At 41.8% G+C, this 56869-nt stretch carries 63 protein-coding genes (2 of these 63 only partly in view); 16 read left to right on the plus strand and 47 right to left on the minus strand.

Going from position 1 to position 56869, the window contains the following annotated elements; genetic code table 11:
- A protein-coding gene (locus AB6T38_RS07580; protein ID WP_372546726.1) for a M14 family metallopeptidase crosses the window boundary here: on the plus strand, positions 1-1637 show its 3' portion. It extends 919 nt beyond the left edge of the window; only the last 1637 of its 2556 coding nucleotides appear in the window; its start codon lies off the left edge, out of view; it ends in the stop codon at positions 1635-1637.
- 7 nt (positions 1638-1644) lie between these two features.
- Here AB6T38_RS07580 and AB6T38_RS07585 read toward each other — a convergent pair whose 3' ends face one another.
- A complete protein-coding gene (locus tag AB6T38_RS07585; protein ID WP_372546727.1) occupies positions 1645-2397 on the minus strand; it encodes a ComF family protein in 753 nt (250 codons plus the stop codon).
- Between the two features lie 25 nt (positions 2398-2422).
- On the opposite strand from AB6T38_RS07585, the gene bioH reads away from it, so the two are divergent.
- Genes bioH through AB6T38_RS07600 form a run of 3 tightly spaced genes read left to right on the plus strand, consistent with a single transcriptional unit; the run spans position 2423 to position 4572 of the window.
- The gene (gene bioH / locus AB6T38_RS07590; protein WP_372546728.1) at positions 2423-3202 is read left to right on the plus strand and encodes a pimeloyl-ACP methyl ester esterase BioH; all 780 of its coding nucleotides are present in this window, start codon (positions 2423-2425) and stop codon (positions 3200-3202) included.
- Positions 3203-3256: 54 nt separating this feature from the next.
- Entirely contained in the window at positions 3257-3577 is a 321-nt protein-coding gene (locus AB6T38_RS07595; protein WP_372546729.1) for a hypothetical protein, read from the plus strand.
- A gap of 17 nt (positions 3578-3594) precedes the next feature.
- The gene (locus AB6T38_RS07600; protein ID WP_372546730.1) at positions 3595-4572 is read left to right on the plus strand and encodes a putative metalloprotease CJM1_0395 family protein; all 978 of its coding nucleotides are present in this window, start codon (positions 3595-3597) and stop codon (positions 4570-4572) included.
- Between the two features lie 143 nt (positions 4573-4715).
- Here the strand turns inward: AB6T38_RS07600 and AB6T38_RS07605 are convergent, their stop codons facing one another.
- From AB6T38_RS07605 to AB6T38_RS07615, 3 genes are all read right to left on the minus strand, one after another.
- A complete protein-coding gene (locus tag AB6T38_RS07605; protein ID WP_372546731.1) occupies positions 4716-7064 on the minus strand; it encodes a Tex family protein in 2349 nt (782 codons plus the stop codon).
- Between the two features lie 119 nt (positions 7065-7183).
- Complete coding sequence (gene greB / locus AB6T38_RS07610) at positions 7184-7657, minus strand: transcription elongation factor GreB (RefSeq protein WP_348491838.1); 474 nt, start codon at positions 7655-7657, stop codon at positions 7184-7186.
- Between the two features lie 543 nt (positions 7658-8200).
- A complete protein-coding gene (locus AB6T38_RS07615; RefSeq protein WP_372546732.1) occupies positions 8201-8932 on the minus strand; it encodes an FKBP-type peptidyl-prolyl cis-trans isomerase in 732 nt (243 codons plus the stop codon).
- A gap of 308 nt (positions 8933-9240) precedes the next feature.
- Here AB6T38_RS07615 and AB6T38_RS07620 point away from each other — a divergent pair, with 308 nt between their 5' ends.
- Together AB6T38_RS07620 and AB6T38_RS07625 are read left to right on the plus strand one after the other, a co-directional pair.
- Positions 9241-10239 carry a WD40 repeat domain-containing protein gene (locus tag AB6T38_RS07620; RefSeq protein WP_372546936.1) on the plus strand — a complete coding sequence of 333 codons (999 nt, stop codon included), beginning with the start codon at positions 9241-9243 and terminating at the stop codon, positions 10237-10239.
- A gap of 6 nt (positions 10240-10245) precedes the next feature.
- A complete protein-coding gene (locus AB6T38_RS07625; RefSeq protein WP_348491840.1) occupies positions 10246-10461 on the plus strand; it encodes a SlyX family protein in 216 nt (71 codons plus the stop codon).
- A 103-nt stretch (positions 10462-10564) separates the two neighbouring features.
- Here the strand turns inward: AB6T38_RS07625 and AB6T38_RS07630 are convergent, their stop codons facing one another.
- Entirely contained in the window at positions 10565-10768 is a 204-nt protein-coding gene (locus AB6T38_RS07630; protein ID WP_348491841.1) for a YheV family putative zinc ribbon protein, read from the minus strand.
- Between the two features lie 117 nt (positions 10769-10885).
- On the opposite strand from AB6T38_RS07630, the gene AB6T38_RS07635 reads away from it, so the two are divergent.
- The 4 genes from AB6T38_RS07635 to AB6T38_RS07650 are packed head-to-tail and all read left to right on the plus strand — an operon-like array spanning position 10886 to position 14538.
- Positions 10886-12820 (plus strand): ATP-binding cassette domain-containing protein, encoded by a 1935-nt coding sequence (locus AB6T38_RS07635; protein WP_372546733.1) that lies wholly within the window; start codon positions 10886-10888, stop codon positions 12818-12820.
- Positions 12798-13283, plus strand: a complete 486-nt coding sequence (locus tag AB6T38_RS07640; RefSeq protein ID WP_372546734.1) for a TIGR02444 family protein — start codon at positions 12798-12800, stop codon at positions 13281-13283. Before AB6T38_RS07635 ends, AB6T38_RS07640 begins: the two co-directional genes overlap by 23 nt.
- Positions 13280-14317 (plus strand): hydrolase, encoded by a 1038-nt coding sequence (locus AB6T38_RS07645; protein WP_372546735.1) that lies wholly within the window; start codon positions 13280-13282, stop codon positions 14315-14317. The genes AB6T38_RS07640 and AB6T38_RS07645 overlap by 4 nt, the downstream gene beginning before the upstream one ends.
- Before the next feature lie 2 nt (positions 14318-14319).
- Positions 14320-14538 carry a YheU family protein gene (locus AB6T38_RS07650; RefSeq protein ID WP_372546736.1) on the plus strand — a complete coding sequence of 73 codons (219 nt, stop codon included), beginning with the start codon at positions 14320-14322 and terminating at the stop codon, positions 14536-14538.
- A 187-nt stretch (positions 14539-14725) separates the two neighbouring features.
- Here the strand turns inward: AB6T38_RS07650 and AB6T38_RS07655 are convergent, their stop codons facing one another.
- From AB6T38_RS07655 to nudE, 3 genes are read right to left on the minus strand one after another with little or no spacing between them, the layout of a single operon-like run.
- A complete protein-coding gene (locus AB6T38_RS07655; RefSeq protein WP_372546737.1) occupies positions 14726-15304 on the minus strand; it encodes a YceI family protein in 579 nt (192 codons plus the stop codon).
- A gap of 10 nt (positions 15305-15314) precedes the next feature.
- On the minus strand, positions 15315-16139 hold the full coding sequence (gene cysQ, locus AB6T38_RS07660; protein WP_348491847.1) for a 3'(2'),5'-bisphosphate nucleotidase CysQ: 825 nt from the start codon (positions 16137-16139) through the stop codon (positions 15315-15317).
- Entirely contained in the window at positions 16139-16717 is a 579-nt protein-coding gene (gene nudE, locus AB6T38_RS07665) for an ADP compounds hydrolase NudE (RefSeq protein ID WP_372546738.1), read from the minus strand. Before nudE ends, cysQ begins: the two co-directional genes overlap by 1 nt.
- Positions 16718-16811: 94 nt before the next feature.
- Between nudE and yrfG the strand changes: the two genes are divergently transcribed.
- Positions 16812-17492 carry a GMP/IMP nucleotidase gene (yrfG, locus tag AB6T38_RS07670; RefSeq protein WP_372546739.1) on the plus strand — a complete coding sequence of 227 codons (681 nt, stop codon included), beginning with the start codon at positions 16812-16814 and terminating at the stop codon, positions 17490-17492.
- Between the two features lie 51 nt (positions 17493-17543).
- On the opposite strand, the gene AB6T38_RS07675 is transcribed toward yrfG, so the two are convergent.
- From AB6T38_RS07675 to gspC, 12 genes are read right to left on the minus strand one after another with little or no spacing between them, the layout of a single operon-like run.
- A complete protein-coding gene (locus tag AB6T38_RS07675; protein WP_372546740.1) occupies positions 17544-18305 on the minus strand; it encodes a type II secretion system protein N in 762 nt (253 codons plus the stop codon).
- Complete coding sequence (gene gspM, locus AB6T38_RS07680; RefSeq protein ID WP_372546741.1) at positions 18302-18781, minus strand: type II secretion system protein GspM; 480 nt, start codon at positions 18779-18781, stop codon at positions 18302-18304. Before gspM ends, AB6T38_RS07675 begins: the two co-directional genes overlap by 4 nt.
- Before the next feature lies 1 nt (position 18782).
- Complete coding sequence (gspL, locus tag AB6T38_RS07685; RefSeq protein ID WP_372546742.1) at positions 18783-19976, minus strand: type II secretion system protein GspL; 1194 nt, start codon at positions 19974-19976, stop codon at positions 18783-18785.
- Positions 19976-21055, minus strand: coding sequence for a type II secretion system minor pseudopilin GspK (gspK, locus tag AB6T38_RS07690; protein ID WP_372546743.1), 1080 nt, complete (start codon positions 21053-21055; stop codon positions 19976-19978). The genes gspL and gspK overlap by 1 nt, the downstream gene beginning before the upstream one ends.
- Positions 21052-21681, minus strand: coding sequence for a type II secretion system minor pseudopilin GspJ (gene gspJ, locus AB6T38_RS07695; protein WP_372546744.1), 630 nt, complete (start codon positions 21679-21681; stop codon positions 21052-21054). The genes gspK and gspJ overlap by 4 nt, the downstream gene beginning before the upstream one ends.
- Positions 21678-22067, minus strand: coding sequence for a type II secretion system minor pseudopilin GspI (gene gspI / locus AB6T38_RS07700; protein WP_348491855.1), 390 nt, complete (start codon positions 22065-22067; stop codon positions 21678-21680). The genes gspJ and gspI overlap by 4 nt, the downstream gene beginning before the upstream one ends.
- Positions 22064-22690, minus strand: a complete 627-nt coding sequence (gene gspH, locus AB6T38_RS07705; RefSeq protein WP_372546745.1) for a type II secretion system minor pseudopilin GspH — start codon at positions 22688-22690, stop codon at positions 22064-22066. The genes gspI and gspH overlap by 4 nt, the downstream gene beginning before the upstream one ends.
- A 17-nt stretch (positions 22691-22707) precedes the next feature.
- A complete protein-coding gene (gene gspG / locus AB6T38_RS07710; protein ID WP_348491857.1) occupies positions 22708-23148 on the minus strand; it encodes a type II secretion system major pseudopilin GspG in 441 nt (146 codons plus the stop codon).
- A complete protein-coding gene (gene gspF, locus AB6T38_RS07715) occupies positions 23148-24371 on the minus strand; it encodes a type II secretion system inner membrane protein GspF (protein WP_372546746.1) in 1224 nt (407 codons plus the stop codon). Before gspF ends, gspG begins: the two co-directional genes overlap by 1 nt.
- A 2-nt stretch (positions 24372-24373) precedes the next feature.
- The gene (gene gspE, locus AB6T38_RS07720) at positions 24374-25948 is read right to left on the minus strand and encodes a type II secretion system ATPase GspE (protein WP_372546747.1); all 1575 of its coding nucleotides are present in this window, start codon (positions 25946-25948) and stop codon (positions 24374-24376) included.
- Positions 25948-27999, minus strand: a complete 2052-nt coding sequence (gene gspD, locus AB6T38_RS07725) for a type II secretion system secretin GspD (protein WP_372546748.1) — start codon at positions 27997-27999, stop codon at positions 25948-25950. The genes gspE and gspD overlap by 1 nt, the downstream gene beginning before the upstream one ends.
- 11 nt (positions 28000-28010) lie before the next feature.
- Positions 28011-28958, minus strand: a complete 948-nt coding sequence (gspC, locus tag AB6T38_RS07730) for a type II secretion system protein GspC (RefSeq protein WP_372546749.1) — start codon at positions 28956-28958, stop codon at positions 28011-28013.
- Between the two features lie 144 nt (positions 28959-29102).
- On the opposite strand from gspC, the gene hslR reads away from it, so the two are divergent.
- Together hslR and hslO are read left to right on the plus strand one after the other, a co-directional pair.
- On the plus strand, positions 29103-29507 hold the full coding sequence (hslR, locus tag AB6T38_RS07735) for a ribosome-associated heat shock protein Hsp15 (RefSeq protein ID WP_372546750.1): 405 nt from the start codon (positions 29103-29105) through the stop codon (positions 29505-29507).
- Positions 29508-29516: 9 nt separating this feature from the next.
- A complete protein-coding gene (gene hslO, locus AB6T38_RS07740; protein WP_372546751.1) occupies positions 29517-30413 on the plus strand; it encodes an Hsp33 family molecular chaperone HslO in 897 nt (298 codons plus the stop codon).
- A gap of 122 nt (positions 30414-30535) precedes the next feature.
- On the opposite strand, the gene envZ is transcribed toward hslO, so the two are convergent.
- From envZ to AB6T38_RS07770, 6 genes are all read right to left on the minus strand, one after another.
- A complete protein-coding gene (gene envZ / locus AB6T38_RS07745; protein WP_372546752.1) occupies positions 30536-31828 on the minus strand; it encodes a two-component system sensor histidine kinase EnvZ in 1293 nt (430 codons plus the stop codon).
- Positions 31829-31867: 39 nt separating this feature from the next.
- Positions 31868-32590, minus strand: coding sequence for a two-component system response regulator OmpR (gene ompR, locus AB6T38_RS07750; protein ID WP_372546753.1), 723 nt, complete (start codon positions 32588-32590; stop codon positions 31868-31870).
- Positions 32591-32737: 147 nt separating this feature from the next.
- On the minus strand, positions 32738-33721 hold the full coding sequence (locus AB6T38_RS07755) for a Gfo/Idh/MocA family protein (RefSeq protein WP_372546754.1): 984 nt from the start codon (positions 33719-33721) through the stop codon (positions 32738-32740).
- Entirely contained in the window at positions 33721-34623 is a 903-nt protein-coding gene (locus tag AB6T38_RS07760) for a phosphoribulokinase (RefSeq protein ID WP_372546755.1), read from the minus strand. Before AB6T38_RS07760 ends, AB6T38_RS07755 begins: the two co-directional genes overlap by 1 nt.
- 101 nt (positions 34624-34724) lie before the next feature.
- Positions 34725-35117 (minus strand): hypothetical protein, encoded by a 393-nt coding sequence (locus AB6T38_RS07765; RefSeq protein WP_372546756.1) that lies wholly within the window; start codon positions 35115-35117, stop codon positions 34725-34727.
- A gap of 23 nt (positions 35118-35140) precedes the next feature.
- Positions 35141-35575 (minus strand): ion channel, encoded by a 435-nt coding sequence (locus AB6T38_RS07770; RefSeq protein WP_372546757.1) that lies wholly within the window; start codon positions 35573-35575, stop codon positions 35141-35143.
- A gap of 74 nt (positions 35576-35649) precedes the next feature.
- Between AB6T38_RS07770 and AB6T38_RS07775 the strand changes: the two genes are divergently transcribed.
- Positions 35650-36258 carry an exonuclease domain-containing protein gene (locus AB6T38_RS07775; protein ID WP_372546758.1) on the plus strand — a complete coding sequence of 203 codons (609 nt, stop codon included), beginning with the start codon at positions 35650-35652 and terminating at the stop codon, positions 36256-36258.
- Here AB6T38_RS07775 and AB6T38_RS07780 read toward each other — a convergent pair.
- The 7 genes from AB6T38_RS07780 to prmA all read right to left on the minus strand — a co-directional run bounded on the left by AB6T38_RS07780 (position 36235) and on the right by prmA (position 43424).
- On the minus strand, positions 36235-36474 hold the full coding sequence (locus AB6T38_RS07780) for a VF530 family protein (protein WP_348491880.1): 240 nt from the start codon (positions 36472-36474) through the stop codon (positions 36235-36237). The two genes, AB6T38_RS07775 and AB6T38_RS07780, sit on opposite strands and share 24 nt — an antisense overlap.
- A 1-nt stretch (position 36475) precedes the next feature.
- Positions 36476-37762 (minus strand): phosphoribosylamine--glycine ligase, encoded by a 1287-nt coding sequence (gene purD, locus AB6T38_RS07785; protein WP_372546759.1) that lies wholly within the window; start codon positions 37760-37762, stop codon positions 36476-36478.
- Positions 37763-37901: 139 nt separating this feature from the next.
- Positions 37902-38123, minus strand: a complete 222-nt coding sequence (locus tag AB6T38_RS07790) for a hypothetical protein (RefSeq protein ID WP_372546760.1) — start codon at positions 38121-38123, stop codon at positions 37902-37904.
- Positions 38124-39110: 987 nt separating this feature from the next.
- Positions 39111-40694: a bifunctional phosphoribosylaminoimidazolecarboxamide formyltransferase/IMP cyclohydrolase gene (gene purH, locus AB6T38_RS07795; RefSeq protein WP_372546761.1), complete on the minus strand. Its 1584-nt coding sequence runs from the start codon at positions 40692-40694 to the stop codon at positions 39111-39113.
- Between the two features lie 129 nt (positions 40695-40823).
- Positions 40824-41117, minus strand: a complete 294-nt coding sequence (gene fis / locus AB6T38_RS07800; protein WP_040523552.1) for a DNA-binding transcriptional regulator Fis — start codon at positions 41115-41117, stop codon at positions 40824-40826.
- A gap of 31 nt (positions 41118-41148) precedes the next feature.
- Positions 41149-42141 carry a tRNA dihydrouridine synthase DusB gene (dusB, locus tag AB6T38_RS07805; RefSeq protein WP_372546762.1) on the minus strand — a complete coding sequence of 331 codons (993 nt, stop codon included), beginning with the start codon at positions 42139-42141 and terminating at the stop codon, positions 41149-41151.
- A 404-nt stretch (positions 42142-42545) separates the two neighbouring features.
- Entirely contained in the window at positions 42546-43424 is an 879-nt protein-coding gene (prmA, locus tag AB6T38_RS07810; RefSeq protein WP_342805741.1) for a 50S ribosomal protein L11 methyltransferase, read from the minus strand.
- Positions 43425-43567: 143 nt separating this feature from the next.
- Between prmA and AB6T38_RS07815 the strand changes: the two genes are divergently transcribed.
- Positions 43568-44311: a substrate-binding periplasmic protein gene (locus AB6T38_RS07815; RefSeq protein ID WP_372546763.1), complete on the plus strand. Its 744-nt coding sequence runs from the start codon at positions 43568-43570 to the stop codon at positions 44309-44311.
- Here the strand turns inward: AB6T38_RS07815 and AB6T38_RS07820 are convergent.
- Positions 44298-45803 carry a S10 family peptidase gene (locus AB6T38_RS07820; protein WP_372546764.1) on the minus strand — a complete coding sequence of 502 codons (1506 nt, stop codon included), beginning with the start codon at positions 45801-45803 and terminating at the stop codon, positions 44298-44300. The two genes, AB6T38_RS07815 and AB6T38_RS07820, sit on opposite strands and share 14 nt — an antisense overlap.
- A 454-nt stretch (positions 45804-46257) precedes the next feature.
- Here AB6T38_RS07820 and AB6T38_RS07825 point away from each other — a divergent pair, with 454 nt between their 5' ends.
- Positions 46258-46467, plus strand: a complete 210-nt coding sequence (locus AB6T38_RS07825) for a cold-shock protein (RefSeq protein ID WP_008846166.1) — start codon at positions 46258-46260, stop codon at positions 46465-46467.
- A gap of 103 nt (positions 46468-46570) precedes the next feature.
- Here the strand turns inward: AB6T38_RS07825 and AB6T38_RS07830 are convergent, their stop codons facing one another.
- From AB6T38_RS07830 to accC, 13 genes are all read right to left on the minus strand, one after another.
- Positions 46571-47479, minus strand: coding sequence for a DUF6492 family protein (locus tag AB6T38_RS07830; protein ID WP_372546765.1), 909 nt, complete (start codon positions 47477-47479; stop codon positions 46571-46573).
- Positions 47480-47780: 301 nt separating this feature from the next.
- Entirely contained in the window at positions 47781-48614 is an 834-nt protein-coding gene (locus tag AB6T38_RS07835) for an FAD:protein FMN transferase (protein WP_372546937.1), read from the minus strand.
- A gap of 93 nt (positions 48615-48707) precedes the next feature.
- Positions 48708-50000, minus strand: a complete 1293-nt coding sequence (locus AB6T38_RS07840) for a DUF3570 domain-containing protein (protein ID WP_372546766.1) — start codon at positions 49998-50000, stop codon at positions 48708-48710.
- On the minus strand, positions 49991-50215 hold the full coding sequence (locus AB6T38_RS07845; RefSeq protein WP_372546767.1) for a DUF4266 domain-containing protein: 225 nt from the start codon (positions 50213-50215) through the stop codon (positions 49991-49993). Before AB6T38_RS07845 ends, AB6T38_RS07840 begins: the two co-directional genes overlap by 10 nt.
- A 13-nt stretch (positions 50216-50228) precedes the next feature.
- Entirely contained in the window at positions 50229-50684 is a 456-nt protein-coding gene (locus tag AB6T38_RS07850; protein WP_372546768.1) for a TlpA disulfide reductase family protein, read from the minus strand.
- A 116-nt stretch (positions 50685-50800) separates the two neighbouring features.
- On the minus strand, positions 50801-51514 hold the full coding sequence (locus AB6T38_RS07855) for a hypothetical protein (RefSeq protein WP_372546769.1): 714 nt from the start codon (positions 51512-51514) through the stop codon (positions 50801-50803).
- Positions 51511-52269: a hypothetical protein gene (locus tag AB6T38_RS07860; protein ID WP_372546770.1), complete on the minus strand. Its 759-nt coding sequence runs from the start codon at positions 52267-52269 to the stop codon at positions 51511-51513. The genes AB6T38_RS07855 and AB6T38_RS07860 overlap by 4 nt, the downstream gene beginning before the upstream one ends.
- Entirely contained in the window at positions 52259-52618 is a 360-nt protein-coding gene (locus tag AB6T38_RS07865) for a cupredoxin domain-containing protein (RefSeq protein ID WP_372546938.1), read from the minus strand. The genes AB6T38_RS07860 and AB6T38_RS07865 overlap by 11 nt, the downstream gene beginning before the upstream one ends.
- Before the next feature lie 17 nt (positions 52619-52635).
- A complete protein-coding gene (locus AB6T38_RS07870) occupies positions 52636-53934 on the minus strand; it encodes an ATP-binding protein (RefSeq protein WP_372546771.1) in 1299 nt (432 codons plus the stop codon).
- A complete protein-coding gene (locus AB6T38_RS07875; protein WP_372546772.1) occupies positions 53935-54606 on the minus strand; it encodes a response regulator in 672 nt (223 codons plus the stop codon). It abuts the gene before it with no gap.
- Between the two features lie 206 nt (positions 54607-54812).
- Positions 54813-55463 (minus strand): OmpW family protein, encoded by a 651-nt coding sequence (locus tag AB6T38_RS07880; RefSeq protein WP_372546773.1) that lies wholly within the window; start codon positions 55461-55463, stop codon positions 54813-54815.
- A gap of 166 nt (positions 55464-55629) precedes the next feature.
- Positions 55630-56496: a MipA/OmpV family protein gene (locus AB6T38_RS07885; protein ID WP_372546774.1), complete on the minus strand. Its 867-nt coding sequence runs from the start codon at positions 56494-56496 to the stop codon at positions 55630-55632.
- 208 nt (positions 56497-56704) lie between these two features.
- On the minus strand, positions 56705-56869 hold the final stretch of the coding sequence (gene accC / locus AB6T38_RS07890) for an acetyl-CoA carboxylase biotin carboxylase subunit (RefSeq protein WP_348491898.1). Its footprint extends 1176 nt past the window's final position; 165 of the gene's 1341 nt are visible here — the last part of the coding sequence; its start codon lies beyond the right edge, outside the window; its stop codon occupies positions 56705-56707.

Raw genomic sequence — 56869 nt, forward strand, 5'->3', positions numbered from 1 at the left:
ATTATGGTAAAGGTTCCACCTATCCGGATGGCTTAGGAACAATCGGTATTTTGTTTGAGCAAGCCAGTAGCCGTGGTCATTTACAAGACACTGTAAATGGGCTCTTAGCATTTTCTGACACGATTCAAAATCAAGTAACCACATCATTGTCGACGCTCAAAGGAGCCCTTGCCAATAAACAGGCTCTGGTTGAGTACCAATCTAATTTCAACAAACTAACCGATGAGCTAATTAAAGATGATCGGGTAAAAGGTTATTTGTTAAGTGAAAGCCGCGACAAAGCTCGATTTAACGAACTGAAGAAAATTCTACAACAACATAAAATTGAACATTACTCCCTCAATAAAAATGCAAAAATAGATAATGTTACGTATAACTCTGTAGATAGTATCTTTGTACCCACTGATCAGCCTAGGTATCGTTTGGTTAAGTCGATATTTTCTACTCGTAAACGTTTTGACGACAATACCTTTTATGATGTTTCTAATTGGAACTTAGCCTTAGCATTTAATCTGCAGTATACCGAAGTAGATAAAGGGGACTTCCGCAAAGTTTCTTACTCTGATAAACAAGCTGAATTAAAAGTAGACAAGCTTCCTAAGTTACAAGGGAATGCTTATGCATACGGCTTTAGTTGGGAAGATTATAAAGCCCCTAAATTCCTGCAAAGATTATTACAAAGTGGCATTCAAGTACGAGCTGCAGAAAGTGCATTTTCCGCTAAAACCAGCAGTGGCACTATTAGTTTCTCATCCGGTTCTATTGTTATTCCAAGCGGGCTAAATCAGCCTGATGACATGCTTGCAACGATTCAGCTTCTGTCCAATCAACTGAATATTCCTGTTTGGTCCATTGAAAGTGGATTAACCGGGCAAGGTATCGACTTAGGAAGCGCTAAGATGTCTCCTATAACTTTGCCTAAGGTGATGATTGTTGGAGGCTTAGGTGTTAATCAATATGAAGCTGGTGAAACTTGGCACTATTTAGACACTAGAGTGGGAATGCCAGTGTCTATTATCGATATGGACCGTTTATCTACACTAGATATGTCTAGCTACACCCATATGATTTGGGTCAGTGGAAACTACAAAAACTTGCCAGAATCAGTTATTGAGAAAGTTGCTGAATGGGTTGATGAAGGCGGCGTGTTGATTGGTCAGCAAAGCGGTACTAAATTTATAAGTGATAATGGTTGGTTGAAAGCTGCCTTTATGAAACGGTCTGAAATACAAGACGCTTTTAGTGCTAAAAACCTTCAATTCGGTGATCGGGAAGCCTTTGCCGCCAAGCAGCGAATCGCCGGTGCCGTATTCGAAACTAAACTGGATATTAGTCACCCTCTAGGGTTTGGTTACACTCGATCATTATTACCGGTTTTTCGCAACACGACTGAAGTGCTGTTGATGCCGGAGCAACCTTTTATTACTGCAGCTAAGTACGTAGAAAAACCCTTAATGGCGGGCTTCGCCTCTGATGAAATGCAAGATCTTATTTCTGATTCTGCCGCTGTAGTTGCCCACCGATTTGGAAAGGGACGGGTGATTGGATTTGTGAATAACCCTAATTTCCGTGGTGTGTGGTATGGAACAAGTCGACTGATGGGGAATGCTATTTTCATGTCTAAATTTATCGATTAATTTAGATTTATTCAGATTCGCTGTTTTTCGGAGTAATGCAAATTGACCAAGCGTCAATTTGCATATCTGGATACTCTGCACGCAACACCTCTGCGGCAGAGTTTATGGTAGCTCCCGTGGTCACAACATCATCAAACAAAGCTACATGTGTTAAGGGTTGTTGTAAGGGCATGTTTATTGAAAACGCGTCTTTGATGTTTTGTTGTCGTTGATGAGCTGTTAAATCGGTTTGTGCCAAGGTTTTTTTAGGTCGTGAAAGCACATTGCTTAAGCAGATAATTCCAGCCGATTTAGCAACTTCTAAGGCAATTGCCGCGGCCTGATTGTACTTTCGTTGGGCTAACCTAGCCCTATGCAATGGAATCGGAATAATTGCTTGAGGTAACTGGGCTTTGGGAGGAAGAGCACGTTGACAAAACAATTGGGCTAATCCTCTAGCATGGATACTTTTATTGTGAAACTTCAGTTGAGTAATTAAATGTGATAGTGGCCATTGATAGCTTGAAAAGGCGGTTAAACTATCGAAATTTACGGCCCTTAAACCTAAATATACTTCAACATGATTAAGTAAATTATAGTCATATTTTTTATGCTCAAAAGAAATAATATCCGCTTCACAATAATGGCAAATCAAATATCCGCTAGACTGGTGACACAAAAGACAATGTTGGTTTAGTTCCAAATAAGTTACTAGTTTTTTACTAAAATGACGCCATTTGCTACTATTTAGTGCAGCAAAAGCTAACTGACTCAGTCCCATAACATTCCTTATTAATGAGAACCTAATGAGCAACCCCTTATTTTTTGAAACACGTGGACAAGGTCCCAATTTAGTTTTACTACATGGTTGGGGGCTCAATAGCGGTGTTTGGGAGCCTATTAGTCATATTTTGGAACAATCCTTTCGAATTACCTTACTCGATTTACCTGGTTTTGGACGCAACGCCGATGTCTTGCCAGCACAATACGACTTAGACTCTGTTTGTAGTATGGTTGCCGAGTGTATTCCCGACAAGTCTAGTTTTGTTGGTTGGTCCCTTGGTGGATTAGTGGCCCAACAATTGGCGATTAACCATCCTGATAAGTGCGAAAATTTGGTCTTAGTGGCAAGCTCGCCTAAGTTTTCTGAAGCAGAAAGCTGGCCAGGCATAAAAGCGAACGTTTTACAGATATTTACTCAACAACTGGAAAAGGACTTTAGTAAAACCCTTGACCGTTTTATGGCAATTCAGGCTATTGGAAGTGAATCTGCTAAACAAGATATTAAGTTAATCAAGTCACACATCCAACAATACCCGATTCCCGATGATAGGGCGTTACGGGCTGGGTTAAGTATTTTGGCAAACGCGGATTTACGCTCTCAATTAGGCGATATTACCTGCCCCACGTTCCGCTTGTATGGTCGCTTAGATAGTTTGGTACCCGCGAAAGCCATTCCACTAATTGAAAACTTGCAAGCCTCTAATCTAACGCATGTTTTTGCCCATGCGTCCCATGCACCTTTTATTTCTCATCCTGAAGAGTTTGTGCAGATCTTGTACAAATGTTTAAACATTACCAGCTAAGTTTCCAATTTAGTCTAAATAGGCTATAATTTACACAGGTAATGGGGGTTATCTATGGCATTTGATGTAACTAATAATGTAAATTCGGCAATCATATCTGGCAGCCTTGGGTTGAACCGTGCGCAGCAGGGTATTACCGAAGCGTCGCTGTCGATTGCGCAGAGCAATAGTCAAGCTCAGACGACTCAAGATGTATTAACTAATGCTGCAACCCAACAGTTGGGGCAAGTGAACCAATTGTTGCCTAGTGGCGGTGACTCTTTAACTGATAACTTACTTTCTTTGCAAATTAATAGTCGCAATGCGATAGCGTCTGGCAAAGTATTGGAAGTGGCCAATGATACAGTAGGTCGTATCATTGATGAGCTAGCTTAAGTTAACGAGCCTTTGCTATGAATATTGTCACGCCAACACCAACCGCCATATTATTCCCGACGAATAATGTTAGCACCGATGCTGTTCGTAGAGACAATCAACAACGAGAAACTATTCCGCAAACAAGTAATGCAGAAAACTCAGCGGCTGAGAGCGGTTTAGGCTCAGAATCTGACCGTGTTAAAACCCCCAGTCAACAAGTTCAAGTGACCTACGAGCGACCTCAAGCTCAGCAAAATAGTCAAGCCCAAAGCGATGCAACACAAGAAAATTTTGCAGACAAAGATAATGGCGAAGATCCTAGTGCCGGCAAAGAAGATGCTGAGAGTAAACAACAACAGCAGCAACAACTAGCAGATCAGCAAGAAATTGAAGAACTGAAAAGTCGTGATGCTGAAGTGCGTGCCCACGAACAAGCACATGCTTCTGTAGGAGGTCAGTACGCGGCTTCTCCTACTTACGAGTATGAAAGTGGCCCTGATGGCAATCAATATGCGGTCAGTGGAGAAGTGTCCATCGACATTTCTGAGGAAGAGACACCTGAAGAAACAGTTCGCAAAATGCAACAGGTTCGAGCGGCAGCCCTTGCGCCCGCAGATCCATCTTCACAAGATTTACGAGTGGCAAGTGAAGCTACGAAAATAGCCACAGAGGCACGTTCTGATATTGCCAAGGAAAAGGTCGAAAGTGCGAAAGATGCTGTTAGTGATAATATTGAACAACAGTTAGGTGAGTCTTATGATTCGCCCCTTGCCGAAGCAACAGAATCAGCAATCACTGCCAAGGTACCAGATTTAGATGAAATCGTAGACGGATTTGCCGCAGATTTTCCTACCCGTTCGTTGGAGCAGGGTACGGATGTTGCCAGCCTTGAGAAAGACCGCGAACGCTTGGAAAATAGAGATAGTGGGATTTTACAACGTGTGTCTGTAATCGAAAGCTTCTATCAAAAAGTATCTGAACCCCGTACTTCACAACTACAATTCAGCGCTTAGCTAACCTCTAAAGTAAGTGGTTACTCACCTCAAAACTCCCTTTAATTGTACTGGTTTTTTAATATTGCGTGTTGGTTAGCTTTGCTGTCAATATCCTCACAAACAAGTAATCACTTGTCTGTGAGGAGCAGGTTACTACTTCTTTACTTTTGTTTTGCTTTGGCAAAAGCATCGGCAAATGCATTGCCCATAGCTGCATTGCCAGGTGCAGAAGATTGTTTTCGCGAATTATCTCGACCTTGGTTTTTTGCCGGTCGAGGATTCTTATTGTTACTTCTATTGTCAGTCCTCGATGGATTTTCTCTTGTCCGTTGCGGTTTAGCGGTGTTGTCATCTAGTTTCATGGTAAACGCAATTCGTTTACGTTGTTCATCAACTTCAACTACCTTAACTTTAACAATGTCACCGGCCTTCACTACTTCTCTTGGGTCAGAAATAAACTTATTCGTCATCGCAGAGATATGGACTAGACCGTCTTGATGCACACCTACATCCACAAAAGCGCCAAAGTTGGCCACATTACTGACTACGCCCTCTAGAATCATCCCTTCTTTCAGATCAGATATTTTTTCGACCCCTTCTTTAAACGCTGCGGTTTTAAACTCGGGACGAGGATCTCTGCCTGGCTTTTCAAGTTCAGCAATAATATCGGTGACTGTAGGTAAACCGAAATTATCATTGGTGTATGTTTCAGGCGATAAGGATTTCAAAATTTCTTTATTACCGATGAGATCGTTAACCGCGCATGCCGTTTTATCAACGATTTCATTGACGACAGGATAGGCTTCGGGATGGACTGCCGAGGCATCTAAGGGATTACTACCATTGACGATTCGTAAAAACCCAGCCGCTTGTTCATAGGCCTTTGGACCTAACCTTTCAACTTTCAATAAATCTTTTCGTTGGCTAAACGCTCCATGCTGGTCGCGAAACATAACGATATTTTGTGCAAGCGTCCGGTTCAACCCTGAGACATGGGATAACAGTGCTGGAGAAGCGGTATTCACATCCACGCCCACCGCATTCACACAGTCTTCGATGACATGTTCAAGGGATTTGCCTAGATTACTTTGGCTAACATCGTGTTGGTACTGACCCACTCCGATGGCCTTGGGTTCTATTTTCACAAGCTCAGCTAGCGGATCTTGTAATCTGCGCGCAATAGATACTGCGCCGCGCAAAGATACGTCCATGCCTGGTAGTTCTTGAGATGCTAACTCTGATGCTGAGTAAACCGATGCCCCCGCTTCGCTGACAACAATCTTACGTAAATTTAATTCTGGGGCTGATTTAATCAACTCCGCCACTAGCTTGTCTGTTTCTCTAGAGCCTGTGCCGTTTCCAATGCTCACTAGCTGGACTTTATGTTGTTTACACAAGTTGGCTAAGGTGCGCAGCGATTTATCCCATTGATTTTGTGGTACATGGGGGAATATGGTGTTGGTAGCAACAACTTTACCTGTGGTATCTACCACTGTTACTTTTACGCCCGTTCTTAACCCAGGATCTAAGCCCATGGTCACTTTGGCACCTGCTGGTGCAGCCATCAGTAAGTCGTTTAGGTTGCGGGCAAATACGCCAATAGCCTCTTCTTCGGCTTGTTCTCTAATAGCGCCAAACAATTCTGATTCCATGTGCAATTGGATTTTTACTTTCCAAGTCCACTGCACTACCGTAGCTAACCATGCGTCTGCGGGTTGACCGCTAAATTGCAAATCTAAATGGTCGCGAATGATAGTTTCACAGTAGGCACTACGATCGTTTTCTTCTCGTTGTGGATCAGCATCAAGGTTAACTTGAAGTAAGCCCTCATTGCGTCCACGAAACATCGCCAGTGCGCGGTGAGAGGGAACTTTACTGATTTTTTCACTATGGGCGAAATAATCTGAGTATTTAGCCGCTTCTTTTTCTTTACCACTAACCACAGTGCTTTTGATATGTGCATTTTGCTGTAAATAGCGACGGACTTTTTGCAGTAGGGTCGCATCTTCTGAGAAGCGCTCCATTAAAATATATTTAGCTCCGTCTAGAGCCGCTTTTACATCTGCCACTCCGGCATCTGGATTGACGAAACTTTCAGCTTCCACTTGAGGATCTAGTTGCTGATCTGCAAACAACTTATCTGCTAGTGGCTCAAGGCCAGCTTCTATGGCAATTTGCCCTTTAGTTCGTCGCTTAGGTTTGAACGGCAAATATAAATCTTCTAACTCGGTCTTATTTTCAGCCCCTTGAATCTTATGACTTAACTCTGGGGTCAACTTGCCCTGTTCATCAATTGATTTGAGAATGACAACTTTGCGTTCCTGCATTTCACGCAAGTAGCCTAAACGCTGCTCTAGGGTTCTCAATTGTGCATCATCAAGGCCGAATGTGGCTTCTTTTCTGTAACGCGCGATAAATGGTACTGTGGCGCCGCCGTCTAATAGTTCAACAGCCGCATTAACTTGTTTCTGCTCAACGTTAAGTTCGTTAGCAATTTTTTCGATGATCATACAAGACCCTTGATAAGGCATTATTGCCTAGAAAAACTGAAAATGGGCTTCTTAGCGCCCAAAAATAAACAGCCGCAACTTTACCAGTGCAACTGATGATAAAAAACACCTAGCAGCAGTTATTTTTCATATTCAATGCTTTTTATTAACCAATTGAACTCACCAGCCTCCGTTCGCACGGTAGCTTCTTCATCAACTTCTTTTTTGAGCAGTGCACGAGCCATGGGAGAATCAATGGAAATACAATCTTTACGATCAAAAATTTCATCGTATCCGACGATTTGTAACTTTAAGGTTTTTTCGTCGTCGTTTTCTATTTCCACCCAAGCACCGAAGAACACTTTGCCCTCTTGTTGTGGTGAATAATCGACGACTTTTAAATTTTCGAGACTTTTAGTTAGGTATCGTATGCGCCTATCTATTTCTCGTAAGCGTTTTTTATTGTATTGGTAGTCTGCGTTTTCACTGCGATCACCTAGGCTCGCTGCCCAAGTCACCTTTCTTGTTGTTTCGGGCCGATCAACTCGCCAAAGATGGTCGCGCTCGTTTTGTAATTTTTGGTAACCCTTGCGGGTGATTAATGGGGTTCTCAAATGAAAAACCTCTTATTTATTAAACACTGTTTTGTATTCAAAGACTTAGTAAATGGTCGGTATCTGGCAACCTAACAATAAATTATAACCGTTATTTTTTTAGTCAAAAACATTCCAAAAAACGATGAAATTTAGCAGGAAAAAATGCCATGTTAGACTAATATTAAAGATAGTTAAACGACGTCCTGAAGCTTAAAGTAAATCGTAAAAATGTCGTCTTAACGTGCGCTGTAACTGACTTTCCTACCGAGTATGTTACAGGGTTTTTTTACATAACGTAAATAAATCGAGGGTGACTTTCAAAAGGAGGCCTATCGGTAAAAACTGTTGGTGTTGAACATGATATATGTTGCACCTCCAATACAATTAGGTAGTACAATTTGATACACAAACCCGAATTAATTTTGGGCCTTAAGGTCGAATAGAAAGACCAATAAAAAGCGTGGAATTAGGTTCAGCAGGGATGATGCTGATAGAAAAAATAAAGCCGGAAGTCATTTTTGACTTCCGGCTTTTTATTGATTTAGCTATTTGAGTGAAACTTTACTCAGTAGCTTCTTTGTTTAAGATATCTAGTAACTCAACTTCAAAAATAAGCGTTGAATTTGGTGTGATTTTACCAGTTGCGCGGTCGCCATAAGCAAGTTCTGATGGAATATAAAATTTATACTTAGATCCCACTGTCATTAATTGAACACCTTCAGTCCAACCAGAAATTACACGGTTTAGTGGGAAAGTAGCAGGCTCGCCTCGGCTATAAGATGAATCAAATTCAGTACCATCTAATAGAGTACCGCGGTAATGTACTTGTACGGTATCTTCTGCTGCAGGGCTATCGCCTTCAGAGGAAATCAGTACTTCATATTGTAAACCTGATTCAGTCTCAGTGACGTTTTCTTTTTTAGCATTCTCAGCTAACCACTGTTTACCTTTTTCGATATTTTTTTCTGCTAATAACAATTGTCCAGCTTGCATTGCTTTATCAATATCAGCATTCAGTTTTTGAATTTCGCCGTGTTCCAATTGAGATTGCGCTTGCATTGCTGCTGTAAAACCTTTCAATATTAGTGCTCTGTCTAGTTCAACGCCCATACTCTCTTGGGTGGCTAAACGTTGCTCAACAAAACCACCAACGCTTGCGCCAAACGCATAAGCTTGCTCTTCTTCAGCAGACGTAAATTTAACTTCTTCAACCTGTAATGGGTCGGCTTTTTGTTGACAAGCAGTTATGCCGAAAACAGATGCGACGACTAATGCAATAGCTGCCTTTTTCATTCAATTTCTCCAAAATTTCTTAAAAAATCAATTTGCTTATTTGCACAAGCAAAAGTTCAAATACGTCTTTTCATTGTTGGGTAAATGTCCCAACGTCCTCAAATAATTTGCGAGGCAGTTTAAATCGATCTGTTTAAACATGCTAGCAACAAACTGTAATGGAGTAGCTGTTATTACTCCCATGCTGTTTCGTATTCAATTTGCCAATCGTTGTGAAACGCGCATTTTAAGGTGACTTGGGTATATACTAAACGAACTGAACTAATACACAAACTTGAATAGACAGTATGCACAAAACAGCAGACCGAATGATTTCACAATATCAACTTAGAAAAACTTGGATAGTCTTTTTATTGATGCTCGCCGGATGCAGTGGTGCCATTAGTGAGCCTGATAAATCGATACGCCACGCCATCGAAGGGGCCTATGCAGCAGACATTTCTAGCGATAATAAAATCGCGGTTGTCTCCACGGCCCAACAGGGAATTTTAGTGTGGGATTTGGTTGCACAAACTGAAAAATTTAAATGGAGCCATGAAGAAGAAGGTCATGTTGTTAATACTGTTGGCATCGTACATATAGCGGCTGATAGCAGTTATGTGGTAACTGCCGATCGAGAAGCTTTTGCGTTGTGGAATTTGAGCACAGGTGAGCCTGAAGGTTTTTGGCGAATTGATGAAGCTAGCGTTCGTGATATCGCTGTGAGTAACAATGGTCGGGGAATATTGGTCGGCAGAGGTAATGGCAAAGCCATGTTTTTTGAACCGACCAGCGGACGCCGGTTAGAGTTCCTTGGGCATCAAGAAAAAATCAACAGTGTGGATATATCACCTAACGGATTTTACGCGCTAACGGGTGGTAACGACTATGTAGCTTACTTGTGGGATACTCGCAGCGGGCAGGTTATTCACCGTTTTACTCATTCCAGTCGTGTCACTAAAGTTGCTTTAGATGATGCTGGTCGATACGCCTTCACTGCAGACAGCAAAAGAGGGGCAAAAATTTGGGATGTGCAAACGGGTGAAGAGATAAGCCAGTTATCTTTCATACAACGTCAAAAGATCTTCAGTGCAGCTACGTTTTCAGAAGATGGAAAATATTTAGCTACAGGTTCACCCGGCAGGGCGCTAAACCTTTGGTCGGTGACTACAGGAAATGAGGTGCAAGAGTGGCGTGTTACCCCTAAAGACGGGACACAACCACAAAGTGCGGTGGTCTATGCGGTGAGCTTCGAACAAAAAAATCAGTTATTATCTGAAAGCAGCAGTGGCCTTGCTGAATATTGGGCATTTGAACAGGAAAATTAGTTAAATATGAGTAACGATTTACACAATGAAATAGCACACTTGCAGACGCAGTTGGCGTTTCAGGAAGACACCATAGAACAGCTTAATAAAGCGTTAGCGGATCAGCAGATTCAAATCGACAGAATGGCGTTTCAGCTAAAACATATGACTGAAAGAATGAAACAGATTGAGCCTTCTAATATTGCTGATTCAACCGAAGAAGCTCCACCACCTCACTATTAGCCTATCGCTGCCGACTCTTACTCCCTAGCGCTACACTTCTCGATTGTTAATAGTGCTGTCTACCAAAGGTGAGCAGAGTATTTCTATTCGGCAGCAATAGTTTTTAAGGCTTAAATACGCCTATAACACTTTCATTTTGTCGTTTAGCGGAGTCAACTTGCTTTTCAGTTTGTGATTCCGTGTAGTCGCATGCAACACAAGCTAACTTTTCCACATTGTTTTCGAAAAACAACATTATAGTGTCTTGTGCTTTACATTTTGGACATATAGCGCCGGCGACAAAGCGTTTTTTAGTTTTGTTAGTCATTAATTTCTACTACTTGATTGAGATTATTAGCTTTTCATTGTTGCACAAACGCGCAATTTAAAGCGGTATCGGTATATAATACGCCAATTCAACTAATTTGATTAGTATTCTTCGTAAATGATCCAAATTTCAGAACTGATTTTATTGCGAGGCAGTAAAGTCCTCCTCGAGCACGCTTCCGCGACTATTTATCCTGGCCATAAAGTGGGACTTATTGGTTCAAATGGTTGTGGCAAATCTAGCTTATTTGCATTGCTGCGACAGGAGTTACAACCTGACGCTGGTGAATGTCAAATTCCTAAAAATTGGCAAATTGTATCTGTGGCCCAAGAAACCCCAGCCTTAAATCGCAGTGCCTTAGATTATGTGATTGATGGTGATATTTTATATCGCCAATTACAGCAAAAGTTAGAAGAGGCTGAAACAAACCATGATGGAGAGAAGATAGCCGTTGTGCATGGTCAATTGGAGCAAGCTGGTGCCTACGATATTGAATCAAGAGCAGCAACCATTTTGGCGGGTCTAGGATTCAGTCATCAACAAATTAAAAATCCAGTAACCGATTTTTCAGGTGGCTGGAGAATGCGTCTGAATTTGGCGCAAGCATTGTTATGTCATTCTGACTTGTTACTGCTTGATGAACCTACTAACCACTTGGATTTAGACGCGGTGATTTGGTTAGAAAGATGGCTGACAAGATATACAGGAACATTAATTCTTATATCACATGATAAATCCTTTTTGGATAACACTGTGACGGAAATTCTCAGTGTGGAAAGCCAAAAATTAATTGCCTATACCGGTAATTATGCCTCCTTTGAACGCCAGCGTGCAGAACGATTGCGTTTACAAGATTTGGAATACCAAAAGCAACAGGCGAAAGTCGCTCACCTTGAATCTTTTATTAATCGCTTTAAAGCCAAAGCGAGTAAAGCAAAGCAGGCGCAAAGTCGGATTAAACAATTAGAAAAAATGGAAGATTTGCTGCCCGCCCATGCCCAATCGCAGTTTTCATTTGAGTTTTTTGCGCCCCCTAAATTGCCCAATCCATTGGTAAAAATGGAGCATGTACAGGTGGGTTATGACGACACTGTGATAATCGATAGTTTGCATCTTAATTTGGTTCCGGGTAGTCGAATCGGTTTGCTGGGACGCAATGGTGCGGGTAAGTCGACGTTAATTAAGTTGTTAGCAAACGAAAAGACGCCCATGAATGGTGAGTATATGACCTCTGCGGGCTTGAGCATTGGTTATTTTGCTCAGCACCAGCTTGAATTTTTGCGTCCTCAAGATAGTGCCTTAGATCATCTTTATCGCCTTGATAAGCAGGCTCCAGAGCAGGCTTTGCGTGACTTCTTAGGTGGTTTTGGGTTTCATGGTGATCAGGCTCTTGGGAAAGTTGAACCTATGTCTGGTGGAGAAAAAGCCCGCTTGGTTCTGGCATTGTTGGTGTATCAAAAGCCAAATTTATTGTTATTGGATGAACCTACCAATCACCTCGACCTTGAAATGCGCCATGCCCTCAATATTGCATTGCAGAGTTTTGAAGGGGCAATGGTTTTGGTATCACATGACCGTTTTTTACTAACCTCTGTTTGCGATGACTTTTATTTGGTCGACAGTGGTAAAGTGCAGCCTTTTGATGGTGACTTAGATGACTATCGGGATTGGTTATTAAAGGATTCAAGCCAGAAAGCAATTAACAAGAACAATTATTCTTCAACAGAAAAGCCGGTAGATACTAAAATCGATCGGAAAAATCTCAAACGTTTGGAAGCTGAATTTAGACAAGCCACACAAGGATTACGTAAAGCCATTCAAACGGCAGAAAAGCAAATGAATCAATGTTCGACAAAACTAGAAAAGTTGGAAGCAGCACTTACCGACGTTGATCTATACCTTGATGAAAATAAAGCTAAGCTAAAAGAACTATTGCTTGAGCAGGCTAATCTCAAGGGCGACTTAGAAGAAGCTGAAATGGGCTGGATGGAAGCCCAAGAAGAACTAGAATTAAAACAACAGGTATTTGATGAACAACAATTGGTTAGCTGATGACTTTTGGCAGTTCTCTTTATTCCATTATGCCAACTCGGAAGTCAAACGATTAACCCTGCTGCTGCAGAATGACTATTCATTGAACGTTAACCTGTTACTTTTTTGTGGGTTCTTAGATGCCCATAAGCGACAGCTCAGTGGGTCTCAATTTATCGAGTTAGCTAAGTTTATCGCCCTTTCGGTTGAGGAAGTTGAGAGAATTAGAGGCTTGCGGTTAGATGCAAAGAGTAAGCAACTGCAAGTATACGCTCAACTATTAAAACAAGAGTTAGAAGCTGAAAAAATGCAACAAAGGCTAATCATTGAATTCTGTAATCAAACTAGCTTAGGAAAACAAAGCAAATCCAACTTTGAACACTATTTAGCTTCACTTGAATCGCATAGAATTAGTGATTTAAAGTGTATTGTGCAACAACTTGCTGAGATTATTTCCAACAATCAAATTAATTCTGAGATATGAACGATAAATTTAAAGTGGGAACTAACCCTAATAAAAATAGAATAAAACGTAGCGAATTCAAAGCGCCGTTTTGGGCTAAAAATCGTCATGTTCAAACCTTATGGCCTAGGTTCATTCAGCGTCGTCGTCCGCTAGCGTTACGTATGGAAAAATTGCAATTACCAGATAGTGACGAAGTTAGCGTTGTTTGGGGACAGCCTGAAATTACCCAAAACAGTAAAGGTCTTGCGGTGATATTCCATGGTTTAGAAGGGTCGGTTAAATCCCACTATGCCAATGATTTGATGGCGGAACTGCAGTCTCAAGGCTGGCAAACTGTGTTAATGCACTTCCGTGGATGTGGTGGCGAGCCCAACTCTACTGCCCGTGCCTATCACTCGGGTGAAACCGAAGATGCGAGCTTTTTCATGGAATGGTTGAATAAACAGTTTCCAGACTTACCCAAAATCGCAATCGGCTTTTCATTGGGTGCCAACATGCTCATTAAATTCTTAGGAGAGAGCCCTAAACAAAGGTTTTTAAAAGCGGCGGTGGCGGTGTCCACTCCGTTTAAGTTAGCCGAGTGTGCTGAGAGTATTAATCAAGGTTTTTCCAAGGTATACCAAAGCTATTTACTAAAAAGTATGGTGAAAACTCTGCGCTCAAAAATGCGGGTTATCGACTACAAAGGTTTGTTAACCATCGATGATCAAAAGGCCGCCAAGTTAACTAACTTTAAAGAGTTTGATCAAAACGTAACCGCGCCTTTACACGGCTTTGCGGATGCTGATGATTATTACCAAAAGTGCAGTGCAATTGGCTTTCTTAAACATATCGAAACACCTACCTTAGTGCTCCACTCTATCGACGACCCATTTATGAATGAGGCCGTTTTACCTCAAGAGCATGAACTCTCTGAAGCAGTACAGCTAGAATTAAGTGATACTGGCGGCCATGTGGGCTTTTTACAAGGCACGCCCTGGAAGCCTAACATTTGGTTTCATAAACGTATTTCTGATTTTATTGCGCCCTTTGCCATCAACACAAGTGTATAAGAATGATTATTCCTTTAAGTGAAATAGCTCCCGAAACCCTGCAAAACCTAGTGGAAGCTTTTGTTCTTCAAGAAGGCACAGATTATGGTGAGATGGAATACGATCTCGAGCAGAAAGTGAATCATGTGATGATACAACTCAAATCAGGCCAAGCGTTTGTACAATATTCCGAGCTACACGAAAGCGTCAATATCGTCAGCAAAGACCAAATCGAGAATTAGATCCAAGGCGGCTATCACTTGTAGGCGAGTGCTTTAGCCCCGCGAGGGTTGAGTTAAACTCCATGGCCTAAAGGCCATGCTACAGGGGCGTCCCATCATTTGTAGGCGGGTGCTTTAGCGCCGCGAGGGTTGAGATGGGTATCCATCAATTGTAGGTGGTGGCTTTAGCCCCGCAGCGTATATAGGATTATTTTTTAAATGTGACGGAAAACGTCATTGGTACGGTTAAACCGATGCTTTTTAAACCGGCAAGTTCTTGTAGCTTGGCAATGCCTGGATCCAAATCATGATTTGTGGCCTTGATGAGAACGGGCTTAACGGTTGTGCCATGGAAACTACCATCTTGATCTTTACTGACACTTAATTCAACGCTATAAGGCGCCGGCTTTCCTTTGATTGTGATTTCGCTATCAAGGGTTACCATTGTAATGGTGCCCGCTTTCATATCCATTACAGCTTTCGGAATTTGCGCTGAAATCATTGCCTTAGGAGTATTTTCCACATCAAACAGGTAAGTTTGCATACGTTCATTACGAATGGGAATGTTGGTTTCCACTGAACTCAAATGTACTTCAGCCTTAAGTTCACCTGCATCACTTAGTTTCCCGGATAATGTAGTGAATTTGTGAATTTCACTAATGTGTTCATTCTTGGTTGAAATGAAACTCACACTTGATGAATCATTATCGAGGGTCCAACTTGCATGGGAGAATGCAGCGAATGTTGTCAAACAAACGGCTAAACTTATTAGACTAGGTGTTCTCATTTATGATTCCTTATTTATATTCGACGATTGATTGCCAATTTACTTGATGATCCCCTAACACTACGAAGTCTGGGTTGTCAGTCGTATCTCGTCGGTTATAAGTAAGTGGTTGGAATTCAGCTGAAAGTACAGTACCTCCAGCTTCTTCAACGATACATTGGGAAGCACCGGTATCCCACTCACCAGTTACCCCAACGCGTAAAAATACGTCTGCTTTCCCCTCTGCGATAAAGCAAGCCTTAAGAGAACAACTTCCTAGAGGGAGCGTTTGGTATGAGCGTGAATCGCTCATATGGTTCATTATTCTTTCACGGGGTTGTCTGCGGCTGATAGCGATCATCACCACATCAGTTTCGGGTTCTTCAAATTTACGCACATGAATTTGTTTATTATTTTCTAAAGAGCAAGATTTAAACGCGCCATGTCCTTTGCTGGCAAAATAAAGCGTTTCTCCAGCGGGCCAATAAATAACCCCTAAGGCAGGCTCGTTATTTTCAATCAAAGCTATATTGACAGCAAAATCACCACTTCTAGCGATAAATTCCTGGGTACCATCGATAGGATCTATTAACCAATATCGTTGCCAATGTTTGCGGCTGGATAAGTCACCGTTATTGCTTTCCTCCGACATGATAGGTATGTCTGGAGTTTCTTTCAGCAGAATATCCATGATAATTTCATTGGCTTTATAATCTGCAGAGGTGACTGGAGATTCATCTTCTTTTTCGTATGCTTTGAAGTCGCCACTATCATAGATCTTTAACACTTCTTCACCGGCAGTTTTTGCCGCAAACTTAGCGATGTCTAACAAGTCTTGTCGAGGGTTTACAGCCATTATTTTTCCCCTGATGAATTTTTCGCCACATACTTTTGTACTAAAAACAATGCGGCAATACAACGAGCCTCGATAAAGTCGTCACGTGCCAACAACGAGTCTAAGTCGTGTACAGACCATGGAATAACTTCTAAGGGTTCAGGTTCATCCCCTTCCAATCTGCATTCGTACAAATCTTCAGCCAATAGAATATTCATTTTGGCATCAAAAAAAGTAGGAGCCATACTTACAGTATGGATCTGTTTTAACGAATTTGCCCCATATCCTGCTTCTTCTTTTAACTCTCTGTCACCAGCCTCAAGGGGGGATTCTCCAGGATCAATCAAACCTTTAGGAAAGCCTAATTGATAAGAGTGGGTTCCCGCTGCATACTCCCGAATAAGCAAAATGGTTTCAGAATCGATGAATGGAACAATCATTACGGCACCGTTACCAGAGCCTGCCATTCTTTCAAATTGGCGAGTTGCACCATTGGAAAATTCGAGATCTACACGCTCGACACGAAACAAGCCGCTCTTAGCGACGATTTCTCGTTGATGAATTTGTGGCAGAGTTTTATTCGGGTCTATTTTATTCATATACCTATCACGTTAAAATAACGGCAGTTTCCAAGTTTTGGATGCTGCGCTTTAAACTACTACTTCGTCTTACTTTAACTCATGGATAACTGACTTGCCAATGTTGCCCTGGAACCAAATTAAAACTGTCTTACTCGATATGGATGGAACTTTACTCGACTTGCACTTCGACAACCATTTTTGGATGGAAGTTGTACCGCAAAAGATAGCACACAAAAAAGCCATCAGTCTCGAAAAAGCTAAAGAATATATTCACATAGAATATCAAAAAGTGATGGGAACAATAAATTGGTACTGCCTTGATTATTGGGCAGAAAAACTCGATATGGATATTATTGAGGCAAAACGCCAAATCAAACATTTAATTAGTATGCGAGAAGATACAGTGCCATTTCTAGATGCTCTGCATAACAGCGGTAGGCAAGTTGTATTGGTGACCAATGCTCATCCTGGTAGTTTGTCATTAAAGATAGAGCAAACTCAATTAGACAGCCATATTGATACCTTAATTTCTACCCATGAGTTTGGGGTAACCAAGGAGTCTCAATTATTGTGGCAAAAGCTGCAAGCACGTTTAGGGTTTGATAGCAGTAGTACTTTGTTTGTGGACGATAGTGTGCCAATTTTACAGGCGGCGAAAGAGTTTGGTATTGCCCACTTACTCGCGGTTGAAAACCCCGATAGCCAAGGTGAAATTCGACAAAGTGACGATTTTACGGGTATTCAAGACTATCGGTTCTTAATTGATGATATTAACAACAATCCAATCAAATAAGCGGCTACCACAACACAACAAAGAGGAAACCAAGATATTTCCTCTTTCTGTTTAAAGTTTTAACTTATAAAACCCTTGGTTGTCAGCACGACCGAAGAATTTTGCAGCATCCTGTACTTGTTTAGGTAGGCTGTTATCGGGTTTAAACTGACCATTGAGTTTAACTTTGAAATTGTGGGGGATCCGCGCGTCAGCAGTTAAATTAAATACATTAGGTGGCGTGATTTTGACTAGGATGTCATCTTCAATACAACTTAAATTTGCTTCAAAATTGCCTAAGCTTAGTGGCTCATTCAGGCCTATTAATCCTTCGAGTTTGGCATTTAACCATTGGCCATTGCCTGATAAATCGATACATTTTCCTGCGTAATCCAATTCAGTTAAAGCTACTTTAAAGCGCCCTCCCGCATTAACTGCTATGGGCAAAGGCACTTGGGCTATAGCCATACCGGCTGGCAAATACACTGTTAAGTCGGACGATTGCACATGGTTGGGATCAAACATATTGATGCTGACTAATCCCTTAATTGAGACTTTGTCATTTGCACGTAAGTCGCCACCATCAATGTCTAATGTTAGCTGACCAGTCAGTAAGTCCCAAAACGAAACCTGCCAATTAACATCTTCAATGGTTAAATTATTCGCGTTAATGCTGCTGGCCGATGCGTTCCAAATTGTTCCGTGTACACCCTCAATGCTCAGATCACTAGATTGATTGGCGCGATAAATAACTTGGCTAGCGGGTAACTTAATAATGAGTAAAACCAAAAAGGCTAGTAGTCCTAAAAGACTCCATTTAACAACTTGCTTCATGATTTTCCTAACTGCAAACTTCTAACTTTTACCATGCCAGATACGTTGGCTTCCGCCAAATCAACATTGATAATGCGTATTCCAAGGTTTTCCATGCTTTGTAGCCAACTCACTACATCGTTAAAGGCGGCTTGATCTACCCATACTTTTAACTCGTCACCCTGAGGCTGCATTCGCGATATGGCAATATTGACTCGTCCCGCAGTTTGATTAACCGCTTGTGGAAGAGAGCCGGTAAATACTGCTGTGCCACCATTACCACTGCGCATTTGGATAGCACGATTGGCGTTTTGTTTGAACCAAATTAGATCCGTTTGTTTAGTGGCTACTAATTTACTTTGCGTTTGTAATGACTTATCGATGGGCGCCCAAACTAAGTAATAAAACAGGAAGATGATTAGTAACACCCCAGATACTGTGACTAAGACTCTTTCACGCTCTGACAGCTGATTAAATTTATCCAATAAATCTTTCATATCAGCTCCTTATTGATAACGAACCAATAACTTGGTTGTCTTTGTTGTTAATTGCGCCTTGTTGAACCTCAAAGCCTTTATCCTGCGCTAGGCGCTTGAACTCTTCTAATGCTTCAAAGTTGTTGGCTACGGCTTGCAGTCGCAACTCTGAGCGGGTGCTGTCGAAGCGTATGGTTTGTGGCTTAACTTGGCTACTTTGAAAGGCTTCGGTAAGCTGTGACATCATTGCCAACATGGAAGCTTGACCACCGCCGTTACTGAGTTTATTTAGTTCCCTTTCCATTGCTGTGCGGATTCGAATGGGCTTAGGTTGATTCGGAAAGGCTTTGGCAAATTGCTCATGCATTTGCTTGGTTAGATCAGCGCTTTGTTGTTTAAGTTGGTTTACTTGTATGCCTTTATCCACCAATGTTACCAATAGAGCGGCAACCGCAAGTACCGCAGCCACTCGCCATTTGCGCCACTCACTACTGCTTTGTTGTTTAGCTTTAAACTCGCCTTGTAATAGGTTAAACGAGGTTTTCAGGGCACCCGTTGCTAGTAATTGCATGGGTAAATCGAGTTGTTGTTCGATTTGTTCAACATTGGCCAAATTAGAAATATCTAAATCACTGTGATTGGCTACTTTTAACGGAATTGTTTGCTGTTTTGCAAAATGCTCAGTGGCTTGTAATAACCAGCTTGCATCTCCCTGTAAACCTTGCCATTGATCTTGACGAATAATGGCTTGTTGCCCTAGGGTGACTAAGGTCCATGCATCATCTACATAGGGAAGAGCAAGTACATCTGGAAGCATTTTGTTGCAGAATAAACCGGCTTTTTCGATGGCCAGTAACCAGTCTTGCATCTTGTCTCGGCTAACTACGGCAACGGCTTGCATATTGCCATCTTTTTCCCCTAAGGCGAAAAACTGCTCACTAATGTCCATGCTTAAATCTTCTTCAAGCATGTAAGGTATTGCTGTTAGCGCTTTTCGAGACGCTTTTGCAGGCATGGCGACCCATTTTAGTAACAAGTCACAACCTGGGACTAAGGCTGTAATTGGGCGCTTACCGGCTCGTTCAGATAAAGAGCTGAGCTGTTCTGCGTTATCTAGTACGCCAGAGGCAATAATTTCATGCTCTTGACCAGACCAAACTAACCAATTTACAGGATCTAGAGTGGTTGAGCCTAGGCGTATAACCAGATGTTCCATTAAAGTACTCCTCCAAATTCTCGTCGTATGACAATCACTTGGTCGTTATTTTCTACTTTCAGTAGGGAAGACATAGCAAATGTGGCGTTATTGTAACGGGTCTTGGTATGTAATAGAAAGTATTCTGTTTTTACATCAAACCAACTTTGTTGTTGGTCAGTTAAAGTGTGGTTAGTAAACAGTGTTTCAGCTAAAAAGTCCTGCACATTTTGATAGCCATCGGGTTCACGGTTACTAATAAGATTTTGTATGTCTGATACAGGGGCTCCCGTTAGAGCGGCTAATACCGGTGCTTGCTCGTCGGTGATGGTATTCACATTGATTTTCATTTCTGAGACATTGGGAATAACACAGATCATTGGCAACAATTCAGTAATCCACTGGGGATCTACACCGTTCACTAAACGGATTTCTGATTTGCTTACCATTAGGTTGTTAGCGGCTAAGTAAGGGTTCACTAACGATGCGTAATCAGCATCTTCAGCGCCGCTTTGTGACATATTGTCATCTTGGTCTAGCCAATCAATTAACGAGTCTCTGACCACCTCTACCGAATAGTTATCTAATTCAGGAACGGTGCTAGAAAGCAGACGTTCGAAAGCTAAGGCTTCTTCAGGTGCGGTGTTAATATCGCCACTAGTGTTTCCACGCACAACCTCCTTTACCTCACTATTGCCGTTGCTGTTATCACTATTATTGTCGTTTTGGCTACTTTGTTGTACCCGGTTAACCGAGTCAATGGCATTCAAATTCAAACAGGTTTGCATATCGGTTAACTGTGCTTGTATACCTCCCCCTTCTAATGGAAAAGTAAACTCTTCAGACCAACCCCCTTCTAACGAAACCACATCTGAGTCCGACTCTAATAATAGACGGACAGACTTGATAGCATATTGCTCGGCACCCATTGCATACCAAAATGCTTGGTTATTATCTTTAATATTGGTGGCGCGGGAAACTTGTAGCTGTAACCGAGAGCCCATTTCTGTGGCAATAATGGCAACCAAGGCAACAATCATTAACACAATGATTAATGCAACGCCTTGTTGCTTGGCTGGGTGTAATAACCGAGTATTCACGAGTCTTCTGTGCTCATTAAAAATTGCCGCTGAATCACGCCGAAGTCTTGGCTGGTGATGGTCACTCTGACTGCTACGGGAAGGGTGTCTTGCGCGTAGGAGTCGTCCCAGCTTTCCGAATCTGCAGAATCTTCGTCAGCATTTAATAAAAATTGAACTTGAAAGTCCTCTATGTTGCTTAATAACACTCGGACTTTGGGTTCGAAACCAACAACGTTATCCACGTAATTACCAAACAGACGTTCTAACTTTCCTTCTTGCATACGATAAGCGACGCTTTGCAGCGTGCTGCGCTGCAACATTAATTGCGGGTTCTGCCAGCCTGTTCGTACAAATGCAAATCCATCGGCCTCACTCTCCAATAAGTTCTTTTCCCCTTGCATTACTTGGCTGTTTTCTTGACCCTCTATGCGAACCGCTCGAGGAACAGCTTGCAGCAAGTCCCGCTCTATAGTGAGCATGGCTCTTTGCAACGTTTGTAGCTTTTCAAAACGATTTTCAGATAACTTGTCGCTGTCGATTACCGCGGTCATAACGCTGGTGGAAGCAATCCCAATAAGTGTGAAGATTGCTACTGCAATCATGATTTCAATTAGGGTGAATCCTTGATGCTTTAGTCCGTTCATCGGGTGATGCTCTTGGGTTGCGCCAGATAGGTGGTAACACTGGTGATGGTGCGCTCGAAGTTTTCATCCTTACCCACGACGATTTCAACCCCGATTAGAGCATCATCGGGTGTGGCTAGTAACTTCTGTTGCCAATACCAAGTTGTGCCGGCCATCTTTTCTTCACCCTTAAGATTGTCTTTTAATGGCCAGCTGTTTTCGATATTGATTTGGGTTAGACGGTTATTGGCAACCCAAGTGGCAAAAGTAATATCTTCTATTTGGCTAACGCCGTTTAAATGATCTGTGGCTGATTTCATGATAGCTGTGCCGGTAATAGCAAAGATTAACAGCGCTAACATCACTTCTAACAAGGTAAAACCTTGTTGCTGGTGGTTATGTCTCATAAATCACTATCCAAAGGCCCTAACCTTTCTATGGGCACGGTATCATTGGAATTTAACTTGAAATAAACAGGATCATCATTAGAAAAGTCAGGTTCATACATCATGGTCAAACTAAAAGGCGTTACGTCTCCGCTGGATAACAACATAATTTGCGGTGGCGGAAGTTTTTTCTCTTCTTCTTCATTGCCAATGTCTACACGGTCTTCATCGAAGGATAAAGATTCGTCAAATATGCCGTCGCTAAACAAATTGCTTTCTTCTACCCAAGGTAAATCGTCTAGCTCTAATTCCAGCGAGTAGGGGGCGGGCAATTGATAACGGCCAAACGCTTGTTGTCCTTCCAGTAATTGCCAATTTTGCTCGTCATCTAACCACATAAATATGTATTCAGCGGTTTCGGGTTCGATGCGAATGCCAATTTCTTGCTGGTTTAATACCGCGAAATCCGAGGCCATATCGACAACAATTTGGAAGCGTTTGGCTTGCTTTTCTAACTCTTCAGATGGGGTGGGCGCAAAGTTATTAAACGATATAACACTTATTACAATTCCCATAATTGCTAGCACCGCCATGATCTCGATGAGAGTAAATCCTGAATGGTACTTAGGTGACAGTGCTCGCATTATGGGTAACTCAATGGTTAGTTAAGGTAATCGCCAAGATTCCAATTACCAATATCGTCTTCTGTGCCTGGTTCGCCGTCTGGACCATTTGAAAACACATCGATTACGCCTAATTCACCAGGACTTAATAGCTGGTAAGGATTATCCCAAGGATCATTAGGTAGGCGATTAATGTAGCCGCCAGTGGGATAATTACGAGGAATAGGATCTATTGTAGGCTCACTCACTAAGGCTTCTAAACCTTGTTCTGTGGTTGGGAAGCGGTTATTACTCAATTTATAGCGGGTTAATGCACTTTCAAGGGATTGAATATCAATGGCCGCAGCTTTACGTTGTGCCTCTTCTTGGTTTCCAAGAATTTGCGGCGCCACTAAACCTGCCATGATTCCTATAATCAATAACACCACCATTACCTCAATTAAGGTAAAACCAGACTGTCTAGGGTTGTTCTTTTTCATTACATATTCACCATATTATTAAGCGCTAAAATCGGTTGTAGGATAGCCAGTACAATAAACAATACAATTGCTGCCATACTCACAATCAAAATTGGTTCAAAAACTTTCAATGAGACACCCACTAGGGCTTCAAATTCCCTATCTTGGTTGTCTGCTGCTCGTTTTAACATTTGTTGAAGTTCACCACTTCTTTCACCGGATGCAATCATATGCATCATCATTGGTGGAAACATTTTAGTTTTTTCTAAGGCTCCACGTAAGCTAGAACCTTCTTTTACTTTAACTGCGGCCTCTGCCACAGCTTCTCTAATGTGCAAATTCTCGAGTACATCACCAGCTATACGCATGGCTTCTAATAACGGCACCGCACTGGCGGTTAAGATACTCAAGGTGCTAGCAAAACGCGCGGTGTTCAAACCTTTAGACACTTTACCAATTAAAGGCACTTCTAAAATAAACTTGTGATAGCGCTTTTTCATCAGCGGTTTTTGGAGTATTCGTTTAATGACAATAACCAAGACAACAATGACTACCATGGCGATTAGTCCATAGCTCTGCAACCAGGTACTGACTGATATTAAGATGCTAGTAATGGCTGGAAGTTCCTGCCCCATGTTGTCAAATTGTCCAACTATTTTCGGTACAACAACTGTTAGCAGTAGGAAAATAATACCAAAGGCAAAAAATAACATAATGGCAGGATAGACCAGCGCCTGAGTGATTTGACTGCGAGTACGCTGGCTTTTTTCGGTGTAGTCAGCCAGTCGATTCAGCACTGTGTCTAAATGTCCCGACTTTTCCCCAGCGGCTACCATGGCACGAAAGAGCTCGTCGAATACTTGTGGGAACTCGCCCATGGCATCGGCCAGAGAGTGCCCTTCCACTACTTTACTGCGAACTGCCATCATCATATTTTTATGACGAGGCTTTTCACATTGTTCAGCAACGGCTAAAAGTGCTTCTTCGATGGGCAAAGCGGATTCAACTAGGGTAGCGATTTGGCGTGTTAAAAGGGCGAGATCGCTGGCAGATATTCCGCGCTTGAATAAGGTGAATCGATTTTTGTTGTCGCGTTGTTGCTGTTCAGTTACCTGCTCAACTTCTAAAGGGATAAGCTCTAGTTCCCGTAATTGTTGACGGATATGCCGAGCATTATCACCCTCTAAAACACCACTTTTGTTGCGACCAGATTGAGTTATCGCTTTATAAGCATAGGCGGCCACTATTAATCCTCTCGGGTAACACGGAGTACTTCTTCTAAGGACGTAAACCCAAGAAGTACTTTGTTACAGCCATCTTCGCGAATACTCGGTGTGTTTTTACGAACGTGTTTTTCTATTGCTTGTTCGCCATGACCATTATGCATAATGTCGCGGGTTGCTTCGTCAACAACCAGTAACTCGTGAATACCGGTTCGACCGCGATAGCCAGTTTGATTACAAGCTGCACAGCCTTTAGGGCTGTATATTTCTTGGCTATTGGTGGCATGTTCTAAACCGAGGATTTGACACTCTGCTTCGCTTGGTAGGTGCGGAGTTTTACAGTCGGCGCAAAGGGTTCTTACCAAGCGTTGAGATAAAACGGCCAGTAAACTAGAAGATAATAAGAAGGGTTCAATTCCCATATCTTCAAGTCGTGTTATTGCCCCTGCCGCAGTATTGGTGTGTAACGTAGACAATACCAAGTGACCGGTTAAACTGGCTTGCACGCCAATTTGTGCGGTTTCAAGGTCGCGGATTTCACCAATCATGACCACATCTGGATCTTGTCGCAATATGGCCCTCAGGCCACGAGCAAAAGTCATGTCCACACGGGGATTAACCTGAGTTTGACCGATGCCTTGTAAATCGAACTCGATGGGATCTTCTACGGTTAAGATATTACGGTCTTTAGAATTGATTTCACTAAGCCCTGCATACAAAGTGGTACTTTTCCCTGAACCTGTAGGGCCAGTTACTAAGATAATGCCATGGGGTTTACGAATCAAAGCCGAAAAGATTTCGCGATTTTTTAATGTCATGCCTAAATCCGTTAGGTTTAGACGGGCATTATTTTTATCCAATAAACGTAAAACCACCCGTTCGCCGTGACTTGAAGGCATAGTCGAAACCCGCACATCTACTGCACGTCCTGCGATTCTTAGGGTGATTCTACCATCTTGTGGCACACGCTTTTCGGCAATATCTAACTTTGCCATGACTTTTATACGGGAAACCAACATGGACGAAAGTTTGCGGTTTGGTCGCAGTATTTCCCGCAATACACCATCAACCCGAAAACGCACTATTAATTGGTTTTCAAAGGTTTCAATATGAATGTCTGAAGCACCTTCTTTGATTGCTTCACTTAACATGGCGTTGATTAATTTGATGATAGGCGCATCATCTTCATTTTCTAATAAGTCTTCGGTATCAGGCAGCTCTTCAGCTAGGGCAAATAAATCGCTCTCGTTACCTATATCTTCCATTAACTGCTTGGCAGCCGATGAGTCCCGCTGAAAGGCTTTAGTTAATAGATTTTCAAATTGTTCGTCGGCTATTTCTTTTAATTGAAAATCCGCCTGCAAGAAGCGTCTAACTTCGATAAAAATAGAAAAGTCAGTCATCGCCGTATGATATAAAATAGCCGGCTCTTCACCTGTATCTAACAACACTTTATGTCGCTTAGCGAAGCTAAACGCCAATTGTTTGTGCTGCTCTAATTCTTCACCTGGCGCAGCCTCAGGTGGCTGCACTGCTTCAACATCGAGGAGCGCTTGTTCTGACTTGAGCTCAGCATTATCAGCTGTTTCAATACTCATTAGTTCTCGCTTTCCTGCTCTTTTTCTAATAAATATTCGTCAAAGGTGGGTGGCAAGGCTAATTCATCGTCCCATTCCGGTAATACGGGTGACTCTTGAGTCGGCATTAATGGAATTCCCGCTGCACTGCGTTTTAATTGCTGTGCTCGAATATAGTTGTACTTTTTGTGGCTGATGCTATTCATAGTTGCCCCATCACGGACGATGGTCGGACGGATAAACACCATTAGGTTTCGTTTGGTTGTGCTGGTGGTAGTTGACTTGAACAAATTACCTAAAAGCGGAATATCTCCTAAAATAGGCACCTTAGAGATACTTTCTTGTACTTGATCGTCAATTAAGCCGCCTAAAACGATAGTGCCACCATCATCTACAATTACTGTGGTTTTGATTTCACGTTTGTTAATCGCAATATCAACTGAAGTTGCGCCACTGACGCTGGATACTTCCTGTTCAATTAACAGTTGTACCGCATCCCCTTCGTTAATTTGCGGGGTAACTTTAAGTTTAATACCTACCTCTTGACGTTCAACAGTTTGGAATGGGTTTGCGTTGTTTGAGCCTGTGGAAGACCCTGTAATAATTGGCACTTCCTGGCCGACAATAAAGAAAGCTTCTTCATTATCTAGGGTAGTTAAATGTGGAGTAGACAACACATTAGAATTTGTATCTGTGCTGACCGCTTGTAATACCGCTCCCCAGCCATCTTTCACTACACCCACCAGCAAACCGTTTAGGCCACCAAGCAACGACGCTAATGAGGTAAAATCACCCGAGGTGACTGAGTCGTAGGAATAGGGCTCACCATTATCATCGAAACCTGTAGTGGTAGTTACTTGGTCTTCAGCTTCATCAGCTGCAACGGCTAACGAGCCAATTCCAACAACACCATTAGTAAATTGTTGACCGCCACCGTCTTCACTTGCCCATTGAACACCTAAAGTGGTTCCGTCACCTTCATATACTTCTACAATGATAGCTTCAACCGTAACCTGGGCACGGCGAATATCTAGCTGGCGTATAACTTCTTCTAATGAGCGCATCATGTCAGGCTCAGCGGTTATTACTAAGGCGTTTGAGTCTGGGTGCGCATCAATACTCACTTCTCTATTACTCGAGGAGTTATTTCTGGAGTTAGCGCTAGATTGTCCGCCTTTCTCTTCTGCTTGAATGCTGGCACTGACACCTTGTAACACCTTAACTAAATCTTCTGCTTTGGCGTAATTGACAAAAATGACACGGGTATTACCACTGGTTTCCAGCTCTTGGTCCATTTTGGTGATGAGATCAATGAGGCGTTTACGGCTTTTATTATCACCAGATACGATAACACTATTGGTTCGGTCATCAGCAACAAGACGGGGTTCTGATTTACCCGTTGATTGCGCTTTGGTGGATGTTTTATTGATATTTTCAATAATTCTCACCATTTCCGATGCAGAGGCGAACTTAAGCTTAATAATTTCTACTTCTTCATCACCGGCCTGATCCACTCGTTCAATGATTTCCACCAAACGGTTCACAACTGCTGCTCGGCCGGTCAACATCATCACATTGGAAGGGTCATGACTGACTACATTGCCACCGCCAGCTTGGTCGTTAAGCTGTCGAAGTATAGGTGCAAGTTCTCTTACTGGTACGTTATAAACAGGCACCACGCGGGTGATCATTTCGTCACCATCAAAAGGTGTGCCTTGAATAACTGGGATATTAGATGTTTTTGCGTCTTTAGCTCTAACTACTTTTAATATGCCATTGGGCATTTCTACCACGGCAAAGTCGTACACTTGTAACACGTTAAGGAAAAATTGGTAATATTGCTCTTCATTCAAAAGATCATAACTACGTACGCTGATTTTACCGCGGACATCAGGGCTAACAATAATGGTTTTTTGCAGGTTTTTACCGACAATATTAATAAATTCGGAGATCTCAGCATTTTTAAAATTGGGTGAATACTCTTTCGCTGATGCCAAGGTTGACACCGTTAAAAACACTGCACACACTGCCAAACAAAAGCCTCTGAATCTACTACGGCTTGTTTGCGTCATAGGGATAATCCTCATATATCTTGTTCTTCTTCCCCATCAGGGAAATTTAAATACAAAGTGAGGACTTCCTCACTTCGACTAATTGATAGTTGGAGCGAATCTGCTTGATTTAATGCTGCTAAGGCTTCAATAGCCTGCTCAGGGTCAGTCAAATCCAATCCATTTATTTCTGTAATTATATCGCCTGCTTTAAATCCAGCGCCTTTAAATAAGCTTGGGTTCTTACCAGGTGCAATTTTATAGCCGGCTATTAATCCATCTTGGCCTTGAACAGGTGAAACCATAAAATATTCAGTAAAGCCGCTTGGATTACGACGTATTTCTTTGGTTGTTTTCACCATATCAGCTGTTAATTCTTTATGTTGTTCTTTGTCAGCCGCTCTATAGTCCACAAAGGGTTCAACAGGCGCTTGATAGGCTTGGCTTTCTTTCGAGTATTCTAACCCGTCTAACATTAAGGTTTCTCGCCTAGGGCCATTTTTAATGATTACCCTATCTGCGAAGACTTCAACTAAGCTTGCGTTTGTACCATCAATTTCATCATCGATGCCATAGGTATTTTGTGAGCCTCGGTTTTCAATTATTGCTGCACCAATGCCTGGCTCATCAGTTTCGACGACACCGGTTAAGGTTAAGTTTAACCGAGTTTCAGGGGCTTCAGTGATTTCCTGTTTGACTGGGGCGTTTTCTTTTGCAGTTAAATCGCCAAACAAGTTTAAACTTTTTAATTGTGATAAATTTACCTGTGAACTTGAATTACTCGAGTTATTGCCAGTTTGATTGGTTTGAAAACTCGGTTTTGCGGTAGATTCTGGCTCAGGAATTAGACGCCATGTCATCTCAGCTAAAAAAGCCAATAGATACAAAACCAACAAAATAACCACCAACAGATTAATCTGTGATTGATATTTGCTAATTTGCAGCCATATTTGACTTAAGTTTGTACTACTAAGGCTCATCTTTTACCACTTCTTGGTCGATTATTGTCGCTAAACGGGGACAATGATAACCAGTAGATTAGAGGGTCACAACTATTAAAGATTAACATTACCATATAATTACAGCTCACAGGTTTTTATGCTTACGGTCAATAGGCTCTATATATGAAGAATAAGACAGACAACAAAAGCACTGAAATAGTTCGCTTAGATAAGTGGCTTTGGGCTGCACGATTTTTTAAAACCCGATCTTTAGCTCGAGACATGGTGCAATCTGGCAAGGTGCAATATAATGGACAAAGAGCAAAGGCCAGTCGAAGTGTCGAATTGGGAGCGACAATTGTGCTCCCTGCCGGATTCGATAGCAAGGAAGTAATTGTTGAGGGGTTAAGTGATAAACGAGTTAGTGCCCCCCAAGCTCAATTACTTTATGCGGAAACGGAAAAAAGTATCGCGCAACGTGAAAAAAATGCAGAGGCGCGAAAATTAAGCGCATTTCATAGTCCTCGACCTGAGAGTCGACCGGATAAAAAGCAGCGTCGCAAAATTATTCAATTTAAACAGCAGTAAGAGAAAGTTATGTCCCAATTTGATCAGTTACATCGTTATGTTTTTACCAACGCCAACGTACGCGGTGAACTTGTCCAACTCGAAAACAGTTATCAAGAAATTCTCGATTCACAGGAATACCCTCCAGTTATTCAACTGTTGCTAGGTGAGCTTATGGCTGCAGCTTCTCTTTTGACTGCAACCTTAAAGTTTAAAGGTGAAATTGCTCTGCAATTGCAAAGTGAAGGTAGTATCAAATATGCAGTGATTAATGGTACCCATGATCAGAAACTGCGTGGTGTAGCAAGATGGGATAACGATGTAACCGAATTGCCCACATCTCTTACCGAGCTGTTACCTAAAGGTGTGTTGGTCATTACCATTACCCCTGAAGAAGGCGAGCGTTATCAAGGAATTGTGGCTGTCGATAAACCAACCTTATCTGAATGTTTAGAAGGGTACTTTAGCCAATCTGAACAACTACCAACCAAGGTTATTTTAAAAACCTCTGTAAGTGGTGATGTGAATAGAGCGGGTGGTTTGTTCTTGCAAGTTTTGCCAACTAGTAGCGAAATAACCAATGAGTCTGAACATACTGAATTTGCTCATTTAAGTACGATTAGCCAAACGATTACTGCTGAGGAATTGTTAGGTCTGCCCGCCACTGAAATACTGCACAGACTTTATCACCAAGAGGAAATCGAACTATATCCTGCTCAAGAGGTTAAATTTTCCTGTAGTTGCAGTAAAGAGCGAAGTGCCGCAGCAATTGCCAATGTGGATAAACAAGAGTTGTTAAATATTGTAGCTGAAGACGGTGCGGTACGACTAAATTGTCAATACTGCCATCGAGAGTACAGCTTTGATGCTATCGATATCGAATCTATCCATAACGGTGCATACGCAGCGCCAAAGCAAACTCAGTAGTGCTGCTTCTGCAAAGCCTGCCGCGTCAGCACAACTAAAGGTCTACGCTGTGTTTTTGTCAAGCGGCGAACATCAAACAGGATAAGAGTGGTAGATTTACTGAAGTTTTAAAGTTAATGACATTAACTAATCGGCAATGACACTCTGGCCACTAAGCCGCCTTGGGGATGGTTACTCAGTTCGATTTTGCCTCTATGTAGACTAACAATCCGTTTGATGATGGCTAGACCGAGTCCTGAACCTCCACTACCTCTGGCTTTATCACCTTGGGTAAATGGCTGAAACAAGTCTTCAATATTTTCTGTGGGGATGCCAGGGCCGTAATCTCGGACTTCAAAATACACCTGTTTATTACGCTTATCATGATAGCTAGTAATCAGGATGTTTTCACTGCCATAACGAAAGGCATTTTCAATGAGGTTATCTAACACTCGTTTGATTGCAATCCGTCTTATCATCACCATAGGTAGTTCAGTTAATTGCGTATCGATGTGGTAATTTTCTTGAATATTACGAGCGTGGACAACATCTTCAATCAACTCGTTCAAAGACAACATTTCACGACGCTCTCGAGTATCTTGACGCACATAATGAATAAACTGATCGATTATGTCGTTCATGTCTTCAATGTCGTGGACGATACCATCTTTTATCCATAGCTGTTCGTCGGGCAGCATTTCCGTTGCCAATCGTATGCGCGTTAAAGGGGTGCGCAAATCATGGGAAATCCCCGCAGTTAATAGCGCGCGGTCATCTTCTAACTGCTTAATGCCCTTCGACATTTGATTAAACGCGCTGGTGACCGCAATTAACTCACTTGCCCCTTGTTCTTTTAATGGTGCCGGGACCTTTCCCTTGGCTACTTCTAACGCTGCCATTTGTAAGGCGTGAATGGGTTTATTTAAGCGTCGCACAAAAATCCATCCGCCAGCGACACTCAAAATACCGATGACGATCAAATAAATGGTAAGGGGGGAAATATCCCCTTCGCTAAAACTAGCCATGGGAATGGATATCCACACGTTTGGATCTTGTGGTGGATTTACCCAAATTAAGAAAGGTTCTGAGGCTGAGATCCTAACGTCTGCTTCTCCACCGAGTAAATCGGAAATCTGACGAGAGAAAAATTGGTAATAAATAGCTTGTTGCAATCCACTTTCCACAGCTTGTTTTTCGCTGTATATGCGAATATTTGTAGCATCAAAAATGTGACTTTGGGTTTGCGGATTGAGGTAATCGACCTCATCCAGAAACACCATGTTAATTTGCTTGGCGATTAATGAATTTATCTGTTGATAATTAGGCCGGATAAAATAGTAAGTGACTGATAGATAGGACACCACTTGGTTAATCAGCAGCAATACACCAATTAATAAGACGGTTTGTCCAAATGCACTTTTAGGAAAGATTCTCACCAGCTTTGATTCAACCTAACTAACTTGACGTAAACACATTTATTGCGCTTCGCCATCGGGTACAAATACATACCCTAATCCCCAAACAGTTTGAATATAACGGGGATTGGCAGGATCGATTTCAAGCATCCTACGTAAACGCGATACTTGCACATCAATGCTACGCTCTAATGCACTGTAATCACGGCCTCTGGCCAAGTTCATTAGTTTGTCTCTTGATAGCGGCTCTCTAGGGTGGGTGACTAAGGATTTTAATACCGCAAACTCGCCACTGGTTAAGGTAAGGGCTTCCCCGTCTGCAAACATTTCGCGGGTGGCAAGATTCAATTTATACTTACCAAATTCCACAATCTGCATCTCTTGAGAGGGAGCACCAGGGGCTTCGTTAGTTTTACGACGTAGTACGGCTTTAGCTCGGGCCAGCAGTTCTCTGGGGTTAAAGGGTTTAGGCAGGTAGTCATCAGCGCCCATTTCTAATCCAATGATGCGGTCTACTTCATCACCTTTAGCGGTCAACATTATAATTGGAATTTCATTTTCTTTTTGGCGTAGACGTCGACAAATTGAGAGGCCATCTTCACCTGGCAACATTAAATCCAGCACTAACAAATGAAAATTCTCGCGTTCTAAAAAACGATCCATTTGCTCAGAGTTGGCAGCTGAACGTACTTGATAGCCCTGTTCTACTAAGTAGCGTTCTAGCAAACTACGTAGGCGCATATCATCATCAACAACCAATACTTTCTGTGTTTCTTGTCCCATGTCGACCCTCAAAAGGAAATACTCGTTAATCACACCACTATAAATGAATACTAGGGAATTCAAAAGATTAGCTAAGTAACAATGTTATGTGGAGTGTTACAAATTGTTTGTGATACGCCGTATAAACAACATTTAATAAAAACCTTGTTACAACACACCCAATATTTTGTCCATGATCCAATTGGTATGGCTGGCGCTAGCAGCTTGGCTGGGATGGCTATTTCCCCCCTTTAAATGCTCAGCTATGGCTTGCACAAACGGGCCTTGAATTGGATCAGGTGTAGGCATAGCTATGGTTTCGCAGCCCTTGTCTGTATAAATAGTTGCTGGGTTGTCACCAAAAATAGCAAACTCTAGATGACCTTTACTACCGAGTATTTGTACTTTGTCCTGATATATATGACCACCGAAGTTCCAGTTGCCAGTGCCAGTTACACCAGATTCGAACAATAAGTTGGCAACGATGGCGTCGTGGGCGGTGTATAACCCCTGTTGATTGTTGCAAATTCCTTGGGCTTGTTTTACTGGCCCCAGCAAAAACGTCATGATATTTAATCCGTGACTAGCCAAGTCGTCAAAGTATCCCCCAAGGGCAACATTTTTGTCGGTACGCCAGTTAGGAGTTTGACTTAAATCTTTAGCAGATGGAAAGCGGCTGTATTGCCAAGATACATGCCTAACATCACCAATTAAGCCTCTCTCGATGATGTTTTTGAGTGTTATAAAACCTGGTAACGAGCGTCGATAATAGGCGACAAAAAGAGCAAGATCCTGAGATTCAAAGGCATTCTGTATTTTTTTGCTTTCGGCGAAATTTAACGCCATCGGCTTTTCAATGCAGCAAATTTTGTTTGCTTTGGCGACCTTTAATGCTAAATCACAATGACTATCTGGTGGTGTAGCTATATAAACGGCATCAATATTTGGATCATCAATCATAGCTTGAGCACAGGTATAATGATGAGGGATATTATGGCGTGACGCGAATTCTAGGGCTTTTCCTGGTGTGCGAGCGCATACTCCGTATAGTTCGAATTCTGTAGTTTGCTGATAGGCAGGGCCGCTTTTCTTTTCGCAGACACTGCCGCAACCAATCATTCCCCAACGAATTGAGTCAGATTGGTTGTCCATTAATCTTTGCTAACCCAATCCATTTGAAAACCCGCTTTGCGTTTACGTTCTAAAAGCTCTTCAATTAATGGCGACAAGATCAACTCCATGGCTAATCCCATTTTACCACCAGGAACCACCAAGGTGTTGATTCTTGACATAAAAGCGCCATCAATCATCTTTAATAAGTACGGAAAATCCACGGTTCTCATTTCGCGGCGAAATCTTACTACTACAAAACTCTCGTCTTGCGTGGGAATTTCTCGAGCGCTGAAGGGGTTACTGGTATCGACCGTTGGGACCCGCTGAAAATTCACATGGGTATTGGAAAACTGCGGAGTAATATAATGAAAATAATCTTCCAAACTACGCACAATACTGCTCATCACTGCTTCTCGAGTGTGACCGCGGTCTGTGGTATCTCGAATAATCTTTTGAATCCACTCAAGGTTTACAATAGGTACCATGCCCACAAGTAAATCAACATGCTTAGCGACATCCGCTTCTGGGGTTGTAACCCCGCCATGTAATCCTTCGTAAAACAACAAGTCAGTGTTTTCGGGAAGGTCCTGCCAAGGCGTAAAGGTGCCTGGCATTTGATTAAATGGAACTGCCTCGTCGAAAGTATGCAAATACTGGCGGTGCTGACCTGTACCTGTTTCACCATACTGAGCAAATAGCTTTTCGAGCATGATGAAGTCGTTAGCTCTTGGACCAAAATAGCTAATGTGTCGACCTTGCTCTTGGGCTTTACGTATCTCAACTTCCATTTCCGGTCGCGTGAAGCGGTGAAAACTGTCGCCCGCAACAGAGGCCGCGTTAACAGCTAAATTACGAAAAATATGCCTGATAGCATTAGTTGTCGTAGTTGTACCTGCTCCAGAGGAACCTGTTATTGCAATTATTGGGTGTTTTACAGACATAGTGAACGTTTCGAGGAATAAGGACCATTAGTTATAAGCAAGGCGAGCTCAATGGTCAAGTCATTTACGCTGACAATATCTAATTCAACAAGTAAATGATGCTAGATTGGAGCGCTTGAATTCTGGGTTCCTTCGCCGGGTGTTATAAATAGTATATTTGTTGGTTTGTCGCAATGAGCAGTATGCCAGTGGGCTTTGGGAATTACCGCAAAGTCACCTTGTTGTTTAAGTGTTATATGTTTATCGATGTTTCCTATGCGAATAATTAACTCACATTGCCCAGACATTAAAACGACTAATTCATCCCCAGCTGGGTGCATTTCCCAGCTCTGCCAGTTTTCGGTAAAAGTATGGGCAGCAACTAATGAGTGATTTTTAAACGACGCATACTGTTGATCTAGTTGTTTATAAAGCTGTTCAGTAACCTCTTCTGTGGCCATTGAAAGGTTAGGTTTTATAACGGCAAAGGTTTCAAATAACGTTTTAGTTAGCATCTAAATTTAGCCTAAGTTTCTGTCTATTTTCTTTTATGTCTGGATTTACCCCAAGTAATACCCATTAGTTCCACTAAAAATGCGGCATTCAAGCCAAATACCAGTAGTCCATTTACCGCACTTAGTGCGCCCATAATTCGCCACTGATGGCTTAAAATGACATCTCCAAAACCAAGGGTAGTAAAAGAGGCGATGGCAAAATAAAGGGCTTCTTCAAGCTCGTTGAATTCACCAACAAACAAGAACGCAAACGCCCAAATCCACATATCGATAGTGATGCCCAGCACTAACCATAACACTGACAATATAATGATAATGGGGCTTTTCATATGTTTATAATCTTTCGATTCTAATTGACGTATTAGCTCAAACTTCGAGGATAAAATACCTAAAAATATCACTTGAACAATAATTGTTAAAATGATGATGATAGAACCTACAACTATTTGATTTAACATAATGATTTGACTTTAAGCATTTGTGCGACATTATTAGTTTATAACTAAACTAATAATATGCTTTGTGGAAATTGATGCAAGTTATTGAGTGTGTGCTGTTTGATACGGAGTTTACCGCCTGGTTGGGCTCTAAGCAGCGTAATTGGTCTGAAAGCTGGGAACATCGGGAACTCATTCAAATTGCTGCTGTAAAATTGCGGATTAGCAGTGACTCGGCTACAACATTGGCTAGCTTCAATGAATTAGTACGTCCTACCATTAATCCTCAACTTAGTGATTACATAATCGATTTAACGGGTATTGAACAAACTACGATTGAGCAAATGGGGGTCGATTTTGCCTCTGCATTAAAGCAATTTCATCTATTTTGTAATCAAGGTGATATCCCTATATTTTCATGGGGCAATGACTTGTCTGTGTTGCAACAAAACTGTGAATTATATGCTTTAGAGTTTCCTGATTTTCGATGCGGTTTTCACAACTTGCAGCTTATTATTCGCAATTTAGGTTTGCCGGGGTTTGAGCAATCAAGTGGTGGGTTGGCGAGTTTCCACGGAATACCATTGCAAGGTCACATTCACAACGCGCTTTATGATGTACGAAGCTTGGTTGCGACCCTTGATATGTGGCTACGTAAGCGTGCGCTTACTATCGATGATTTACTTCTTACAGAACGTAGATAAATATAGCTCTTCAACTTTTTTACGAGCCCAAGGTGTTCTTCTAAGAAACTTTAAACTAGAGCTCATACTCGGATTTTCAATAAAGCATTTTACCTTAATTCTCCAACCCAAGCCCTCAAAGCCATATTCTTTTTGTAGCTCTTCAAGCATCTTTTTCAGGGTGATACCGTGTAACGGATCACCCTGTTTGCCTGGTTTGTTATCGTTAGTATCCAATTTAATCTTGTTCTCTAGCAATGGCGCGATAGGCAATATCATCTCGATAAAACATACCGTCCCAGTTAATTTTATTCACTAAATTATAGGCATTTTTTTGTGCTTCTGTGACTGAATTTCCTAATGCGGTGGCGCACAATACTCGTCCTCCATTAGTGGTGACTTTATTATCCACTAATTTAGTACCAGCATGGAATACCTTGCCTTCTATTTGTGAGGCAAGATCAAGCCCTAGAATTTCTTCACCTTTGGCATAACTGCCAGGATAACCACCAGCCGCCAACACCACGCCTACTGCCGCTCTAGCGTCAAATTCAATATTAGCTTCATCAAGTTTGCCTGCCGTGGCTTGCAAACAAAGATCAACAATGTCTGATTGTAAGCGCAACATTATAGGTTGAGTTTCAGGGTCGCCGAATCGACAATTGTATTCAATTACCTTGGGGGTACCGTCAGCCATAATCATCAATCCAGCATATAAAAAGCCAGAATAAGGATTGCCTTCACTTGCCATGCCTTCCACCGTGGGATAAATCACTTCGTCCATAATTCGCTGATGGATTTCAGGTGTTACCACAGGTGCCGGCGAGTACGCTCCCATGCCGCCAGTGTTTGGGCCAGTGTCGCCATTGCCTACACGTTTATGATCTTGGCTGGTGGCAAAAGACAGGACATTTTGACCATCTACCATTACGATGAAGCTGGCTTCCTCACCGTCTAAAAATTCTTCAATAACTACACGGCTACCGGCGTCACCGAAAGCATTTCCAGCTAACATATCACGAATCGCATCTTCAGCTTCTTGTTCAGTCATAGCAACAATTACGCCTTTGCCCGCGGCTAAACCGTCGGCTTTAATAACGATTGGTGCACCTTTTTGTTTTAAATATGCCAGAGCAGGTTCAATTTCAGTAAAGTTTTCATAGTCACCTGTTGGGATTTTGTGACGGGCAAGAAAATCTTTAGTAAAGGCTTTTGAGCCTTCCAACTGTGCCGCAGCCTTAGTCGGCCCAAAAATGGTTAAGCCTTTGGCTTGAAATGCATCAACTACGCCTATGACCAAGGGAGCTTCTGGACCTACTATGGTTAAATCAATAGCATTTTGTTTTGCGAATTCCAGTAACCCGTCGACGTCGTCTGCTTGGATATCAACATTGACCAATTTATCTTCAATCGCGGTGCCGGCGTTCCCAGGCGCTACATAAACGGTTTCTACATAGTCATTTTGAGCTGATTTGAATGCTAGAGCGTGTTCGCGACCACCGCCGCCGATGATAAGTATTTTCATGAGTCGATTATCTTATTAACTGATTGAGTATGGAATGGAGCTATATAATGGTGGGGATTGTACAGAATAAAAGCGCAAAAAGCGTGTTTAACTGCACGCTTTTTATAGTGAATTTGCTTCTAGGTTATTAATTAGCAGATTATAATTTAGAAAATTCCTGCTTAAGCTGATATTTGTCATCGGTAACAATAGCCTCAAGGGTGTTAAGGCGTTCTTTAATTGCTTTTAATTCAGCTTCTAAAGCCGTTACATTGTCCGACCCTGCTTCTAATTTCACTTTTGCATCCATCATTTTTTGTTTATGCGTAAAAACCATCCCTAAAATAACAATGGGTAAAACAAATACTAGTAAAAAGTCCATATATCTTCCTCTTTGATACTGTCGTTGTGTGCTTTTAAATTTATAAATAGCAAATTGAATACCAACTAAAATTTATAATAAAATCAGTTGGTTGCATATTGGTCATTTTGTTGTTTTGGTTTTTAGTACGATTAATTAGTCAAAAATACTACTTAGCTGCGACATTTGCAAAGTTCTTCGATCCGGTCCCGTTTACAGAAGATTGAACACCTGCAGACGGGATTCAACCGCCAATCTAGGTTTCTGCAGCACGGGCTAAAGCCCGTGAAAAGCCTCACACGTAACCTGCGCGGGGCTAAAGCACCCGCCTACAGGCAATGCACGGGTTCATCTATTTCCTTGTAGCACGGGCTTCAGGCCGTGGACAAACCTCACACCCAACCTGCGCGGGACTACAACACCCGCCTACAGGCGAAGCACAGGTTCATCTATTTCCTTGTAGCACGGGCTTCAGGCCGTGAAAAACCTCACTCGTAATCTGCGCGGGGCTAAAGCACCCGCCTACAGGCGAAGCACAGGTTTATATATTTCCTTGTAGCACGGGCTTTAGCCCGTGGACAAACCTCACACCTAACCTGCGCGGGGCTAAAGCACCCGTCTACAGGCGAAGCACAGGTTCATCTATTTTCTTGTAGCACGGGCTTTAGCCCGTGAAAAGCCTCACACGTAACCTGCGCGGGGCTAAAGCACCCGCCTACAGGCAATGTACAGGTTCATCTATTTTCTTGTAGCACGGGCTTTAGCCCGTGGACAACCTCACTCGTAATCTGCGCGGGGCTAAAGCACCCGCCTACAGGCGGAGCACAGGTTAATCTATTTCCTTGTAGCACGGGCTTCAGGCCGTGAAAAGCCTCACACGTAACCTGCGCGGGACTAAAGCACCTGCCTACAGTACCCGCCGACAGGGGGACTAAGAAAAGGACATATTTTAGAGGCAAAAAAAATCCGGCGATAGCCGGATTTTAAGATTATGTTTTTTACAGAAGCTTAGTGTTTGAAATGACGCATGCCAGTGAACACCATAGCAATATCATGCTCATCTGCTGCGGCAATGACTTCGTTATCACGCATTGAACCACCTGGCTGAATCACTGCAACTATTCCCGCCGCTGCTGCTGCGTCGATACCGTCTCTGAATGGGAAGAATGCATCAGATGCCATTACTGAACCTTTTACTTCAAGGTTTTCATCTGCGGCTTTTATACCTGCGATTTTGGCAGAATAGACACGACTCATTTGCCCTGCGCCCACACCGATTGTCATACTATCTTTGCAGTACACAATGGCGTTTGATTTAACGTATTTAGCCACTTTCCAAGTGAACATAAGGTCTTTTAACTGTTCTGCTGTGGGTTGACGTTTGCTGACAACAGTTAAGTCTTGCTCTTCAACCATCCCGAAATCGCGCTCTTGTACTAACAAACCACCGTTGACACGCTTAAAGTCGTATCCATCAGTTAATTGACCTAACCAATCACCACATTCTAATAAACGAACGTTTTTCTTGGTGGCCACTATTTCAATGGCTTCTTGACTCACTTTAGGAGCAATAATAACTTCAACGAATTGACGATCCACTATCGCTTGAGCGGTTTTAGCATCTAATTCTCGGTTAAACGCAATAATGCCACCGAATGCTGAAGTGGGGTCGGTTTTGTATGCACGGTCGTATGCCGTAAATATATCGGCACCCAAGGCTACGCCACAAGGATTTGCGTGTTTAACAATAACACAGGCGGGTTCTTCAAATTCTTTTACACACTCTAAAGCGGAATCCGTATCAGCGATGTTATTAAATGATAACTCTTTCCCTTGAAGTTGCTTAGCGGTGGCGACTGAGGCTTCTTGAATTTGATTTTCAACATAAAACGCAGCTGACTGATGGCTGTTTTCGCCATAGCGAAGATCTTGTTTTTTGCTTAACTGCATATTGAAAGTGCGCGGGTACTCGCTATCAGCATCACTAGAATCGGAATCAATACGAGCACCAAAATAGTTGGCGATCATGCCGTCGTATTCTGCCGTGTGCTCGAAGGCTGCGATAGCTAAATCAAAACGTGTTTTGTAAGTTAATGAGCCGTTGTTCTCGGCCATTTCAGATAATACACGTTGATAGTCTTTGGCATTCACAACTATGGTCACATCTTTGTGGTTTTTTGCCGCAGCACGCACCATAGTGGGACCACCAATATCAATGTTTTCAATGGCGTCTTCTAAAGAGCAATCTTCATTGGCTACAGTCGCAGCGAAGGGGTATAAATTAACCACAACTAAATCAATTGCTTGAATGTCATTTTCTTGCATTACTGCTTCATCGGTACCGCGGCGAGCTAAAATGCCGCCATGAACTTTTGGATGCAATGTTTTTACTCTGCCGGCCATAATTTCGGGGTGACCTGTATAATCAGATACTTCAGTTACATTAAGGCCTGCGTCAGCAAGTAATTTGGCAGTGCCACCTGTGGAGAGCAGTTCAACTCCTTGTTCAACTAAGGAAGTGGCAAATTCAACGATGCCAGATTTATCTGAAACACTTAGTAGGGCGCGGCGGATGGGTTTAGCAGATGTCATTCTTATACTCTTGATTATGTGAAGATTAAGTTGACCAAATAGTCAGGTGTAGCGAAAACAAAAAGAGCACCATAAGGTGCTCTTTAAATTAAATTGTTACTAAAAACATAATGTGGGAAAACCCGATCATTAGTTCATTCCGTATTGCTTTAACTTTTTACGAAGCGTACCACGGTTGATACCCATCATGATAGCTGCGCGAGTTTGGTTACCGCGAGTGAAAGTCATTATCTCTTCCAATAAAGGCGCTTCCACCTCAGCTAAAACTAATTCATAAACATTTTCAACGTCAGTGTTATCTAACTGTCTTAAATACTTATTAACAGCTTGTTTAACAGAATCTCTCAAAGGCTTTTGAGCTTGAGTTTGAGATGGAGTTGTCACTGTAGTAGTGAAAGGTGAAGTCACATTTTGATCGAACATAAACATCGTGCTCTTTAGTTGATAAAAAAAATTAAGCAGCAGGTGACATTGAATGACACTCTGCCAGTTTTTCAAAATACGTATTCAATTGGTCGAGTTGCTCTTGAGCATCTTCGATTAAATTGAATTTAGCTCGAAATACACGTTCCTTGTCGTGATCTGCTAAATACCACCCCACATGCTTGCGGGCTATTCTGGCTCCCATAAAATCACCATAAAATTGGTGAACATTACTGACGTGTTCAAGCAAAACACTACGAACTTCGTCAATAGTTGGCGCGGGAAGCTCTGCGCCGGTGTTCAGGTAATGTAATATTTCACGAAATATCCAAGGGTTACCTTGGGCTCCACGACCTATCATCAATGCATCCGCATTGGTCATATCCAGTACTTCTTTTGCTTTCAAAGCACTGGTGATATCACCGTTTGCAACAACAGGTATTGAAACTGATTGTTTTATTTTAGCAATCGTTTCGAATTCCGCATTGCCTTTGTACATGCAGGCTTTAGTACGTCCATGCACTGCCAAAGATTGGATACCATTGTTTTCGGCAATCTTCGCGATTTCTACACCGTTCCGATTATCTTGGTTCCAACCCGTTCTAATTTTCAGCGTAACAGGCACATCGACAGCATTAACCACTGATTGAATAATTTCTTCAACCAATTTGGGGTATTGCAATAAAGCAGACCCAGCCATCTTTTTATTCACTTTTTTAGCAGGGCACCCCATATTGATATCAATAATCTGAGCGCCATTACTAACATTTAGTTGTGCCGCTTGAGCCATAAGCTGTGGATCTGCGCCGGCGATCTGTACAGAGCGAATGCCTGATTCACCCGTATGATCCATCCGTTGCTTTGATTTGTCTGTATTCCAAACCTTAGGATTGGATGACAGCATTTCTGACACCACAAGCCCAGCACCCAAATGTTTACACATTTGTCTGAAGGGTCTATCAGTAACACCTGCCATAGGTGCTAACATGAGATTATTGTCTAATACATATTGACCAATCTGCATGAGTTAATAGGCCCTTTTGTTGAACAATAAATGTTCGGCTAGTCAAAACGGGCGCTATGTTACGGTTTTTTGAACGTTTTGAAAAGGCTAAATTTTAAACAAAAGTATAATTTATTTGCGTTCAAGGCCTTGACAGACATAGCTTTCCATGGACTGACCAGTCTTTGAGTTATTTTTTAAACTATTGATTTGGAGAAATATTATTTGTTAAACAAAACCTTATGTTATTTCATATCAATTTGTGAAGTTTTGTTACAAATCCTTCGGGTGGACTAATCGGTCTGATTTTATTTTTAAAAAATTTTTGAAAAAGTCGTTTTTGAAACCCGAGGGGGGATTAAAAGGGATTGCTGCGGCTCAAATTTAGCTAAAAACCAACTTGAACCTCAATTGATCTAAATAAATTATTTTTTCTTACCTGATACTCTGGCCCAGTCACCTTCGATGGCGATAGGTTCCATATCAAAGTCTGCCGAATAAAGTTGGTCTATTTCTTCAGCTTGGTTGGCCAATATACCGGATAAAACTAACAGGCCACCTGATTTGCAATAGTTAGTAATCACTTCGCGCAATTCTCTCAACGGACCCGCTAAGATATTGGCAAGTACGATATCTGCCTGCAAATCTGGTTGATCCTTAGGTAAGAATACGCTTATTTTATCTGCCACATCATTGCGCCCAGCGTTATCTTTGCTGGCTAAAAGAGCTTGAGGGTCGATATCTATACCAACTACAGATTCTGCACCTAATTTCAATGCGGCAATACCCAGAATGCCCGAACCGCAGCCAAAATCGACCACGGTTTTACCTTCCAAACTGAGGGCGTCTAACCATTGTAGACACAAAGAGGTAGTAGGGTGAGTACCGGTTCCAAACGCAAGTCCAGGGTCAAGCATCACGTTTACGGCTGTTGGGTCGGGGATGTCTCGCCAACTTGGGCATATCCAAAGCCGCTTGCCAAACTGGATTGGGTGGAAATTATCCATCCATTCCCGCTCCCAGTCTTTGTCTTCAAGTTGATCTAATTTGTGGGAAAATCCTTTTCCTAAAATCTTAGACTTCTCAAGTTGCGATACAACACGCTGCATATCGAACTCTGCGTCATATAAGCCTATCACTTGAGTGTCTGGCCATAACATGACCTCTCCAGGTTTAGGTTCGTACATTGGTGTATCTTTGGCGTCAGTAAAGGTTACAGCTTGCGCACCATTGGCCGATAACATGTCGCCAATCTGTTCCGCATTTTCAGCGTGGGTGTCTATTATTAGTTGAATCCAAGGCATCGGGGTTTCCTATAAAGTCATTTTACAATAGTATCAAGGTAGACAAAGATCGGCTTGTTAATTTTCAACTAAATCGGAATCTAGTGCTTTTAATGGTTAACCATAGAATTTTTATAGCGCTGTTTTGTCTGACGAATTTAATAGTGTCGAACTTTGTAGCAGCCCAGCAAAACTTATTCGTAGCAGTAGGGTGGGATAAGCCTCCTTATGTGATGAATAATGCTAGAACTGGGTTTGAAATAGAGTTGATACGAGATGTTATTAAAAGCATAGGCTATGACGCTCAATTTATTCAAATTCCTTACGGTCGTTCATACGACACCCTTAATATGCCCAATATTGATGCCGTAGCAACTTTGAGTAGTAAACGTCAAGCCAAGCAAATGACACTTTCCAAAGCCTATATTCAATATCAGAACGTCGTTGTTACATTGGCCGCTTCCCAAATCGAATTAACTGACGTGCAAGACATGTCTAATTTATCAATCGTTGGATTTCAGTCGGCATTTAGGCTTTTAGGTAATGGCTTTTTGAAAATGGCCTCGGCTAATCCTAACTACAGAGAAGTACCGGATCAGGCGCGCCAACTGAAATTGTTATTTAGCAAAAAAGCCCAAGCGATTGTACTGGATGTAAATATCTTCAATCATTTAAATAGGACATTATTAGGTAAAGTTGATGAACAACCTGTGGTCATTCATCAGCTTTTTTCACCTAGTCTCTATCGTGTTGGTTTTATCGAGCCAACAATTCAAGAACAATTCGATAAAGCGTTGGTAGTGTATTTTTCTTCTGAAAGATATGCGCATCTAATTCAAAAATATCAATTCTACAACGCTGCCGTTTCAACTGGGTATCCGTCGATTGGTTCTTCTAAGGAAGAATAAAAGCTCGAATATCATTCACTAAGGTTTTCAGCGATGGTTCATGTATATACATCATGTGACCAGCCTCATAATATTTCATAGTGACACGGTTAAGATCTATTCCGTGATGGTTCATCGAGTGTTCAGTGGCAAAAAATGGTGTAGCCAAATCATAATAGCCATTGGCAACGAATACTCTAAAGTCCTTATTCTGACGCATACCTTTGGATATAAACGGCGTGACGTTAATAAATCCCTGACTGCGCGCTGAATTACCATATAGCCAATTCCAATTAACAAATACTTCGCCGCTCAATACGTGATAAGGCTCAGAACGCTTAACGTTAATATCGTTGGCAAAATAATGTTGTATCGCCGCTGTGTAGGCTCCATCAATGGCATAAGATGCTGGGTCAGCCTCAAACTGGTCGACGACAATGTTCGCGTCTTCGCCTAGATAACGGCTGTCCAATCGACCTACAACCTTACCTTCATCTCGCATCAATTCTTTCATAAACAAAAATTCATTAATGCGCAGTTTAGATTGTGTAATGTACTGCTTTTTGAGCCCCGTATAGGCATGCAGTTTATTTACAACATTATCAATTTCTGCGGGTTTAGCCAGAGCACCTTTGAGTAACACTGTTGCGTATTCATTTAGCGCAAAATCTCGTGTCTCAGCAACGAATTCCTGCAAACTATTCCAGTTAGATTTATTCGGGACTTTATTGTGATACCAAGCCGTGGCAGCGTAGGTTGGTAAAAACGTGACGTAAGGTAGATCGTTGCCTTCGGTGAAGTCACCAGTTTGAAAATCGATTATCGAAGATATCAGTAAGATTCCGTTTAAATCAATCGACCCCCAACCTTCTTGGAGTTCCTTAACCATAGCCCCAGCACGAGTGGTACCGTAACTTTCCCCGGCCAAATATTTAGGTGAATTCCATCGATTGTTTTCAGTAATGTACACGCGCACAAACTCAGCGAGTATTTCAGCATCTTGTTTAACGCCCCAAAACGCTTTACCTTCATACTCACCAAGAGGCGTTGAGAATCCAGTACCGACGGGGTCAATAAAGACTAAATCTGCAACATCCAAAAGACTTAACGGATTATCTTTTAGATTAAATGGTGCAGCGCCTACTTGTTCTGCATCACTAGGTAACACCACACGTTTTGGACCAAACAAGCCCATGTGCATCCATACAGATGACGAGCCTGGTCCACCATTGAATACAAATAATAGCGGTCTAGATTCGGAATTTTTCACGTCTGTGCGCGTGTAAGCGATATGAAAAATACTGGCTTTAGGTTTGCCCTTGGCATCTAAAAGATGACTATCACCAGCGCTAACCTTATATTTAATGCTGGTGCCATTAAATTTACCTTTATGCTCGGTTACGCTCATCTGTGCTTCAGGAATTTGCTTGATTTCTTTGTCGGATTCTTCTTTCGCATCCGCATTCAAGGTTAAAAACAACGTTGTGGTGAGGATCAGTATTATTTTTTTCATATCGTTCTACTTGCCATCTTTTTTTATTGAAAAATGTTATTTGATAAACATTTTACCCAACCAAATCAGATTTGGATATGGTTAATACTCGCTTACCTTAAGAATCGCTATGCTAATGGTAAATCGATGCCAATAACTCAAAATTAGCGATTTCAAATAGAACGTTAATTGTACGATTTCAGTGTGAAAATCGAATTCGAGAATGCTAATGATTCTGTACTAAAAATGTACAATAACAAATTAAATGCCAGATTTTATTGGATTAATTTACATATTTAATTTGACAGAATCTCAAAGTAGGGTATGCTTCGCCTAGCTAAGAAAACCTCGTTAAATATCTACATGTTCGTTGTTATATCGTTGTTCTTCGTCCTGTTGTTTTTAAGTTCGGTCTCTTTTTATGCTAAACCTGCCAATTTTGGCACCCAATTTAATTTTTACAGGAAGATATAATATGTCTGATAAAGTAGTAGGAACTGTTAAGTGGTTCAACGAAGATAAAGGTTTTGGTTTCATCGAGCAGCAAGGCGGCCCTGATGTTTTCGCTCATTTCCGTTCAATCGTTGGTGACGGCTTCAAGACTCTTAAAGAAGGTCAAAAAGTTGAATTCACTATCGGCCAAGGCCAAAAAGGTCCTCAAGCTGAGAACATTCAAGTTATCTAATTCAATTTATCGTCAGACTTGTCTGACGAATTGATAGAAAACTCAAAAAAGGCAATCATATGATTGCCTTTTTTATTGTCTTTTTTTAGGTTATTTGCACTTATTAACGGTTTTCTTTAACCGGTACAAATGGGCTAATGCGCTGCCATACTTCCTCTGGTTCTAAGCGTGACTTACTGCCCACGACACAAAATAATCCCGGACAATCTTTAGAAAAACTCTTTTGCGTATCCCAAGTTTCATAGGGGTGGGAGTCGTGTATCAGCAATAGTTGAGGGTGAGTCTGCGTGCCTGCTGTGATGTGAAAGTCATCGAGATTTTGTTTTTTCATGGCGCATAAATAATAAAGTGAATATTCCGTCCATTTAAGCATCAAGAATCGTGAAACCCGCCAATTTTTTGGATCTTTAGGGTTATGTAACGAACAGACGGCTTTTACCCAATCTTTTTTCCAAAGAGTGCTCAATTCCTCCGTTAACTGTTTAGCCAACTTAGTGGACAATATTGCTGGGGTGACATGCATTCCTTTTGATGTGTCTCCCACATTTGCCGACATTTTTAATAAACGGGCAGATGACTTCCACCATTTAGGGTGAAAACTGCGGGGTTCGTATTGCAACAGGGCTTTACCTTGGTCAATTAGCTTTTCTATGGACAAAGGTTTTAAACAGATCACGTCAGCATCAAAGGTAATATAAAACTCATCTGTAAATTGGCTGTGTGCGGCTATTTTTACAATTTGTTGTTTACGCCAGCCGCGCATGTGTTTATGTTGGCTCAATTCTGGAACCAAATCTTCTTCCGACATTACTACCGGATTAAACTGAGCCCAACGCTGTACTTTTTCAGTGACTATTTGTACTTCGTCAGGGGGCGTCACAATCAAAAACTTAGAGAATAAACCGGGTTCGCAGAATGCATCTAGGGTTTTAAACAAGATTTCAGTTCTACCTAAGTCATCTACATCATAACTACCCTTAACACTCAAAGGTAAAATTGCACCTATTGTCATTCTTGTATCCTATTAAAAGCGTTTGTAATTCGGGACATAACTCAATCGGCTAATTTAATCGTAAAGGCTATGTAGTTATATTGCATCACTTTACTTTACTAGGGCCTGAAATCAAAAGGCAATTCATTCACTTGCCTAAGTTTTATCAATATAGCCATGATGGCTGCCCATATTCTATGCTGTCCATATTTTATAAAGCCGATTGAATTATTCTCTAGGCTTTTCCTTTCTGCTTCACAAAGCAGTATTTTAGAGTTCCATTAAATGGTAAAGGAGTAAATAGGTTGGGCTAAAAAGGCGACTACCAAAAACACCAGTGTTTACAGTCTTGTTGTTTAAGGAATAGCTCGGCGTCTTTACCTTGCAATAATGCCAAGGTTGCCAGTAAACCACTTTGAATGCATTGCTGGGCTGCAACTGTCACCGAACGTGGTGCCTGTTGTATGGGGTAGCCAGTTTTAGGGTTTAAAACATGGCCATAGCGCACACCGTCTTTTAATAGATAGCGGTTTGCATCACCGCTTGTAGCAAGTCCACCGGTGGCAATATTTACCATGGCTAAGCCCTTAGAAAGATTACTTGGGTCTTCAATACCCACTTGCCAATATGGGTGGTTTTTGCGGGCTTGTGTTACTTGTATATCACCACCGAAGTTAACTAAAACCGATACATTCGGTGCTAATTGCTGACAAGCTTTAGCAACACAATCAACCGCATATTCCTTACCAATACCGCCAAAGTCCAATTCAAAACCTGTGGGCAAGGTGATTGAGTTGCTGGTAAATGATACCTGTTGCCAACCAATAAATGGCAGCAATGCGGTTATCTGTGGGTGTGTTGGGATCTTGTCAGAACCATCAAATTTCCAAACTTTTCTTAATACCCCAGAGGTGATATCAAATAATCCATCACTAATTTGATAACAGGTATCAGCGAAAGTCAGCAGTTTTGCGGTTTCTGCATCAATAGTGACAGCTTGATTGTTGCTCTGATTTATCTCGAACATCAAATTGTTGTGCTGATAACGGCTGTATTTGTTTTCGATGCGTTTGCATTCTAGGTAGGCGACTTGTGTCAGTTCTTTTGCGAGTTCGCTATCCCCACTATCCACTAAAATCTCACAGGGGCTGGCCATCGCAGAAAAGCGACCACAAATATGGTCGCTACGCTTTTCTATGGACAAAGGCAATTCAGAACTTTGCATATCTTGTTATACTCTAACAAGGGGCTAAAAACTGTAGCTTACCTGTGCTATCACCGCTTTTAAAGAAGGATATAAATCTTCATCTGCTAATGTCCCAGGTTGCTCGAATCCGGCATTGTCTGGGGTTTGCTGATAATATTCCAAACGAAATGCTAACTCGTTACCGTTTTCCAATTGCATACCGTATTTTAGCCCTAGGGTAATTGCTGTCATTTTTCCTAACCGGTAGTCAGCACTGGCATGCTCAGGAAGTGGGGTTCCTTGAGACAAAAATGGATTGTAAAACTCCGCTTCATTTTGCTGATAGTATCGAATGTGTGGTTGTATGTAGCTGGTCTCCGATAGGTTATATCGAAAACGAGAGTCAATTGTATGGGAGTCTATATCCCAATCATCCGTAGCAAAACGATAGGAAAAATCGACTACACCTTGATCAAGGGCATACTTGGTTTGCCAATACATGCTGTGTTTGGTTCGTTCTGTGGGACGAGATTCATAGACCACATCTTGGGTTAAACCTTGCTGATCCACAATACTAAGCACTTTGTAGGGGTCATTGTGATAACCATCCGACATGGACAAACTATAGTTAAACTGCATTAACATACGACGATTAATCACTTGGGTGACACCCAACAGTAAATCTACCGTATCTTTTTGTTCACTGCCTTGTAGACGAGTGGCATCAAAGGCTTGTTGATAAGCTTCTGAACTGTCGAACTGCCCGTTATCAACTACCATGCTAGAAAGATCTACGGGGCGACCTCCCACGGGATCTATACTATCAAATGCATAGGAAACGCCCGCCGATAGGGTGGTATTTCTCTGATTAAAATCCATATCCAGTGAGCCATTACCCACAATGGATAAATAGTCGTATTCTTTGGAAGCTTGTAAACCACCGCTAATTCGGTAATTTTCACCGATAGGCTGTGTCCATTGTCCACTGGCTTGTACACGGGTATCGTGAAATGTATCATCTAGGGGTGTTTCGCCTGCTTCAACGGTATAGGTTTCGTTACCTGAAGGACGAGTAAATGTTTGCACACCAGATTGGGCAACAGCGCCTGAGGCAGAAGCACCGGTAAGCGTATCGATGACCAGTTTGCCATTAAAATAATGCTCATCTCCGAAGTCTTTGTTGGCATTAAATACTCCTTCAACTAGTTGTACTCGATCTGTTTCACCGTAGTACAAAATAGCAGTATCAAACTTCCATTCTTCGCTGTTGTCTTCAGCTTGAACAGATGTGCCTAACAATGCGCATGAAGCTGCGGCAAGAATAGCACTGACGTTTTTAGTTTGTTTTAGTTGCATCCACAACCTCCGCCTGCAAATGAACGTCCACCACTGGTGGCTTCCTTACTAAAATAAATGTGATCATCTAGGCCAATGTCTACCCCTTCAGAATCAAGGGCCATTTCATCCTTAGCGAGTAAATCACGCTCCCAGGGTTGCACACCTAAATTTGCACAGCCTGCAAGTTGCATCACGGCCATAACGGTAATCATAACTATGGTTTTTCGTTTCATTTTCTCGGCTCTCCTATTGTTTTAGTAGCGCGACGATTTCTTGTTCATAAGATGTGGATTTATCTAAATGAAATCCTTTGTGAGCGACCACAAGTTCACCTTGTTTGTTGATCAAATAACTGGTCGGCATACCTGGAATTTTGTATTGGCTGGCTAAACTGCCTTGGGGATCGTAGGCAATATTGAATTGCGCAGGGTATTTGCGTAAGAATTTTTGGGCTAGTTTGGCATCTGTATCCAAATTTACAGCCAACACCACCAATCCCTCAGAGGCGTATTTATTGCTAATTTCATTCATCCAAGGAAAGGACTTGCGGCAGGGTTTACACCAGGAGGCCCAGAAATCTAAATATACTACCTTACCTTTGTAATCACTTAACTGAATGTCTTGCAATCGAAAGTCAGGCGCAGGTATAGCACTGGATGGTAAGTGCACTAATAACAGTAAGGTTAACAGTAAAATACGCATAAAATACTTACTCTAAACAACAATGCTTACAGAGTAAGTTATCAACCTTAAGGGAATCTTAAGCTAAAGGAATGCGGTGTGTTTTTTTCCTGAGTGGCTGGTTTACGGTATGAGTATTAAAATTCGTACTCAAGAACGAAGCGTAAAGTATGATCTTTATTGTCGCCATTCAAGCCAGAGATAAAACCTAATTCCCATTTTAATTGTTTTTGGCCTTGGTAACGTTGAATCCCCATAAATGCTGGACCAATTCCAACGAACTTTTCTCCCGTGTAGATTTCCACTGAAGGTTGTAACCATGGGTGCCAACGATATCTGTATTTTAGTCTGAATTGAGGAATAACCTCGCTTTCAGTGTCAATGTCTCTATCGTTGCCCCAGGTATAAGTCAGTAAAAAGTTAGTGGTTAAACTGGTTTGTCCAAACTCTTTTTCAATCAAGAGGCCAGACGTGGCTTCCCAAAGATCTTTGCTATGGGCTTTTTCAACTTCAAACAACGCGCCCCAATCAGCCCAATATTGCCCTTGTTCTGTGAGCATCCAGCGAGCCTCGATTTCATAGGATGCTAAACCAAAATCATCGTTTTCATCTCTAGCGCCGACTAAATAAAATTCTAACATCAAATGCTCTGAAACTGCTTTTCCAAAAGCGAAACGTTGGGTCAGCAGATTACCATCATCATTTTGGCGAGAAGCAAATCGCCATTCCACTTCCCGCTCATTGGGCAAAACATAGGGGTGGTAGACTTTATCTACTGAGCCTTCATCGGCGAAGGTTAGCGGGCAAAGCACTAAGTTGGCGAGTAAACTTAAAAAGCTGAAAAACCTCATAGGTTTGGCTCCTTATTTACTTTTTTAGTTGAGTTGCTGAAGCGCCTTAGCAAAACAGGCAGTATTAACGCGACTAAGTAGATCAAAATATATAATCCTGTGGGAGATGACTCGTAACCTATTAATGTGGCAAGAAACTGACCTATTTCATTTTCATCTGAAATGAATTGTTTGCTACTCCAAATTTGTTGTGAAGTGACTAAATCTGTTTGTTGCAGCAGGTAGGCAATGTGGGAAAACTGACCCACAACAAAGACTAAAAACAGATAGCGCGCTACCTTCACTTTTTGTAGCGGTTTTAATAGCAATACCAGCAATGTTGCAATGCTGGTACAGATACCAACCCCTAAAATTAACCCTAAAAATAGCGAATGACTCTGCTCATTCACACGCCAGAAACTGACATAAAACAGCAGTAAGTTGCTGGCATTAAGAATAATAATACAGGTGACAAACACAGTGGCTAAAAGCCGCGCTGTGAAATTGTACCTGAGTTGATGATTCACGAAAAAGGCACCGGCAATAAGGTAACCGATGATCAGCAACAGGATTTTAAGAAACTCAAACCCCAAACCATCGGTGAATTGGGAAATAAAACCGATGTTGTTGAACACCAGTAAACAAACAATAGTTCCGCAGCCAATACCCAGAGGTAACCAGTGTCGCCAATTGGGTATCAACACTATTAAAATGGCTATGGCCCAAAATATCGGCAAAGCATCTTTTAGGAACAGCACCACTGTACTACTTAGCATTTTGACGCTCCTCAACGGGTACTACGTTAACGAAGCCAATAGCTGTATTTGGATGATACTCGCCAAAGTAGCGATACCTTCCGGCATCTAAAGGGCCTACATAGATACTCGACTGGCTTTTGGCAAATACGACTTTTTCTCTATTGAGGTCAAAACTATCAATTTCTTCAGGGGTGTCATCCAGATTGATAAAGGTGATTTTAACTTTTTTGTGTTGGGGAATATCAATTTCCGGCGGATAAAATAAATGATTCCGAATGGTGATAGTAATTTCATCGATAGCACAGGCTTTAAATGACAGGGCAAGTAACACTAGCATCATGAATTTTTGCATGATGTGTTCAAGCATTTTTCTGCGCACATTATTCATGCAGATTTAAGCTCAACAAACACTCTCAAACCACCTAAGTCTGATTTACCTAGCGTGAGTTTGCCTTCGTGCATAGCGACGATTTGTTCGACTATGGATAGACCCAATCCACTGCCCTCAATTTTACTCTTTTGATGACTTTGACCTCGATAAAAGCGCACTGTGGATTTTTGTTGTTCGTGTTGTGGAATTCCTGGGCCAGAATCATCAACGCGAATGCGTAACCATCCCTCATCAAGGCTCAAGTTTATGCGTATATCGCTGTTCTCTGGTGTGTATTTATTGGCATTGCTAATGAGGTTTTGTAGCAAGGTATATAGGGCAAATTCATTGCCTTTAAATTCACAGGACTCACCATTGAGTTCGATGCTTTGATTCTTTCTATCAATATTCACATAGCTATCGGAAATAACTTTTTGGGCTATTTTGTAGGGGTCACAAATATCAAAGTTAGCTGAGATAATTTCAGGGTTAGTACGACTGAGTAACAAAATTTGATTGACCACGTGGATCATTCTATCTGTGTCTTGTTGTAGCTGTTGAATCTCCTCGTATTCACAGCCTTGGCTCTGCTGTAAATTATGCAAGTTTATTTTCAGTACACTCAGGGGAGTTCTTAGTTCATGGGCGGCATGGCTTGCGAATTGTTTTTCCCGCTCGAAGGCCGAATCTAAACGGTTCAACAAGCTATTCAGTGTGCTCACCGTGGGTAACAACTCCTCAGGGGTTCGTGACAAAGCAATGGCAGAAAAATCATTTTCTCGGCGCATAGACAATTGACTGGTAAGTTCCCTAAGGGGCGCTAAACCGTAGGTAACTAGTAGGAATATGGCTAAGGCTAAAACGGGGATGGCGAGAAAAAATGGCGTCATCGCCGAAATCATCATTTCTTCGGTTAGTTCAAATCTTGTTTTTAGTGGTTGAGCGACAAAAACCCAAACAGAGGTTCGTTGATTGAAGCTGGCATAAACCCGCCACCGTTGCGCATTAAAGTTCTGGTCAGAATACCCTACTTCAAAGGGGGCAATGGCAGTTAAAGGCACATTGCTGGTGCGTAAAACCAAATCTTCATCAGACCAACTTTGAATGGCTAAATCTTCATTTGAAGCGGCAATAGTCTCGCTAATTTGCTTGGGTAAGTTAGTCATGCTTTGGGCGAGAGTTTTCAATTCAGCATCGAATAGTACCGACGACATCTGCATTCCTGAACGATACCCTTGTAGTGCCGCAATAAAACTAATCAGCGCAATAGCACTGATAAGCAGAAAGGTCAGGTATTTACGAATTGAATCCATTTATCCAGGGTAAGCTCGCTGATTAATGCTATAGCCTACACCACGAACCGTTTTAATAAATTCGTTAGGTAATTTTTTACGTAAATTGTGAATATGAACTTCAATTGTATTGCTTGCCACTTCATCGCCCCATTCGTAAAGCTTGGATTCCAATTGTTGTTTAGATTGAATACGCCCAAGGTTTTCCATTAATGACTTCAGCAGGGTGAACTCTCGACGGGAAGTTTCTACCGGCTGATCATTTATGATCACTAAATGATGAGTAATATCGAGACTCACGGGACCGCAGGATACTAGGGATTGTTGAGAAGTACCTAAGCGCCTTTCCATTACCCGTAAGCGGGCCAGCAACTCTGACATTTCAAATGGTTTAGGTAAATAATCATCCGCGCCTTTATCTAAACCTTGTATTTTATCGGAGGTTGAGTCCCGTGCGGTTAATATTAATGTTGGTATGTTGTTTTTCTGTTTGCGGATTTTATCGAGTAAGGTTAATCCGTCCATATCGGGCAACCCAAGGTCAAGGATCATTAAATTGCAGTCATCTGAGGCCAAAGCCGCTATGGCATCTTTGCCGTTAAAAACACAATTAACCGCATAACCCTGCTTGCGCAATGATTTGCTTAAGGCTTCAGATAAAGCGAGATCGTCCTCGACTAATAAAATACGCATAATAGTGGGTTCTTTTTCGTTTGCAGCAATGGCTTAGCATATTGGCAATAGTTTAATTGAATGACAATTTGTATTGTGATCGTCTCTACCATTATAAGAAGTTTACCTTAAAGTAATCTTAACGCAGCTCTTTTAGCAAGGTTGTTTTTATGCGCCAATAAAAATGGGCACCGAAGTGCCCATTTTTTTATAACATTTTAGTCCGTTTAGAATTTATAACCAACGGTGAGTGAATAAACAAATGGGTCGATATCTACATCAACAGTTCCAGCTGAACCATCATTAGTAAATGTCGCTTCAGTGCTGATATCAATGTAACGTGCAGAAGCATTAACAAACCAATTGTCATCCAACATATAATCAAAACCAATTTGCGCAGATAAACCAACAGAGTCATCTAACTCTAAATCATCAAAGCCTGCTTCTTGATTAGCCGCAGTGAATTCTTCACTGAAGAAAATAGTGTAGTTAATACCTAAACCAACATAGGGTTGAAACGCACTATCGGCGTCTAAAAAGTGATAATTAGCTGAAATAGTTGGTGGTAAATGTTTTGTAGAACCTAAGGCTCCAACGGTGTTTAAACCAATATCATGTTCAAAAGGGGTTGCTGCCAATACTTCAATTGCCCAATTAGGTGACAAGAAATACGCAAAGTTTAATCCCAATTGAGAGTTGTTATCGACATTTACTCCCACACCAACATCTGCTCCGCCAATAAAAACATTACCGCTTGATTCGTCTGGGGCAACGGTGGTGACACCTGCACGTAGGATCATATCGCCAGTTGTATATGCCTGTGCTTGAGTGGCGCTAAGAGCGACTGCTACCGCTAGGTAAGCTGCTAATTTTTTCATGTGTTTCTCCATCGATATAATGTGTTTAAATTTGATGGAAAAAGCTTACCCAATTGAATTATTCTGATATTGATCTGGCTCAACCAAAAAGATTCAAAAGATTGATGTAAATCAAAGTTTTATAATACAGCCCTAAAAAGCAGTGAGTGCAAGCAGGTATAGGTGCTTAATTTTGGTATTCGTTGCTTTTTCTAATTTGCCAAACTATTCCTGCGCCAAAAGCGTAATTGTTGTTTTCCACCAGCAAGGGGCTGTCGCTATTGGCCGCGTTATTTTGGAATCGATAAGATGCAGTCATGAACATGCGTACAGTTGGAGTAACGTTAACCATATAACCGGTAGATAAGGTAAGGCCAAGATAGCCCGCTTTTGCATCGTATTCAGGCCTTAGTTGAGTGGCGAATTGGGTATCCACTTGATAAAAATAGTCATGTAATTTTTCTGTGGCCCAAACAGGTGAAACACTGAACCGGAATCTATCTTCAGGTTGGAACGCACCTACGTATTGATAGGTTAATTCAGGGTTTAATACATACCCACGATGGGTAATAGAAGAAAAGTCGGTGGAAAATACACCTCGGCTTTGCAATTTAAATTGTATTTGCTGAATTCCTATAGCTTTGTTACCACTTTCAAACAATTTGAGACGAACCTGCGGACCTACCTCAAACACAAAATCGAGGTCTGGCATGCCTGCTCGTACCGAATCTTCGTTAGAGTCTGCGCTAAATGCTGCATCAAGGGATAGGTCTACTTCTATCCAGCTCTTTTCTACGGCCACTGCTCGTATCACACTGTTATCGCCTACTCTGATAACATCTCCACGGTAGATGAAAAAAGGTAAAACGAAACCATTGTGATGATTGTCTGCTGCTCCTGGGTATTCAGGCGTGCTAAATCCTGCGCCGACGATACCCGCTTCCCAACGTGGTTTTTTGATGTAATCGTTGTCCATAGATGTATCTACTTGAGCAAGAGAGGGGAAGCTAAGAAAGAGGGTAGCTAAGGTTAAAAGACGCGATGTGAGGGACACAAAAATACCATTTGAATAGGAATAGTATGGAAATTTACTACAGTAAATGTCACAAGCTCAAGCTTAAAAGCGTAAATATATAAAAGCACTTAGGAAGTCGCAGGGAGAAGATAAAACGGATTGGATAAAATGCTTGAATCGGGTGAGAGATAAGAGTCGGAGCCTACCTAATTTTGACTAGGTAGCCTCCGATGAGTATTTACAGCTATCAGAGCTTCAGTTTTTTCTCTAGATAGTGGATGTTTGTTCCACCATTAAAGAAGTTTTCATCTGCCATGATGCTTTGTTGCAAAGATATGTTGGTTTTAATGCCATCTACAACAAGTTCATCCAACGCATGACGCATTCTAGCTATAGCCACATCACGGTTTTC

Source organism: Aliiglaciecola sp. SL4 (genome assembly GCF_041538045.1).
In the GTDB taxonomy this organism is placed as follows: Bacteria; Pseudomonadota; Gammaproteobacteria; order Enterobacterales; family Alteromonadaceae; genus Aliiglaciecola.

Bases quoted from the DNA above. Each gene is read 5' to 3' on its own strand.
- AB6T38_RS07585 (WP_372546727.1), bottom strand. From the start codon at position 2,397: ATGGGACTGAGTCAGTTAGCTTTTGCTGCACTAAATAGTAGCAAATGG.
- bioH (WP_372546728.1), top strand. From the start codon at position 2,423: ATGAGCAACCCCTTATTTTTTGAAACACGTGGACAAGGTCCCAATTTA.
- AB6T38_RS07595 (WP_372546729.1), top strand. From the start codon at position 3,257: ATGGCATTTGATGTAACTAATAATGTAAATTCGGCAATCATATCTGGC.
- AB6T38_RS07600 (WP_372546730.1), top strand. From the start codon at position 3,595: ATGAATATTGTCACGCCAACACCAACCGCCATATTATTCCCGACGAAT.
- AB6T38_RS07605 (WP_372546731.1), bottom strand. From the start codon at position 7,064: ATGATCATCGAAAAAATTGCTAACGAACTTAACGTTGAGCAGAAACAA.
- AB6T38_RS07615 (WP_372546732.1), bottom strand. From the start codon at position 8,932: ATGAAAAAGGCAGCTATTGCATTAGTCGTCGCATCTGTTTTCGGCATA.
- AB6T38_RS07620 (WP_372546936.1), top strand. From the start codon at position 9,241: ATGATTTCACAATATCAACTTAGAAAAACTTGGATAGTCTTTTTATTG.
- AB6T38_RS07625 (WP_348491840.1), top strand. From the start codon at position 10,246: ATGAGTAACGATTTACACAATGAAATAGCACACTTGCAGACGCAGTTG.
- AB6T38_RS07630 (WP_348491841.1), bottom strand. From the start codon at position 10,768: ATGACTAACAAAACTAAAAAACGCTTTGTCGCCGGCGCTATATGTCCA.
- AB6T38_RS07635 (WP_372546733.1), top strand. From the start codon at position 10,886: ATGATCCAAATTTCAGAACTGATTTTATTGCGAGGCAGTAAAGTCCTC.
- AB6T38_RS07640 (WP_372546734.1), top strand. From the start codon at position 12,798: ATGAACAACAATTGGTTAGCTGATGACTTTTGGCAGTTCTCTTTATTC.
- AB6T38_RS07645 (WP_372546735.1), top strand. From the start codon at position 13,280: ATGAACGATAAATTTAAAGTGGGAACTAACCCTAATAAAAATAGAATA.
- AB6T38_RS07650 (WP_372546736.1), top strand. From the start codon at position 14,320: ATGATTATTCCTTTAAGTGAAATAGCTCCCGAAACCCTGCAAAACCTA.
- AB6T38_RS07655 (WP_372546737.1), bottom strand. From the start codon at position 15,304: ATGAGAACACCTAGTCTAATAAGTTTAGCCGTTTGTTTGACAACATTC.
- cysQ (WP_348491847.1), bottom strand. From the start codon at position 16,139: ATGGCTGTAAACCCTCGACAAGACTTGTTAGACATCGCTAAGTTTGCG.
- nudE (WP_372546738.1), bottom strand. From the start codon at position 16,717: ATGAATAAAATAGACCCGAATAAAACTCTGCCACAAATTCATCAACGA.
- AB6T38_RS07675 (WP_372546740.1), bottom strand. From the start codon at position 18,305: ATGAAGCAAGTTGTTAAATGGAGTCTTTTAGGACTACTAGCCTTTTTG.
- gspM (WP_372546741.1), bottom strand. From the start codon at position 18,781: ATGAAAGATTTATTGGATAAATTTAATCAGCTGTCAGAGCGTGAAAGA.
- gspL (WP_372546742.1), bottom strand. From the start codon at position 19,976: ATGGAACATCTGGTTATACGCCTAGGCTCAACCACTCTAGATCCTGTA.
- gspJ (WP_372546744.1), bottom strand. From the start codon at position 21,681: ATGAACGGACTAAAGCATCAAGGATTCACCCTAATTGAAATCATGATT.
- gspI (WP_348491855.1), bottom strand. From the start codon at position 22,067: ATGAGACATAACCACCAGCAACAAGGTTTTACCTTGTTAGAAGTGATG.
- gspH (WP_372546745.1), bottom strand. From the start codon at position 22,690: ATGCGAGCACTGTCACCTAAGTACCATTCAGGATTTACTCTCATCGAG.
- gspG (WP_348491857.1), bottom strand. From the start codon at position 23,148: ATGAAAAAGAACAACCCTAGACAGTCTGGTTTTACCTTAATTGAGGTA.
- gspE (WP_372546747.1), bottom strand. From the start codon at position 25,948: ATGAGTATTGAAACAGCTGATAATGCTGAGCTCAAGTCAGAACAAGCG.
- gspD (WP_372546748.1), bottom strand. From the start codon at position 27,999: ATGACGCAAACAAGCCGTAGTAGATTCAGAGGCTTTTGTTTGGCAGTG.
- gspC (WP_372546749.1), bottom strand. From the start codon at position 28,958: ATGAGCCTTAGTAGTACAAACTTAAGTCAAATATGGCTGCAAATTAGC.
- hslR (WP_372546750.1), top strand. From the start codon at position 29,103: ATGAAGAATAAGACAGACAACAAAAGCACTGAAATAGTTCGCTTAGAT.
- hslO (WP_372546751.1), top strand. From the start codon at position 29,517: ATGTCCCAATTTGATCAGTTACATCGTTATGTTTTTACCAACGCCAAC.
- ompR (WP_372546753.1), bottom strand. From the start codon at position 32,590: ATGGGACAAGAAACACAGAAAGTATTGGTTGTTGATGATGATATGCGC.
- AB6T38_RS07755 (WP_372546754.1), bottom strand. From the start codon at position 33,721: ATGGACAACCAATCTGACTCAATTCGTTGGGGAATGATTGGTTGCGGC.
- AB6T38_RS07760 (WP_372546755.1), bottom strand. From the start codon at position 34,623: ATGTCTGTAAAACACCCAATAATTGCAATAACAGGTTCCTCTGGAGCA.
- AB6T38_RS07765 (WP_372546756.1), bottom strand. From the start codon at position 35,117: ATGCTAACTAAAACGTTATTTGAAACCTTTGCCGTTATAAAACCTAAC.
- AB6T38_RS07770 (WP_372546757.1), bottom strand. From the start codon at position 35,575: ATGTTAAATCAAATAGTTGTAGGTTCTATCATCATCATTTTAACAATT.
- AB6T38_RS07775 (WP_372546758.1), top strand. From the start codon at position 35,650: ATGCAAGTTATTGAGTGTGTGCTGTTTGATACGGAGTTTACCGCCTGG.
- purD (WP_372546759.1), bottom strand. From the start codon at position 37,762: ATGAAAATACTTATCATCGGCGGCGGTGGTCGCGAACACGCTCTAGCA.
- AB6T38_RS07790 (WP_372546760.1), bottom strand. From the start codon at position 38,123: ATGGACTTTTTACTAGTATTTGTTTTACCCATTGTTATTTTAGGGATG.
- purH (WP_372546761.1), bottom strand. From the start codon at position 40,694: ATGACATCTGCTAAACCCATCCGCCGCGCCCTACTAAGTGTTTCAGAT.
- fis (WP_040523552.1), bottom strand. From the start codon at position 41,117: ATGTTCGATCAAAATGTGACTTCACCTTTCACTACTACAGTGACAACT.
- dusB (WP_372546762.1), bottom strand. From the start codon at position 42,141: ATGCAGATTGGTCAATATGTATTAGACAATAATCTCATGTTAGCACCT.
- prmA (WP_342805741.1), bottom strand. From the start codon at position 43,424: ATGCCTTGGATTCAACTAATAATAGACACCCACGCTGAAAATGCGGAA.
- AB6T38_RS07820 (WP_372546764.1), bottom strand. From the start codon at position 45,803: ATGAAAAAAATAATACTGATCCTCACCACAACGTTGTTTTTAACCTTG.
- AB6T38_RS07825 (WP_008846166.1), top strand. From the start codon at position 46,258: ATGTCTGATAAAGTAGTAGGAACTGTTAAGTGGTTCAACGAAGATAAA.
- AB6T38_RS07830 (WP_372546765.1), bottom strand. From the start codon at position 47,479: ATGACAATAGGTGCAATTTTACCTTTGAGTGTTAAGGGTAGTTATGAT.
- AB6T38_RS07835 (WP_372546937.1), bottom strand. From the start codon at position 48,614: ATGGCCAGCCCCTGTGAGATTTTAGTGGATAGTGGGGATAGCGAACTC.
- AB6T38_RS07840 (WP_372546766.1), bottom strand. From the start codon at position 50,000: ATGCAACTAAAACAAACTAAAAACGTCAGTGCTATTCTTGCCGCAGCT.
- AB6T38_RS07845 (WP_372546767.1), bottom strand. From the start codon at position 50,215: ATGAAACGAAAAACCATAGTTATGATTACCGTTATGGCCGTGATGCAA.
- AB6T38_RS07850 (WP_372546768.1), bottom strand. From the start codon at position 50,684: ATGCGTATTTTACTGTTAACCTTACTGTTATTAGTGCACTTACCATCC.
- AB6T38_RS07855 (WP_372546769.1), bottom strand. From the start codon at position 51,514: ATGAGGTTTTTCAGCTTTTTAAGTTTACTCGCCAACTTAGTGCTTTGC.
- AB6T38_RS07860 (WP_372546770.1), bottom strand. From the start codon at position 52,269: ATGCTAAGTAGTACAGTGGTGCTGTTCCTAAAAGATGCTTTGCCGATA.
- AB6T38_RS07865 (WP_372546938.1), bottom strand. From the start codon at position 52,618: ATGCTTGAACACATCATGCAAAAATTCATGATGCTAGTGTTACTTGCC.
- AB6T38_RS07870 (WP_372546771.1), bottom strand. From the start codon at position 53,934: ATGGATTCAATTCGTAAATACCTGACCTTTCTGCTTATCAGTGCTATT.
- AB6T38_RS07875 (WP_372546772.1), bottom strand. From the start codon at position 54,606: ATGCGTATTTTATTAGTCGAGGACGATCTCGCTTTATCTGAAGCCTTA.
- AB6T38_RS07880 (WP_372546773.1), bottom strand. From the start codon at position 55,463: ATGAAAAAATTAGCAGCTTACCTAGCGGTAGCAGTCGCTCTTAGCGCC.